43 protein-coding genes (1 of these 43 cut by a window edge) are annotated in these 51873 nt (G+C 73.1%); 15 read left to right on the plus strand and 28 right to left on the minus strand.

Translation table 11 applies throughout. The features are described from left to right. The 4 genes in view from DLJ53_RS32070 to DLJ53_RS32085 are tightly spaced (each overlapping or abutting the next) and all read left to right on the plus strand, a layout consistent with a single transcriptional unit that may run on beyond the window. Positions 1–592 carry the 3' portion of an acylneuraminate cytidylyltransferase family protein gene (locus DLJ53_RS32070; protein ID WP_111352404.1) on the plus strand. 107 nt of this gene lie to the left of the window's left edge, so 592 of the gene's 699 nt are visible here — the last part of the coding sequence; its start codon lies beyond the left edge, outside the window; its stop codon occupies positions 590–592. Next, entirely contained in the window at positions 592–1524 is a 933-nt protein-coding gene (locus DLJ53_RS32075; protein ID WP_111352405.1) for a phosphoglycerate dehydrogenase, read from the plus strand. The genes DLJ53_RS32070 and DLJ53_RS32075 overlap by 1 nt, the downstream gene beginning before the upstream one ends. Next, a complete protein-coding gene (locus DLJ53_RS32080; RefSeq protein WP_146620163.1) occupies positions 1524–2207 on the plus strand; it encodes an HAD family hydrolase in 684 nt (227 codons plus the stop codon). Before DLJ53_RS32075 ends, DLJ53_RS32080 begins: the two co-directional genes overlap by 1 nt. Then, complete coding sequence (locus DLJ53_RS32085) at positions 2204–3190, plus strand: NAD-dependent epimerase/dehydratase family protein (protein WP_111352407.1); 987 nt, start codon at positions 2204–2206, stop codon at positions 3188–3190. The genes DLJ53_RS32080 and DLJ53_RS32085 overlap by 4 nt, the downstream gene beginning before the upstream one ends. A 308-nt stretch (positions 3191–3498) precedes the next feature. Here the strand turns inward: DLJ53_RS32085 and DLJ53_RS32090 are convergent, their stop codons facing one another. Next, the gene (locus tag DLJ53_RS32090) at positions 3499–4437 is read right to left on the minus strand and encodes a glycosyltransferase (protein ID WP_111352408.1); all 939 of its coding nucleotides are present in this window, start codon (positions 4435–4437) and stop codon (positions 3499–3501) included. Next, positions 4434–6098, minus strand: coding sequence for a glycosyltransferase (locus DLJ53_RS32095; RefSeq protein WP_111352409.1), 1665 nt, complete (start codon positions 6096–6098; stop codon positions 4434–4436). Before DLJ53_RS32095 ends, DLJ53_RS32090 begins: the two co-directional genes overlap by 4 nt. A 707-nt stretch (positions 6099–6805) precedes the next feature. On the opposite strand from DLJ53_RS32095, the gene DLJ53_RS32100 reads away from it, so the two are divergent. Continuing rightward, positions 6806–7792 (plus strand): GDP-L-fucose synthase family protein, encoded by a 987-nt coding sequence (locus DLJ53_RS32100; protein WP_280525535.1) that lies wholly within the window; start codon positions 6806–6808, stop codon positions 7790–7792. Positions 7793–8094: 302 nt separating this feature from the next. Here the strand turns inward: DLJ53_RS32100 and DLJ53_RS32105 are convergent, their stop codons facing one another. The 6 genes from DLJ53_RS32105 to DLJ53_RS32130 form a co-directional block, all read right to left on the minus strand. After that, positions 8095–9054, minus strand: a complete 960-nt coding sequence (locus DLJ53_RS32105) for an NAD-dependent epimerase/dehydratase family protein (RefSeq protein WP_111352411.1) — start codon at positions 9052–9054, stop codon at positions 8095–8097. Between the two features lies 1 nt (position 9055). After that, positions 9056–10120 carry a hypothetical protein gene (locus DLJ53_RS32110; protein ID WP_111352412.1) on the minus strand — a complete coding sequence of 355 codons (1065 nt, stop codon included), beginning with the start codon at positions 10118–10120 and terminating at the stop codon, positions 9056–9058. Next, positions 10120–12858, minus strand: a complete 2739-nt coding sequence (locus DLJ53_RS32115; RefSeq protein ID WP_111352413.1) for a rhamnan synthesis F family protein — start codon at positions 12856–12858, stop codon at positions 10120–10122. Before DLJ53_RS32115 ends, DLJ53_RS32110 begins: the two co-directional genes overlap by 1 nt. An 8-nt stretch (positions 12859–12866) precedes the next feature. Continuing rightward, positions 12867–13925, minus strand: coding sequence for a dTDP-glucose 4,6-dehydratase (rfbB, locus tag DLJ53_RS32120; protein WP_111352414.1), 1059 nt, complete (start codon positions 13923–13925; stop codon positions 12867–12869). A gap of 296 nt (positions 13926–14221) precedes the next feature. Then, entirely contained in the window at positions 14222–16309 is a 2088-nt protein-coding gene (locus tag DLJ53_RS32125) for a hypothetical protein (protein WP_111352415.1), read from the minus strand. Between the two features lie 26 nt (positions 16310–16335). Further along, entirely contained in the window at positions 16336–18708 is a 2373-nt protein-coding gene (locus DLJ53_RS32130; RefSeq protein ID WP_111352416.1) for a 6-hydroxymethylpterin diphosphokinase MptE-like protein, read from the minus strand. A gap of 284 nt (positions 18709–18992) precedes the next feature. Here DLJ53_RS32130 and DLJ53_RS32135 point away from each other — a divergent pair, with 284 nt between their 5' ends. Continuing rightward, positions 18993–19754, plus strand: coding sequence for a hypothetical protein (locus DLJ53_RS32135; RefSeq protein WP_111352417.1), 762 nt, complete (start codon positions 18993–18995; stop codon positions 19752–19754). A 43-nt stretch (positions 19755–19797) separates the two neighbouring features. On the opposite strand, the gene DLJ53_RS32140 is transcribed toward DLJ53_RS32135, so the two are convergent. Together DLJ53_RS32140 and DLJ53_RS32145 are read right to left on the minus strand one after the other, a co-directional pair. Beyond that, positions 19798–20856, minus strand: a complete 1059-nt coding sequence (locus tag DLJ53_RS32140) for a replication initiator protein A (RefSeq protein WP_111352418.1) — start codon at positions 20854–20856, stop codon at positions 19798–19800. 662 nt (positions 20857–21518) lie between these two features. Further along, positions 21519–22817: a nucleotide sugar dehydrogenase gene (locus tag DLJ53_RS32145; RefSeq protein ID WP_111352419.1), complete on the minus strand. Its 1299-nt coding sequence runs from the start codon at positions 22815–22817 to the stop codon at positions 21519–21521. A gap of 232 nt (positions 22818–23049) precedes the next feature. Here DLJ53_RS32145 and DLJ53_RS32150 point away from each other — a divergent pair, with 232 nt between their 5' ends. After that, positions 23050–23502 (plus strand): hypothetical protein, encoded by a 453-nt coding sequence (locus DLJ53_RS32150; RefSeq protein ID WP_111352420.1) that lies wholly within the window; start codon positions 23050–23052, stop codon positions 23500–23502. Here DLJ53_RS32150 and DLJ53_RS32155 read toward each other — a convergent pair. The 5 genes from DLJ53_RS32155 to DLJ53_RS32175 all read right to left on the minus strand — a co-directional run bounded on the left by DLJ53_RS32155 (position 23499) and on the right by DLJ53_RS32175 (position 30902). Further along, the gene (locus DLJ53_RS32155; protein WP_111352421.1) at positions 23499–24254 is read right to left on the minus strand and encodes a hypothetical protein; all 756 of its coding nucleotides are present in this window, start codon (positions 24252–24254) and stop codon (positions 23499–23501) included. The genes DLJ53_RS32150 and DLJ53_RS32155 overlap by 4 nt on opposite strands. 447 nt (positions 24255–24701) lie before the next feature. Next, entirely contained in the window at positions 24702–25289 is a 588-nt protein-coding gene (locus DLJ53_RS32160) for a 3'-5' exonuclease family protein (RefSeq protein ID WP_111352422.1), read from the minus strand. 13 nt (positions 25290–25302) lie between these two features. Beyond that, complete coding sequence (locus DLJ53_RS32165) at positions 25303–25626, minus strand: putative antibiotic biosynthesis monooxygenase (protein ID WP_111352423.1); 324 nt, start codon at positions 25624–25626, stop codon at positions 25303–25305. 138 nt (positions 25627–25764) lie between these two features. Beyond that, positions 25765–28929 (minus strand): glycosyltransferase, encoded by a 3165-nt coding sequence (locus DLJ53_RS32170; RefSeq protein ID WP_111352424.1) that lies wholly within the window; start codon positions 28927–28929, stop codon positions 25765–25767. Positions 28930–29189: 260 nt separating this feature from the next. Beyond that, positions 29190–30902 (minus strand): hypothetical protein, encoded by a 1713-nt coding sequence (locus DLJ53_RS32175; RefSeq protein WP_111352425.1) that lies wholly within the window; start codon positions 30900–30902, stop codon positions 29190–29192. Between the two features lie 300 nt (positions 30903–31202). Between DLJ53_RS32175 and rfbA the strand changes: the two genes are divergently transcribed. After that, positions 31203–32069: a glucose-1-phosphate thymidylyltransferase RfbA gene (gene rfbA / locus DLJ53_RS32180; RefSeq protein WP_111352426.1), complete on the plus strand. Its 867-nt coding sequence runs from the start codon at positions 31203–31205 to the stop codon at positions 32067–32069. A 203-nt stretch (positions 32070–32272) separates the two neighbouring features. Here the strand turns inward: rfbA and DLJ53_RS32185 are convergent, their stop codons facing one another. Beyond that, complete coding sequence (locus tag DLJ53_RS32185; protein ID WP_111352427.1) at positions 32273–33649, minus strand: UDP-glucose dehydrogenase family protein; 1377 nt, start codon at positions 33647–33649, stop codon at positions 32273–32275. A gap of 123 nt (positions 33650–33772) precedes the next feature. On the opposite strand from DLJ53_RS32185, the gene DLJ53_RS36735 reads away from it, so the two are divergent. The 3 genes from DLJ53_RS36735 (at position 33773) to DLJ53_RS32200 (ending at position 36913) form a co-directional block, all read left to right on the plus strand. After that, positions 33773–34099 (plus strand): histidinol dehydrogenase, encoded by a 327-nt coding sequence (locus tag DLJ53_RS36735; RefSeq protein ID WP_425320980.1) that lies wholly within the window; start codon positions 33773–33775, stop codon positions 34097–34099. Between the two features lie 58 nt (positions 34100–34157). Continuing rightward, the gene (locus tag DLJ53_RS32195; RefSeq protein ID WP_111352429.1) at positions 34158–36299 is read left to right on the plus strand and encodes a malate synthase G; all 2142 of its coding nucleotides are present in this window, start codon (positions 34158–34160) and stop codon (positions 36297–36299) included. A 416-nt stretch (positions 36300–36715) separates the two neighbouring features. Next, positions 36716–36913 (plus strand): hypothetical protein, encoded by a 198-nt coding sequence (locus DLJ53_RS32200; protein ID WP_146620164.1) that lies wholly within the window; start codon positions 36716–36718, stop codon positions 36911–36913. 110 nt (positions 36914–37023) lie between these two features. Here the strand turns inward: DLJ53_RS32200 and DLJ53_RS32205 are convergent, their stop codons facing one another. The 5 genes from DLJ53_RS32205 to DLJ53_RS32225 are packed head-to-tail and all read right to left on the minus strand — an operon-like array spanning position 37024 to position 40478. Beyond that, the gene (locus DLJ53_RS32205) at positions 37024–38400 is read right to left on the minus strand and encodes a TonB family protein (RefSeq protein WP_146620165.1); all 1377 of its coding nucleotides are present in this window, start codon (positions 38398–38400) and stop codon (positions 37024–37026) included. Continuing rightward, positions 38397–38801: a biopolymer transporter ExbD gene (locus DLJ53_RS32210; RefSeq protein ID WP_211100715.1), complete on the minus strand. Its 405-nt coding sequence runs from the start codon at positions 38799–38801 to the stop codon at positions 38397–38399. The genes DLJ53_RS32205 and DLJ53_RS32210 overlap by 4 nt, the downstream gene beginning before the upstream one ends. A 25-nt stretch (positions 38802–38826) precedes the next feature. Next, complete coding sequence (locus DLJ53_RS32215; protein WP_111352432.1) at positions 38827–39261, minus strand: biopolymer transporter ExbD; 435 nt, start codon at positions 39259–39261, stop codon at positions 38827–38829. Further along, a complete protein-coding gene (locus DLJ53_RS32220; protein ID WP_111352456.1) occupies positions 39258–39989 on the minus strand; it encodes a MotA/TolQ/ExbB proton channel family protein in 732 nt (243 codons plus the stop codon). Before DLJ53_RS32220 ends, DLJ53_RS32215 begins: the two co-directional genes overlap by 4 nt. A 15-nt stretch (positions 39990–40004) precedes the next feature. Next, positions 40005–40478, minus strand: a complete 474-nt coding sequence (locus tag DLJ53_RS32225; RefSeq protein WP_146620166.1) for a hypothetical protein — start codon at positions 40476–40478, stop codon at positions 40005–40007. Positions 40479–40636: 158 nt separating this feature from the next. On the opposite strand from DLJ53_RS32225, the gene DLJ53_RS32230 reads away from it, so the two are divergent. From DLJ53_RS32230 to cls, 3 genes are all read left to right on the plus strand, one after another. Next, complete coding sequence (locus tag DLJ53_RS32230) at positions 40637–41095, plus strand: RrF2 family transcriptional regulator (protein WP_162409773.1); 459 nt, start codon at positions 40637–40639, stop codon at positions 41093–41095. A gap of 154 nt (positions 41096–41249) precedes the next feature. Then, positions 41250–41993, plus strand: coding sequence for an endonuclease/exonuclease/phosphatase family protein (locus DLJ53_RS32235; protein WP_111352435.1), 744 nt, complete (start codon positions 41250–41252; stop codon positions 41991–41993). Continuing rightward, a complete protein-coding gene (gene cls, locus DLJ53_RS32240) occupies positions 41990–43420 on the plus strand; it encodes a cardiolipin synthase (RefSeq protein ID WP_111352436.1) in 1431 nt (476 codons plus the stop codon). Before DLJ53_RS32235 ends, cls begins: the two co-directional genes overlap by 4 nt. 85 nt (positions 43421–43505) lie before the next feature. Here cls and DLJ53_RS32245 read toward each other — a convergent pair whose 3' ends face one another. From DLJ53_RS32245 to DLJ53_RS32275, 7 genes are all read right to left on the minus strand, one after another. Beyond that, entirely contained in the window at positions 43506–44174 is a 669-nt protein-coding gene (locus DLJ53_RS32245) for a class I SAM-dependent methyltransferase (RefSeq protein WP_111352437.1), read from the minus strand. Next, the gene (locus DLJ53_RS32250) at positions 44171–44833 is read right to left on the minus strand and encodes a WbqC family protein (protein WP_111352438.1); all 663 of its coding nucleotides are present in this window, start codon (positions 44831–44833) and stop codon (positions 44171–44173) included. The genes DLJ53_RS32245 and DLJ53_RS32250 overlap by 4 nt, the downstream gene beginning before the upstream one ends. Before the next feature lie 61 nt (positions 44834–44894). Beyond that, complete coding sequence (locus tag DLJ53_RS32255; protein ID WP_111352439.1) at positions 44895–45800, minus strand: hypothetical protein; 906 nt, start codon at positions 45798–45800, stop codon at positions 44895–44897. Continuing rightward, entirely contained in the window at positions 45797–46792 is a 996-nt protein-coding gene (locus DLJ53_RS32260) for a glycoside hydrolase family protein (RefSeq protein ID WP_111352440.1), read from the minus strand. Before DLJ53_RS32260 ends, DLJ53_RS32255 begins: the two co-directional genes overlap by 4 nt. A 23-nt stretch (positions 46793–46815) precedes the next feature. Beyond that, on the minus strand, positions 46816–47499 hold the full coding sequence (locus DLJ53_RS32265; RefSeq protein ID WP_111352441.1) for an acetyltransferase: 684 nt from the start codon (positions 47497–47499) through the stop codon (positions 46816–46818). Continuing rightward, positions 47496–48944, minus strand: a complete 1449-nt coding sequence (locus tag DLJ53_RS32270) for a glycosyltransferase family 61 protein (protein WP_111352442.1) — start codon at positions 48942–48944, stop codon at positions 47496–47498. The genes DLJ53_RS32265 and DLJ53_RS32270 overlap by 4 nt, the downstream gene beginning before the upstream one ends. Next, positions 48941–50161, minus strand: coding sequence for a DegT/DnrJ/EryC1/StrS family aminotransferase (locus tag DLJ53_RS32275; RefSeq protein WP_111352443.1), 1221 nt, complete (start codon positions 50159–50161; stop codon positions 48941–48943). Before DLJ53_RS32275 ends, DLJ53_RS32270 begins: the two co-directional genes overlap by 4 nt. 475 nt (positions 50162–50636) lie before the next feature. Here DLJ53_RS32275 and DLJ53_RS32280 point away from each other — a divergent pair, with 475 nt between their 5' ends. Then, a complete protein-coding gene (locus DLJ53_RS32280) occupies positions 50637–51512 on the plus strand; it encodes a PfkB family carbohydrate kinase (RefSeq protein WP_111352444.1) in 876 nt (291 codons plus the stop codon). Positions 51513–51873 lie beyond the last annotated feature (361 nt).

A 51873-nucleotide genomic window follows, 5' to 3' on the forward strand; every position in this document is an offset into this window, starting at 1 on the left:
CACGCTGCAGGCGGCGAGGGGTGTCGACCGGGTGGTGATCGAGACCGACGCGGACGAGATCGAGGCGGACGTGCGCGCGAGCTTCCCGGACATCGAGGTGCTGCGCCGGCCGGCGCACCTGCACGGCGACGACGTCCCGATGAACGCCGTCCTCGACAACGCCATGGCCGGGCTCGAGAGCCGGCTCGAGGCGGGGGCGGTCTTCCTGCAGTCCCACTCCACCAACCCGCTCCTCAAGGTGTCGACGGTGGAGAAGGCGCTCGGCGACTACCTGGCGGACGGCGACCACGACAGCCTGTTCGCGGTGACGCGCTGGCAGACGCGCTTCTTCTGGGCCGACGGGCGGCCGGTGAACCACAACCCGGACGAGCTGCTGCCGACCCAGGACCTGCCGCCGCTCTACGAGGAGAACTCCAACCTCTACATCTTCACCCGGGCGAGCTTCGACAAGCGCCACCACCGCATCGGCACCGCCCCGAAGATGTACGAGATGGAGTACATCGAGGCCGTCGACATCGACGAGATCCAGCACTTCGACCTCGCCGAGGCGCTGCTCGAGCGGGCGATCGCCCGCGGCGAGGTGAGCGCCTGATGGGCACCGTCCTGACCACCACATCCTCGTTCCGGGAACGCGACAACGCGGCGACGCAGCGCCTCGCCGCGGCCGGGCATACGATCCTCTTCAGCCCGCTCGGCCGGCGCCTCACCGAGGACGACGCCGTCGCCCTCTTCGCCGAGCACGACCCCGTCGGCGTCGTCGCCGGGGTCGAGCCGCTCACCGACCGCGCCATGGCCGCAGCCCCCTCGCTGAAGGCGATCGCGCGCTGCGGCACCGGGCTCGATTCGGTCGACCTCGAGGCGGCGAGGGCGCGCGGCATCGCCGTCTCCAACACGCCGGGCGCGCCGGCGCTCGCGGTCGCCGAGCTCGCCGTCGGGCACATCCTCGCCTCGCTCCGGCGCATCGCCGAGGCCGACCGGCTGATCCGCGCCGGCCGGTGGACCGCGCTCTCGGGCGGCCTCCTCGGCGCGCGCACGGTCGGCATCGTCGGCTTCGGGCGCATCGGCCAGCGCGTCGCCGAGCTGCTGGCGCCGTTCGGCGCCCGCCTCCTCGCCGCCGACCCCTTCGCCGAGGCCAAGGCCGCGGCGGGCCGGGGAGTCGAGCTCGTCGCCCTCGAGAGGCTGCTCGCCGAGTCCGACGTCCTCACCCTCCACGCCGCCCCCGGCAGCGTGCGGCTCGGCGCCGAGGCGCTCGCCGCCGTCAAGCCGGGCGCGATCCTCGTCAACACCGCCCGCGGCGACCTCGTCGACGAGGCGGCGCTCGTCGCCGCGCTGCAGGACGGGCGCCTCGCCGGCGCCGCGCTCGACGTCTTCGCCGAGGAGCCCTACACCGGCCCGCTCACCGCCCTCGCCGGCGTGACGATGACCGCGCACATGGGCTCCTACGCGGCCGAGAGCCGCTCGCTGCAGGAGCGCGAGGCGCTCGACAACCTCGTCGCCGACCTCGCCCGGCTGGGGCTGCTGTGATGGCGTTGTCAGCTGACAACCCGGCCGGACCCGCCCCCGTGCGGGCGGTCGTCTTCGACTTCGACGGGGTCATCGTCGACAGCGTCGGCGTGAAGACCGAGGCCTTCGTGGCGCTCTACGCCCCGCACGGCGAGGCCGTCGCCGAGGCGGTGCGCGCCTATCACCTCGCCCACGGCGGCATGCCCCGCGCCGACAAGCTGCGCCACTGGCAGAGCACCCTGGTGGACGGCCCCGCCGACGACGCCACCATCGCCGCCCTCGGCGCCCGCTTCGGCCTGATGGTCCGGGAGAAGGTCATCGCCTGCGGCGAGATCGCCGGCGCCGGGGCCGCGCTCGCCGCGCTCGCCGCGCGCCTGCCGCTCCACGTCGCCTCCGCGACGCCCGAGACGGAGCTCGTCGGGATCATCGCCGCGCGGGGCCTGACGGGCCGCTTCCGGAGCATCCACGGCATCCCCACCACCAAGGCCGAGGCGCTCCGGATGCGCGTCGCCGAGGGTCTCGCCCCGGACGAGATCCTGATGATCGGCGACGCCACCGCCGACCACGCCGCGGCCGCCGCCGTCGGCACCCGCTTCCTCGGCGTGGTTCCCGAAGGGGCGAAGAGCCCCTTCCCGGACGGCACCGACACGGTCCCCGACCTCACCGGCCTCGCCGAACGGGTCCTCGGCGCGAGGACCGCATGAGCGGGCCCGGCACCGGCAGAGACGGCACGGGCGGGGGCGGGACGGCGCCACCCGGGACGAGGAAGGCCGTCGTCACCGGCGGGTCCGGCTTCCTCGGCAGCCACGTCGCCGACGCCTTCACCGCGGCCGGCTACGCCGTCACCGTCTACGACCTGCGTCCCTCGCCCCACCTCGGCCCCGGCCAGACGATGGTGACGGGCGACCTCGGCGACGTCGACGCCCTGGCGGCCGCCTTCGCCGGCGCCGAGGTCGTCGCCCACTTCGCCGGCATCGCCGACATCGCGGCCGCGAACGTCGACCCGATCCGGACCGCCAACGTCAACCTCGTCGGCACCGTCAACACGCTGGAGGCGGCCGTCCGGGCGGGCGTGAAGCGCTACCTCTTCGCCTCCACCGTCTACGTCTATTCCGACATGGGCGGCTTCTACCGGGCCAGCAAGCAGGCCTGCGAGGCGTTCGTGGAGACCTACTCGCAGGAGCGCGGCCTTCCCTTCACGGTGCTGCGCTACGGCACCCTCTACGGGCGCCGCTCGGGCGGCACCAACCGCATCCACACCATGGTGAACTCCGCCATCCGCGAGAAGGCGATCTCCTATCCCGGCTCCGGCGAGGCGCTGCGCGACGTCATCCACGCCCGCGACGCGGCCACCCTCACCGTGCGCACCCTGGCGCCGGACTATGCCAACACGCACCTCCTCATCACCGGCCAGGAGCGGCTGCGCGTGAAGGACATCGCCCGGATGATCGCCGAGATCGTCCCCGGCCCCATTGCCCTGGAGTTCCAGGAGGGCGAGCCGGAGGGGCACTACATGCTGACCCCCTATTCCTTCTCGCCGCGCCTCTCCAGGAAGCTGGTGCCGACCGAGTACATCGACATCGGCCAGGGCATCTACGACTGCGTCCAGGAGGCCTGGGAGGCCGCCCACCCGCAGGAGCCCGTCTACCTCCCCGGCTCGGGCAGGGACCGCGACCCGACGTCCTAGCCGCGACCTCCGGGACCCTCGCGCCGGGTCCGGGACGCCGGAGCCTCCGGCGGGCTCGGGTCCCACCAGCGATCAAGTCCCGCCTGACCGCCGGAACCGCCGTCGCGCTTGCCCCCTGGCAGCGTCCGGGACCCGGCGCAAGGGCAAGCGGCTTCGCCGGCCTCCGGCCCCTTGCACCGGCTCCCGGACACTGCCTTTCAGGGGGCGCGACGGCGGCTCCGGCGATCAGGCTCCCGCCCCGGATTGCGTGGGCGCCGCGCGAGGGGTGCCCGCGCCATCCGATGGCGGCGGGTGAGCGGCTCCGGGCGTCAGGCCTGGCGGCGGCGGTGAAGCGCCTTCTGGATCGCGTTGCCGAGGTGGGCGGAGGGGTCGCTCCCGGCCCAGCGGGCGCCGTCGTCCGTCAGCACCGAGACCAGGCGCTGCCGGTCCTGCAGCCACGTCCGCCGGCCGATCTCGGCCCGCATCCGTGCCCCGCGCGACAGGCGCTCCACCGTCTCCCGGTCGAGCGCCGGGAGATCGGTCGGCCGCCGCGGATCGGTGAGGATGCCGCTCGACAGGTGTCCGATCGTCTCGCTCGCCGGCGCCGCGTCCGGGGCGACGACGATCTGGCCGCGCCCCATGGCGAGGCGCGTCGCGTGGTCGATCCCCGCCGACAGCCCCCGCGCCCGGGAGGCGAAGACGAAGAGCGCGCGCTCCTCGACGCCGTCGGCGCCGGCCTCCGCCGTATCGCCGACGGCGGCGAGGTGCTCGATGCCGAGGTGGCGGCACTGCTGCGCCACGCTGCCCCGGCTCGGCACGCCCGTGTCATGCGGCCCCTCCACGAAGACCGCGGACCAGGCGGCGGGGGCGAAGTCGTGCACCGGCGGCGCCGCCGCGGGCTCGGGCCAGTAGTCGAAATAGGCCGAGCGGCACTCGTGCGCCTGCAGCGTCTCGTGCTGCCGACGCGAGAAGGTGACGAACCGCGCCGCGCCGGTGAAGGCCTGCCAGTAGGCCCCGTCCCGCGGGGTCTGCGACGGCACGATCACCGCGCGCTCCAGCCCGAAGGCCAGCAGCCGCGCCGCGACCGCCTCGGTGCGCCAGAAGAGGCAGAGGCCGAACGGCTCGGCGAGGCCGAGCGAGAGGGCGTCGGCCTCCGGCGAGGCCGGGTCGGCGGCCACCCGCGTGACCTCGCCCAGCCCGGACAGGACCTCGGCGAGGACGTTGACGTCCGCGTCCTCGCCGCGCGGCTCGACACACAGGATCTTCATGGCGCGTCCTCCGGCTCGGGGGCGGGGCCGGAGGGGGGGGCGGGGCCAGAGGTGGGGGTGGGGGTGCCGGCGGGGGCGATCACCACCATCCGCTCCAGCGCCAGGCCCAGGGTGCGCGGGTCCTCGGGCGGCTGCGCCACGGCCGAGACGGCGAGGACCAGCTCGTTGACCTCTCCCGTGCGCCAGGCGTCCGCGACCGGGACCCTCACCTCGCCCCGGCCCTCCAGCGTCCGGCTCGCGAGGACGGTGCCGTTGAGCTCGACGGTCATCGTCTGCGGCTCGGCGAGGAAGGGGTTGCTGCGCACCACGAGGAGGAGCGCCTCGGCCGCCTCCTCGGCGCGGAAGGCGATCTCGGCGCGCTCGGCGAGCGACCACACGTGGGTGTCCTCGAGGCCGGCCCAGCCGTGCGCCAGGAGCTTCGCGCTCGCCTTGCTGCGCGTCGTGAAGGCGGTCTCGCCGGGGCCGAGCAGCGGCAGCCCGGTGCGCCTGACCATCTCGAAGCGGAAGCGCCGCAGCGCGATCGACACGTAGCGCCCGTCCCCCGCCCCGTCCGGGGCGCCGCCGTCATGCTCCGCCAGCACGTGGCCATGGCGCGGCAGGCAGTCGACGACGCTGCCCGGCTCCAGCGGCCGCGACAGCGCGATCGGCACCGAGAAGGCGCCGGCCGGCAGGCCCTGCCGGCCGATCGTCCTGCCCTCGTGGACGACCTCGATCTCCTGGCCGGGGAGCGGGTTGTGGCCCTCCAGGACGAGGGTGTGCGCGCGCGCCCCCGCCGGCGTCGCGAGGCGGAAGCCCTCGCCCGCGCACCAGGCGAGGCGCGGCCCGGCGGCCTCCGCCCCGGTCGCGGCGGCGTCCGCCTCGCGCGCGAAGACGCCCGACACGATCGCCCCGTTCATCGGGCTCGTCGGCGGGAACGGCGGCGGGCCGTCGGGGAAGACCTCGCCCGGGTAGAAGAAGGTGTCGATCGCGTCCGGGTTCTCCGAGTGGCGCCGGTAGAGGGCGCAGAACTCCATCCGGCAGCGCACGTGCCGGCGGATCGACAGGCCGCCGCCGGCGTAGATCGAGACGGTCTCGTCGATGTACTGCGTCGTCGCCCCGCGGTCGAAGGCCCGGAGCAGGAAGGCGTGGTCGGCGCAGATCTCGAAGGCGGTGTCGTAGCCGCGCGCCTTGAGGAGGGAGGCCCTGGTGAAGGTCGCCTGGTGCGCCGGCAGCCGGGAGAGCCAGGTCTTGGTGATCGCGCCCTTGCGCAGCGTCTCGCGCAGGGCGCCGTAGTCGGCGGCGCGCGTCAGCGTGGTGCGCCCGGCGTCGGCGTAGAGGTGGTCGCCGTAGAGGATGTCCGGATCGCCCTCGCGCCGGGCCCAGATCGCGGACAGCGTCTCCCTCGCGTAGAACCGGTCGCCCGCGTTCATGAAGAGGACGTATTCGTTCGAGGCCATCCGCGCCGCTTCGTTCATGGCGTAGAAGACGCCGGCGTCGAAGCTGGTGGCGATCTTGTCGACCTCGCCCCGGTAGCGGGCGACGACCTCGCTCGTGCGGTCCCAGCTGGTGCCGTCGACGAGGATGGTCTCGACGTCTGGAAAATCTTGCTGAAGAACGCTTTCGAGTGTCGCCGGCAGAACGTCCGCCGCGTTGAACGCGACGGTGATGATGGTGAAACTCATGGCCCCCCTCGCTCAGCGTCCGCCCCGCCGGACGGGCGCACGGGCCGGGATCGACCCATGGTCTTCACGATCGCGTTCCGCTCTCCGATAGGGCCTCGGCGGCCCGAGCGCCAGTCACGATCCGGACGGGGCGCGGCGGGCCGCGTGCCGGCATCCGTGCGGCGCTCCGAGGAGGACCCCGGGGCGGGCCCTTCCCCCGAGCCGCCTCACGGGGCGTCCCGCAGGGCGCCGCCCGGGGCGTCCCGCGGATCCGTCTCGTGGGCCGTCCCCCGAACCGTCGCCTGAGCCGTCGCCTGAGCCGTCGCCTGAGCCGTCCCGGAGGCGGGGCCGTCCGGACGGCCCATGAGGTCCCCACCCATGGGCCGTCATCGGACCGCTCTCCCCAACGGGACCGCGGCCCGGGACGGACGCTCCTGCCCCGGCCGGCCGGCGGGACGCCCGAATTCGCCCGCCGTCGCTGCCGGCCGGGCAACGGAGCAGTGCTCCCATATAAGAATTAGTCTAATTTGAGAATATGCAAAACAAAGCGCCGCACCGGGCATGGCCCGGTCCTCCCGTCGGCCGCCCCGTGCCCGGTCCGGCGCGCCGCCGGCGGGGCTCCCCCCGGCCCGCGCCCGGGCGCGCCGGGCGGGATGATTCCATCTGACCATGGCCGATCTTGTATGTTAGGGCTGGGTCGTGTGGTTTTCGTCGAGGGGGGTCGCCGCGTGTCACAACCGACCAGCACCGAGTATTCGCTCGAGGGCAAGCGCGTGTGGGTGGCCGGTCATCGCGGCATGGTCGGGGGGGCCATCGTGCGCCAGCTCCAGGCGCGCGGCCTCACGGTCCTCACCGCCCCGCGCGAGGCGTGCGACCTGCGCGACGCCGCCGCCGTCGCCCGCTGGATGGAGGCGAACCGGCCCGACACCGTGGTGATCGCCGCGGCGAAGGTCGGCGGCATCCTCGCCAACGACACCTATCCGGTCGACTTCCTGCAGGACAACCTGCTGATCCAGACCAACATCATCCGGTCTTCCTTCGCGAACGACGTGGAGAAGCTCCTGTTCCTGGGCTCCTCCTGCATCTATCCGAAGTTCGCTGACCAGCCGATAACCGAGGACAGCCTGCTCACCGGCCCGCTGGAGCCGACCAACGAGTGGTACGCGATCGCCAAGATCGCCGGCATCAAGCTCGCCCAGGCCTACGTGAAGCAGTACGGCTGCCGCTACATCTCGGCGATGCCGACCAACCTCTACGGCCCCGGCGACAACTTCGACCTCACCTCGAGCCACGTCATCCCCGCGCTGATGCGCAAGGCCCACCAGGCCAGGGTCGACGGCGCCGCGGGCTTCGAGGTGTGGGGCTCCGGCACGCCCCGGCGCGAGTTCCTCCACGTCGACGACCTCGCCCGCGCCTGCGTCTTCCTGCTGGAGCACTACGAAGGCTTCGAGCACATCAACATCGGCTCGGGGACGGACCTGCCGATCAGGGACCTCGCCCTCGAGATCGCCCGCGTGGTCGGCTGCGGCGAGGCGCTGACCTTCGACAGCACCAAGCCCGACGGCACCCCGCGCAAGCTGATGTCGAACGCCAGGATCGCCGCCCTCGGCTGGACCCCGGAGATCCCGCTGAAGGACGGCCTCGCCTCCACCTACCAGTGGTTCCTGGAACACGCCGACGCGCTGCCCGAACGCACCACGGAGATGGCGCGCTAGCCGCCGCCTCCGGGACCGTCGCATCGGGGACCGCCGGAGCCTCCGGCGGGCTCGGGTCCCACCAGCGATCAAGTCCCGCCTGACCGCCGGAACCACCGTCGCGCTTGCCCCCTGGCAGCGTCCGGGACCCGGCGCAAGGGCAAGCGGCTTCGCCGGCCTCCGGCCCCTTGCACCGGCTCCCGGACACTGCCTTTCAGGGGGCGCGACGGCGGCTCCGGCGATCAGGCTCCCGCCCCGGATCATGCGGGCGCCGCGCGAGGGGTGCCGGGGAAGGGGCGAGGTGCCCTTGCGGCATCCGCGGGCTAGGCCGGGCGGGCGAGGCCGTGGTGGGTGAGGACGCGGGCGAGGCCCTCCTCGATGCCGATCCGCGCCGTCCAGCCGAGCCGCCGCCCCGCCCGGCGCGGGTCCAGCACCACCGAGGCCGGCTCGGCGGCGAACATCGCCACCTCCTCCATCGGCACGGAGCGGCCGGCGATCCGCTCGGCCATCGCGATCAGCTCGCGCACCGAGGTGCCGACGCCCGAGCCGATGTTGACGATCCCCGCTCCCGCCTCGACGCCCGCGCCCGCCGCCGGACCGCCCTGCGCCGCCGCCATCGCCGCGAAGATCGCCGCGACGATGTCCTCGACGTGGACGTAGTCGCGCCGGCTGGTGCCGTCGCCGTAGAGCTTGAAGGGCGTCCCGGAGGAGAGCGCCGAGGCGATCGCCGGGATCACCCCGAACCCCGGCTTGGCCGGCTGGCCCTCCCCGTAGGCGTTGGCGACGCGCAGGATCGACAGCGCCATCCCCGTCTGCCCGGCGACCGAGGTGAGATGCATCTCCACGAACGCCTTCTCCAGCGCGTAGTCGCTGAAGGGGGCGACGGGCATCGTCTCCTCGCACACCGGCGGCGGGTCCACGCCGTAGATCGTCCCGCCGGAGGAGAGGTAGACGTAGTGGCCCCGCCACTCGCGGTTGGCGAGCTCGTCGACGAGGCGCGCGTGGCCGCGGATGCGCCCCAGGATGTCGCGCCGCGTGGCGAGGCGGCCCCGCCCGCGCGACACGAGGTCGACGATCACGTCCGCCTCGAGCGCGGCGCCGGGGTCGAGCGTCTCGAGGTCGTCCACCAGGATCGGCGCGGGAAGACCCGCCGCGCCGCCGGCGCGCGGGGAATCGATGCGCGCCACCCAGGCGAGGCGGCGCGCCGGGTCCGCCGCCAGCGCCGTCAGCATGGCCCAGCCGACGAAGCCGGTGCCGCCGAGGACGAGGACCCGCCCCGCCATCTCAGGAGCGCTCCGCGAGGGACTTCTCGAGCGCGTCGACGGCGCTCTCGAGGCGGCGGATGCGGATCGACTGGGCGAGCGTCAGCTCGACGAGGGCGTCGAGCAGGCGGTCCCGGCCGTCCGACCCGGGGGCGGCGCCTCCGGCGGGACCGTCATGGTCCGGGGGGTCCGCGCCAGGGGACGGGTCGGAGGGCGGGTCGGAGGGCGGGGCGCTCAGCATCGCGATGCCGAACTCGGCCTCGATGAAGGCGAAGGTGTCGCGCCTGGCGGCGATGATCTCCTCCATCCCCGCGTGGTCCTCGAGGAGGGCGGCCATCCGCGCCACGGACGGCAGCGGGCTCTGCGTCCCCTTCAGGACCGCGGCGTTGAACTCGTTCGGCAGCACCGGCGGGCGGAAGCGGTCGTTGAAGAGGCCCCGCAGCAGCATCTCCACCGGCTCGGGGCGGGACTGGTGGCGGGTCGGCTCGGGGGCGAGCGCGATGCCGGTCGCCGCCGTGAAGTCCGCGACGATCTCGGTGCCGGCGCCGAAGGGGCGCACGGTCAGCGCCGGGGCGAAGGCCTCCTGCCACGCCCTGATGGCGTCGTAGGTGCGGATGAGCTTCGGCGCCAGCTCCGCGAAGGCGGGGACCGGCCCGACCTGCGTCTTGTGCAGGACCCCCCACTGCGCGAACGCGGACGGCAGCCACTCGCGCGGCGGCCGCAGGTAGACGAGGATGCGCAGGTCCACCTCCTCGGCGAGGCGGGTGAAGAAGGGCGTCAGCGCCTTGCCCCGCTCGAAGATCGATTCGTTGGAGTGGACGAAGGTCGCCGTCCCCTCCGCGTCCGCCTCGGCCACGAGGTCGGCGGCGAGGCGGGCGGCGAGCGCCCGCTGCGTGGCGGCGTCCGCCTGGCCGAGGCCGCGCAGGCCGACGAAGCCCTCGTGGCCCGGGCCGAGCCGCTCGAACCACATGCCGAGATAGCGCGCCTTCTGCGCGGCGAGGACCTCGCCCGAGGCGGCGAGCGCGCGCTGCAGGGAGGTGGTGCCGGTCTTGCCCATGCCGACATGGAAGATCGTCGTGACCCGCATCAGACCCTCGGCTCGTCGGGCTTGTCCAGGAAGACCGAGTCGCGCCCCGAGAGCGCGGCGGCCGCCGGCCACAGCCGCTCGATCAGGTGGAACACGGTGCCGTCGCCCGGCAGCGGCTCCCCCGGCCAGGGATAGTCCGGCCCGAACAGGCGCTTCATCGCCCTCACCGTTCCCGTCTTGGCCCAGAACATGTTGCCCATGGGAAAGAGGAGCGGGTGGTCCGGGAGCGTCCGGTCCATTCCGGCCGGGCCTCCGTCCGCCGGGGCTCCGTCCCACCGCTCCCCGTCCCCCCGGTCCATGCGCGCCTGCAGGGCCGCCAGCAGGCGGCGCGACCCGGTCCAGCCGAGGATATAGGGATCGAACGCGGTGACGAGGCCGATCTCGGGCCGGCGCACCAGGGCGAGCGCCGAGGAGAGACGCTCCGGCCCCCCCAGCAGGATCCGCATCAGGAAGGCGCGCCAGACCTCGCCGGGCGAGGTCGGGCCGAGCCCGACCGACCGCTTGAGGTGGACGTGGCACCAGATGTCGTTGTCGTCTCCCGTCCCGTCCCCGCCGCCGTCGAAGAGGGCGAGGAAGGGCAGGACGTCCCGCCCGCGGTTGGGGACGAGACGCGCCTCGACGGCGACGCCCGCGGCGCGGCCGGCGGCCTCGAGGCCGTCCGCCTTCTCCTCGGTGTCGGTGGTCGCCACCACCCGCTCGGCGTGGCGGTAGGCGGCGTGGCGGGACAGGTCCCCGGCGAAGGCGTCGGTGTAGTAGGCGTGGACGTGGATCCGGTAGGGCGGCAGGCCGGCGGGCAGCATCTCGCGGTAGGGGGCGATGCGCAGCGTGCGGTGCACCCAGTTGCCGGACGCCGCGACCGCGCCCTCGGCCTCCGCGCGGCTCTGCCAGACGGCGCGGCGGCCGTGCCGCCAGACGGTCCGGCGCTCGCGCGCCCTGAGCCCGGGCGGGTCGGAGGGGCCGTAGAGGATGCCGACGTCGTAGGCCCCGTCCCCGGCCGGCGGGGCGGAAGCGGCGAGCCGCGCCTCGAGGTCGCCGACGATCCGGTCGAACACCGCGGCCGCCTCCGGCGCCGCCCCGGCCGCGCGCCCGGACGGGGTGCCGGACATGTCGCCGGACGCGGCGCCGGCGGTCCCCTCCGGGGCCGCGTCCGGCCGCACCGCGAACGCGCCGTCCTTCAGCGTCTTCACCGGGATCGCGGCGATCGTCCCGGCGGCGGCGGCGAGGTCGCCGAACGGGACGCGCCACATGATCGGCTCGGCGAGGTAGCGCGCGTCGTCGAAGCCGGAGGCGCCGGCGAACAGCACCACGCCGCAGCCGAAGCGGGCGGCGTCGAACACCACGTTGGGGAGCGGGTCGAGGCGCGAGGACAGGAACAGGACGTCCGCCGCGCGGCAGACGTCGCGGTAGTAGGGCCCGGCCGGGAGGAAGAAGAGGTTGCCGGCAGGGTCGTTCACCCCGCCGTCCGCGAGGTGCTTCTCCACCCACACGCCGACGTGGAAGTCCTCGTGGTCGAGGCCGTCGCCGATCCACACGAAGATCGTGTCCGGGTCGGTGCGCCGGGCGCCGGCGGCGAGCATGGCGAAGATGTCGGTGCCCTTGCGCCAGTGCACCTGACCGGCGCCGTAGACGACGCGGCGATCGCCGATCGCCGTGCCGATGAGGCCCTCCAGGCGGCTGCGCGCGGCGCGGTACTCGTCCTCGGGGACGGCGGCCGGGACGAGGACGTCCTGCGGGACGATGGCGCTGTCGCGGTCGACGTCGAAGCCGGCGTCGGCGAGGACGCCGGCCCAGGACCGGCGCACCGTCTCGGACGAGAAGAGCACGCGCTCGGCGTAGAGCGCCGTCACCACGCACTTGTAGGCGGGGAGCGTGTAGTTGGTGAACTCGTGCACGTAGCTGACGAAGGGGACCTCCCGGGCCACCAGCGCCTTGACGAGGGGGAAGCACTCGACCGAGTTGAGGACCGCGAAGTCGGCGTGGTCGAGCGGGCCGGGGTCGAGGTAGGCCCACTCCTCGAACGGCCGCTCGGTGACGGCGACGGCGACGGCGACCTCGGCGAAGCGCTCCACCAGCTCGCCGCTCGCGCGCCTGAGGCCCAGCACGACGACGTTGAAGGTGTCCGCCGCGCGGCGGGCGAGGTCGAGCGCCACCATCGGCGCGCCGGTCGCCGAGAACTCGTGCGTGGCGACGATGACGGTGCGCCTCGCCGGGTCGAAGGCGCGCGCCCCCTCGGTGACGTTGCGGCGCAGGCGCGCCAGGACCGGCCGGCCCTCGCGGTGGCCGAACTTCACGTAGTGGAGGAAGAGGGCGATGTCCGGCGCCGTGGCGAGATCGGGCGAGACGGTGCGGTAGTGCTGCACCGAGAAGTCGGCGACCTGCCTGTCGACCGGGTCGCCGAGGGCCATCAGCTCGAAGGTGAGCTCGGCCGCGCCCGGCACCCCGCCCGCGATGGCCGCCTTGAGGCGCGGGTCGCGCACCAGGTAGGCGACCACCTCGTCGAGGTGGGGAAAGTCCCCGGCGGTCTCCCGGTAGAGGGTGGGGTTGCGCCCCTCCGCTTCGCCGACGTCGGCGAAGTGGCGCGCCCGCGCGGCGGGGTCGGGCTCGCCGGCGACGTCGGCGTAGCGGTGGCCGTAGAAGTCCGGGTCGAAGCGGAAATCCGGCCGCCGGGCGCCGGGCGCGCCGGCGAACTCACGCCAGATCGCGGCGAGGTCCGGCGGCGCGCGCGTGTCGTCGGACACTCGGTCGGTCAACCGGCGACGCGGGCGCCGAGGCGTTCGCCGGCGTAGCGGCGTTCGCGGATGGGGCGCCACCAGGCCTCGTTGTCGAGATACCAGCGCGCGGTCTTCTCGAGGCCGGTCTCGAAGGTCTCCTCGGCCTTCCAGCCGAGCTCGGTCTCGAGGCGCGTGGCGTCGATGGCGTAGCGCAGGTCGTGCCCCGGCCGGTCGGTGACGAAGGCGATCTGCTCGCGCCGCGGGCGGTTGGCCGGGGCGAGGCGGTCGATGGTGTCGCAGATGGCGTGGACGACGTCGAGGTTCGAGCGCTCGTTGCGGCCGCCGACATTGTAGGAGCGGCCGACGGCGCCGCGGGTGAGGATGATCTCGAGGGCGCGGGCGTGGTCGTCGACGTAGAGCCAGTCGCGCACGTTCTCGCCCTTGCCGTAGACCGGCAGCTTCTCGCCGTGGAGGGCGTTGAGGATCATCAGCGGGATCAGCTTCTCGGGGAAGTGGTAGGGCCCGTAGTTGTTGGAGCAGTTGGAGAGGACGATCGGCAGCCCGTAGGTGCGGTGCCAGGCCATCACGAGGTGGTCGGACGCGGCCTTCGAGGCGGAGTAGGGCGAGGACGGCTCGTAGGGCGTCTCCTCGGTGAAGAGGCCGCCGTCGAGGGGCAGGTCGCCGTACACCTCGTCGGTCGAGATGTGGTGGAAGCGGAAGGCGTCCTTCTTCGCGCCCGGCAGCGTCTCCCAGTACCCGCGCGCCGCCTCCAGCAGCTCGAACGTGCCGTTGACGTTGGTGCGGATGAACTCGCCCGGACCGTCGATGGAGCGGTCGACGTGGCTCTCGGCGGCGAGGTGCATGACGGCGTCGATCCCTTCCGCCGCCATGAGCCCGGCCACCATGGCGCGGTCGCAGATGTCGCCCTGCACGAAGCGGTAGCGGGGGCTCTCCGCGATCGGCTCCAGCGAGGAGAGGTTGGCCGCGTAGGTCAGCTTGTCGAGGTTGACGACGGCGTGGTCGGTGTTCGCCACGAGGTGGCGGCAGACGGCCGAGCCGATGAAACCGGCGCCGCCGGTGACCAGGATCTTCATCGAGGGGTGTTCCTTTTGTCCGCCATCAATAGAGCGTCGGAAGGGGGGTCAAGTCTGATCATCTCCGGATCGGGCGGGACCTGAGGGAGGGGGCCGCGTCCCGACCCGCCCGCGCGCCGGCGGGACGGCGCGCGGGACCGAGGGAGCGCATCCAAGTCGCGTGCCGCGCGGGGGGACGTCCGCGGCCCGGGGCACCGGCCCGCCGGGCGAGGCCTCGAGGGCGGGGGGCCGGCGGAAGGGGTGCCGGCGTTGACAGCTGTCAACGCCCGGGAGCGGTCCCGGCATGGCCCGGGCCGTCACGTCGCCGCGGTGGTTTCGACGTTGCGGGAGGCCTCGAGGGCGGCAAGGCCCGGGGCCCAGATCTCGCCGCCGCCGTCCTCCCTGGCGAAGGCCGCGCGCATGAGGCCGGGGACCGCCTCGACGAGGCGCTCGAAGGCGTCGCGGTCCTCCACGCCGAGGCCGCCGGCGAAGTGCTCGAGCGCGTGGGCGGCGCGTTCCGGCGTCGCCAGCGGGGCGCGCAGGAAGGGGCCCCAGGTGTCGGCGTCGGGGATCGGCCAGGGGGTGAAGCCGGAGGGCACGAAGTCGCTCTGGCGCAGCTCCAGGTAGATCTCGCCGTTGAAGGACTGGAGCTTGAGGTAGATGTAGCTCCAGGAGCGCCGCTTGGCCCGCACGTCGGTGAGGGCGCAGACGACGTGGCTGTAGTTCTCCGAGCTCAGCGTGTCGCTGATCCGGGCCTCGCCGCAGGCGAAGCCCGACGCGGCGAGCGCCTCGCGCGCTTCGAGCGCCGCCTCGTCCTCCTCCCCGGCGCCGGCGCCGAAGCCGACGGCCGGGGCGGCGAAGGCCGCGCTCTCGGAGAGGAGCGGCGGCAGCGGCTCGTCCGGCGGGTGCCGGTCGAACACGGTCAGCCGGGAGGAGGGGGAGAGGTTGAGGACGTCGCGCCTGTCGGCGGCGTAGGCCTCCCTCGCGAGGCGGTAGACGGCCTCCATGGCGGCGGTGTCGGCGGCCTGCCAGCGGCGCTTCTTGAAGTAGAGGGCGTCGAAGTGGTTGGGGTCGTCCCCGGTCTGGTCGAGCACGTCGCCGAGCTGGCTCTCCTCGGGCTGCACGTAGGCGTGGTCGAAGCCGACCAGCAGCGCGCGGCGGTAGCCGAGCGCGTAGGCGAGCTGCAGGTTGAAGAACGAGACGGTGGAGGACCAGGAGATCTTGTTCGCCGGGTCGTCGGCGAAGAAGGCCGCCTCGCCGGTGGCGTTGACGAAGGAGAAGCCCGCCTCCTCGTGGAGGACGCCCGCCAGCCAGACCGGGGCGACCTTGTAGGGGATCGCCGAGGCGTTGAAGCCGGCCGCGCCCTGCTCGGCGACGAGGGCGTTCGTCACGGTGAGGATCCTGGCGTGGCGGGCCAGCAGCGGCGAGTTGAAGGCGAAGTTCGAGCAGATGACGTCGTGCTCGGCGAAGAGGGCGGGGTCGGCCTCGGCGAGCGACCCGCCGTTGCCGACGATGAGGCAGGTCTCGCGGGTGCGCAGCGACCTCAGCGTCTCGAAGGTGCGGCGCGAGCGGGTGATCTGGGCGCCCATCCACGCCCGCTCGGCGCCGTAGCGGCCGAGCTCGGTGACGAACGCCTCCTCGCTCCAGGGCGCCGGCCCGTCGACCTTGCGCACGGGGCGCAGGAGGGCGCAGCCGGCGGCGCGGAAGGCGGCGGCCGCGGCCGGGTCGGCGGCGATCGCCGCGAGGACGTCGCCGTTCAGCCGGGCGTGGCGGGCGCGCAGGGCCGCAAGGCCCGTCTCGCCGGTGAGCGCGCCGAGGCGGATCAGCACCGCGAGCGGCACGTGGCCGACGCTCTCGCGCAGCGCCAGGGCCGCGCCTTCGAGCGCGGCGGCGCCGGCAAGGCCCGTGCCGTCGACGGCGAGAAGCCGGACCGGGCGGCCGGCGGCGATCCAGTCGGCGGCGAGATGGCAGGCGATGGGCGGCGTCACCGGCGCCTCGCCGGCGGCGAGGCCGGCGAGCTCGCGGAGGCGCACGGCGACGAACGGCAGCGGCGCGGCACCGGCGAGCATCGCCTCCTCGAGGCTGCCGGCCGGGGCCTCCCCCTCGCGCGGGCCGGCGTCGACGAGAAGGCGCAGGCCCGCGCTCTCGCGGGCGAGGCCGTCGAGGGCCGCCGCCGGGGCCGGCGCGTCGAGCGCGGAGAGGACGAGCCAGTGCTCCGCGGCCTCGCCGGGGGCGACGAGGCTCTCCGCCCACGGCATCAGCGCCTCGAGGCTGCGGGCGACGGAGTGCATCGCGAGCGGCGGCCGCGCGTCGTCGACGAGGATGCGGCTTGCGACGACGACGGCCGTCCCGCCCCCTGCGGCGGGGCCGGGATCGACGCGGACGATCTGTGCGGCTTCGAACATCGGCGGCTTTCGTCCCCTCTGTCGGGTCAGCCCGCGAAGGCGGGGAGGAAGGCGGGGGCGGAGGCGGGCATGGCCTGCCAGCGCCCGGCGGCGGCGGTCACGGCGTCCGCGAGGCGGCGTGCCGTCCCGGGGTCCGGCTCGGACGCGGCCATGGCGACGAGCGCCCGGCGCAGGATCTCGCGGCGCGGCAGGAGGGCAAACTCGCGCTCGGCGACCTCGACCTGGGCCGCGGCGACGGCGGCGCGGGCGGACGGGTCGAGGAGCCGCTCGAGCGCGGCGGCGACGGGCTCGACGCCGTCCTCGGTGACGCGGACGCCGCAGCCGGTCCCGGCGAGGCGCATCATGGTGGCGCACTCGGCCGGGCCGACGGCGAGCAGCGCCGCGCCGGAAGCGAGACACTCGGGGAGCTTGTTGGCCAGCGAGTGGCGCACGTAGGCGAGCGAGGCGGCGTCGAAGTTGTAGGCGATGACGACGACGTCCGCCCCGGCGAGCCAGGCGTGGTACTCGGCGCGGGTCATCTCCTCGGAGAAGACGGTGGTGGCGGGCCAGGCCGCGAAGGCCTCGCCCTGGGTGCGCATCCAGTAGGGGCTGGTCTTGATCTCGAGGGTGGCGCCGCGGGGGGCGAGGCGCTCGACCGCCTCGGCGAGGTTGGTCAGCGTGGCGAGCCCCATGTCGCCGGCGAGGCCCCCGGCGTAGCGCACCTTGAGGCCGCCGCCCGCGCCGGCGGCGACTTTCCCTGCCTCGGCGGCGGCCTGGCGCACCCCGGCGAAGACCTCCGGCTCGATGCCGTTGGCGAGGGCGACGGCGGGGACGCCGTAGCGCGCCTCGAGGAGCGCGCCCATGGGCTCGGAGATGGCGAGGCAGAAGGGCGCGGCCTCGAGGAGGACGCGCACGCCGTGGTCGAAGGCGTCGAAGCCCGGCTTCGACTGGCCGAAGAGGCGCAGCATCCAGTCGTCCATGAACGAGGTCAGCACCGGCGCGGGGTGCAGCGAGAGGATCTCGGCCAGCAGGCGGTGCAGGTCCGGCCGCTCGGCGACCGGGCGGTAGAGGACGACGTCGGGCGCGAAGGCGGCCGCGGCGGCGAGGACCCGGTCGGCGCGGCGCTCGCGCGGCGACTGGAGCGGCGTGGCGAGGGCGCCGCCGCGCACGGTCAGGGTCTCGCCGAGCGCGGAGATCTCCATGAGCTCGGCGCGCGGCCAGTGGCCCAGCAGCGCGTCCTTGATCTCGCCGGTGGCCGAGCCGCCGCCGATCGGCGTGAAGTCCACCACGAGGAGGCGCGGAAAGCCCGTCTCGACCGCGCCGCCCCAGCCGAGGCCGAGGGCGCGGCCGTCGCGCCCCTCGCGGGCGAGGCGCGCGCGGCAGAGGGCGGTGAGCTCCGCCGGGGCGATCATGCCCTCGCCCTCAGGGCGGCGGCCGGCGGCCTTGTGGTTCGCCTCCTCGACGGCCTCGGGCGTGCGGGCGGCGGGAAAGACGGTGGCGAACGGCTCGCGCGCGAACACCTCGAGCTTGCCGCCGACGCCGGAGTTGACGATGGGCCGGCCCATGGCGCGGGTGACCTTTTCGGCCTCCGCGTAGGCCTCCAGCATCTTGTCGACCTGGGGGTCGTGCCAGCGGAAGCCCTTGCCGAAATAGTCCGGGTGGAAGTGGTTCGGGTCGTTCGACTTCATGTCGAGGACGCCGACCCCGTAGTCGCTCGTCTCGGCGACGTCCCCGGGCAGGACGTAGTCGGCGTCGACGCCGAGGAGGTGGATCTTCCGGAAACCCAGGTAGTGGGCGAGCTGCAGCACGGTGAAGGTGACGGTGCAGCCGGTGTAGGTGACGTCGGCGGCGTCGGTGGAGAAGTCGAAGCCGTCCGGGTAGCTGACGCGCGGGCGGTGGTTGAAGAAGATCGTGTCCGGCGCCTCGTTCAGGCAGTAGCCGAGATAGGCCGGAAAGAGCTTCGTCGGGCCCCTGAGGGCGTGGATCCAGGGCGCGCGGTCCTCGGCGACGAGGTGGTCCTCGACGACGAAGAAGGTCGGCAGCCAGTCGAGGTCGGCGGCCTTGAGGAAGAAGGAGTTCACCGCGAAGGTGACCTCGCCCTTCAGCATCGCGAGGTCGGTGCGGTTGAGGCTCGGCCCGTTGCCGATGACGAAGCAGCGCTCGCGCCCGCGGAACATCTCCTTGAGCGCCCTGAGGCGCGGGCGGTAGGTGCGGCCGAGGCGCCACTCGAAGATCTCGAAGGTCCTGAGCGCGCCGGCGATGCGCTGGCGCAAGGGGAGCTTCTCCGTGCCGACGAAGATCGGCGCGTTCATCGGCAGGATCGACAGCGCCTCCTCGTGGACCGCCTCGAGCTCGGCCCGGGAGGCGCGGGAGAGGTCCAGCCCGATCAGTTTCGCGTAGGTGTTGATCTGGTGGCTCATGTTCCACTCAAGGTCCGATCCGTCCCGAAGGGGGATCGCAGGATCGATGCCCCAAGACAAGCAGGGCGAGATAAAGGCTGCTTTATCGGGCGGGATCGAACGGGGGCCGGGCGGCCATCGCGGCGCGGTCGCGCCGGCGCTCCCGGAGCGGCGTTCCCGGGGCGGCCGGCCGCTTCAACAGGAAGGATCAGTTGAAGTATGCCAGCCCAATGTCGTGCGCGTGTCGTGCGCGCGGCGCGACGATCCTCACGACGCTCCGTCGGACGGAACAGGGACAGAAGAGAATGCACAAACCGATCGTTTTCCTGACGACCCCGACGAGCGGCACGGGCTCTCTCTGGCGCATCATCACGGCGCTCACACGCGCCACCCACAAGCCCCTCAAGGTCGTGGACACCTACGCGAACCGGAACAGGATGGCGGAGATCGCGGACTGGCGTCCGTCCGACCCGGCGACGGTGTACCTCTTCAACGCCCCCGCCGTGTGGCCGAAGGACCTGGACCTTCGGACGGTCCGGCTGATCTGCAACTTCCGTGATCCGCGCGACCTCTGCTGCAACCACTATTACTGGGCCCTGCAGCACCATGTCCGCAACAAGAGCGACGAGGCCGTCGCCGCGCACCGCCGGGCGGTCGAGAAGAAGGGCATCGACGCCTTCGTGCTCGGCGTCGACAAGTCCGACCACTACCGCCCCTTCGCCGATGTCCTGCACAAGATCGACAGCGACGGCGGGGAGGACGTCTGCGTGTTGTCGTACAATCAGCTGTGCCTCTCGATCGACGCGATGGCGGAGCGGCTGGCCGGCTTTCTGGGCGTGGTCGACGCCGCCCACGTCGCGCGGGCCATCGAGCCCGAGCGGGTGGAGAACCTCTCCGCCAACCCGCGCTGGATCGGACAGGAGTGGTTCGGGAGCGACATCGCGCCCGGGCGTCACCGGCGCGAGCTGAAGCCCGAGACGATCGCGCAGCTCACCCGGACCTACGCCGGGATCCTCGGCCTGCTGCGTGCGCTGGACCAACCGCAGTTCCGCGACCTCTACGACTGACGCGCCGCCCCTTCGGCGATGCACGCCCAAAGGGCGCGTCCGGTCAGTGCCAGTCGTCGAAGAGCTGGGTCTGGCGCATCGACGGCTTCTGGCGGCAGAAGCCGATGAAGGCGCCGTCGGGCCGGTCGGGGACGCGGCCGGTGGAGCGGACCCACTCGTTCCACTCCGCCTCGAGCTCGGCGAGGGGGATGCCCTTCTCGGCGGCGATCTCCTGCGCCTTGTCGAGGGTGGCCGGCTTCAGCGCGATGCGGCCCTCGAAGGGGAGCGGCTTGACCGTCTCGAAGATGGCGAGGTCGTCCTCCAGGCGCACCTTGTAGTCGGGGATGTGCCCGTCGCGGATGATCTCCTTGAGGAAGAAGCGGAACTTCTTCGGCGGCGCGTTCGAGCCGACCTTCTGCTGCAGCTTGCCGATGCCGATGCGGAAGGCGCCGGCCGCGGTCTTGCCGCGCCGCGGCTCGCCGGCGTGCTTGCGGGCGAGCTCGTAGATGCGCCGCTCGAGCGGGCGGCGCAGGCGGAAATATTGCGGGTTGATGGTCAGGACTTCCATGCCCTTGACGGCGCGGAAGGTCCAGTCGGAGACCTTGATGCGCACGCGCGTCATCCGGCCGAAGGGCGAGGTCTTGCCGTCCCGTCCCTTGCGGTCGATCTCGAACTCCTCGATGAGGCCGAAACCGCGGGTCTGGACGTGGTCCCCGGTCTTGATGTCGGTCAGGATGACGGTGCCCTTGAGGCGCACCAGGGCGTCCTCGAAGCGCTGGTAGCTCTCGCGGTTGGTGCGCCAGTTGGTGGCGACCATCCCCTCGTGCGCGGTGAGCTCGACCCAGGGCGTGATCTCCCCGCCCGCATTCAGCTCGTGGACGAGCTTGGAGATGCAGTAGAGCAGGATGTCCTTGTCCATGATGGTGGCAAGGCCGCGGCCCGAGGGGACGACGCGCAGGCGGCTGTCGCCGTGCTCGTAGGAGAGCTCGCGCATGTCCGGCTTCACCGAGAGCGAGAAGACCGGGTGCTCCATGGACGCCATGTCGTCCTTCGGCGCGGCGTCGGCCACGTCCAGGATGAAGAAGTCGCGATTGGGGTGCCGGTCCGGCAGGAGCTGTCCCATGGGAAAGGGGTACCACGATTCGTCGATTCGGGAACCCGCATTCGTCGATCCAGGAACCGGAGTTCGTCGATTTAGGAACCGGAGCGTTCGTCGTTCAAGGAACCGGCGGGCGCCTCATCCATCATCACGGCAACGCCCGAGGCAATCGGCGGGGGGCCCATTCGCGGTGGATGGATGCGGTGATCCCCAGCTCCGATTCGGATTCGCCCCTTTGGGAACCGGGATTCGCCCCTTTGGGAACCCCGGATTCGCCCCTCTGGGAACCGGGATTCGCCCCTCTGGGAACCGGGGCGCCAAAATTAACCATCTTTTCCGCTTCAGTTTCAGTGACTTAAGCGAAGCACCTAAGTCCCGTAACACTCACTAACTTAGATTCTAACTCTCATAACACTAGCCACGGGCTGGATTCTCGCGCCGCGAATCGACGACAAGTCATCGCGACAGGTTTCGGGCACGACCGATTCGATACCGATTCGTTCTCCCGACTCGGATTCATCGATGAATCTTCGAATCGGGATGCTTAAACTTGTCGCGATCGCCGAAAGGCTTGGGAAAGGTCCGGAATTTGATTCCGCGGCGAATCGGGGTACAGAAAACGCGGCTCGAGGACTGAGCGCGACGGTGATCCGGTCCCCCAGTGGGACGGCCGGCGCACCCTGTCCTCAGAGCCGACCATCGCTCGCGGTGCGGTCGAACACGCTCTTCACGTCGAACAGCACCGCGTCCGGCGTGCCGAAGGCGCGAATCCGTCCGGGTCCCAGATCGACGAAGTCGGTGTGGGCGACCGCGAGCACGATCGCGTCGTAGACGCCGGACGGGGGCGTCTCCGTCAGGATGCCGAGTCCGTAGACCGCCTCGGCCTCGGCGGGGTCCACCCACGGGTCCCACACGTCGACCCGCGCGGAGACGGCCGTCAGCTCGGTGACGACGTCGATCACGCGGGTGTTGCGCAGATCGGGGCAGTTCTCCTTGAAGGTCAGCCCCATCACAAGGATGCGGCTGCCGACGACGGGCAGGCCGCGGCCCATCATCAGCCGCATGACGCGGTTGGCCACGTGCTCGCCCATGCCGTCGTTGATGCGCCGGCCGGCGAGGATCACGTCCGGGTGGTAGCCCACCTCCTGGGCGCGGAAGGTGAGGTAGTAGGGGTCGACGCCGATGCAGTGGCCGCCGACGAGGCCGGGGCGGAAGTTGAGGAAGTTCCACTTGGTGCCGGCCGCGTCGAAGACGTCCCTGGAATCGAGGCCCAGGCGGTGGAAGAGGATCGCCAGCTCGTTCATCAGCGCGATGTTGAGGTCGCGCTGGGTGTTCTCGATGACCTTCGCCGCCTCGGCGACCTCGATGGACGGGGCCCTGTGGGTCCCGGCGGTGACGATTTCGGCGTAGAGGGCGTCGATCGCCTCGGCCGCCCCGGGCGTGGAGCCGGAGGTGACCTTGACGATGTTCTCCAGCCGATGGGCCTTGTCGCCGGGGTTCACCCGCTCGGGGCTGTAGCCGACGACGAAGTCGGTGTTGAAGGCGAGGCCCGATTCCTTCTCGAGGATCGGCACGCACACCTGCCGGGTGCAGCCGGGGAAGACGGTGGACTCGTAGACCACGGCGGCCCCCTTCCCCATCGCCCGGCCGACGGTCGCCGAGGCGGCCTCCAGCAGGGAGAGATCCGGCCGCTTGGCCGCGTCGACCGGCGTCGGCACGGCGACGATGAAGACGCGCGCGGCCGCGAGGTCGGCCGGGTCGGAGGTCACCGTGAGGTGGGCCGCGGCGGCGAGGTCGGCGGCGCTCACCTCCTGCGTGGCGTCCTCGCCGGCGGCGAGCGCGGCGACGCGGGCGGCGCTGACGTCGAAGCCGATGACGGGCCGGGTGCGGCCGAAGGCGACGGCGAGCGGCAGGCCGACATAGCCGAGGCCGATGACGGCGATCGGCCCGTCGAGGCGCGCGGCCGGCACGAAATCAGGCGCCATGGCGCAGAAAGACGCGGGCTCGGACGGCGGGACTGGGCAGGGGGGCCATCGGGCGAGTGTGCATGCCGTTCCTTCTTCGTCGGCCCGGCGGTCGGCGGGCCCGTGCGCGGCTCATAGCGCATCCTCCGGCGCGCCTGAACCGGGGAGCGGCCGGGGAACGGCACCCGCCGCCGTGCGGGAGGGCCGCCAGTGTGCCAGGATGGGCCGGGTGACGACGAGAACGAGGCCTTCCATGCCCGCGATCCCCACCGCTGCCGCCCTCCTCGGCGTGCTCGCCGCTGCGGGCGCGATGGCCGGCGGCACCGCCGCCGGTATCGGGCCGTCCGGCGCGGCGCGGACCCCGTCCCTCGTCGCGAACGCGGCCGGGACGCGCGACGCGATCGTCGGCAAGTGGACGGTCTATCCGGCCGTGGGCCCCTCCCCGCGCTCCTGCACCATCACCTTCGAGCAGGGCCCTGGCGGCACCAGGGGCCGGGCGACGCCGTTCGCCTGCCACCAGGTGGAGGGGCTCGGCGGCCTGCACGGCTTCGCCGACATCAGCGCCTGGGAGCGCAGGGGCCGCACGGTGGTCCTGTCGGGGATCGCCGCGCCCGGGATCGGCTCGATCGAGCTGGCGCCCGACGCGGGCTCCAGGGAGGTCCGCGGCAGCGTGAAGGGCGTCCGTTTCGTGCTGAAGCGCCGCTAGGGCGCCGACGGAAGGTCCCGGCCGCCCGGCACCGGCGAGGCGGCGAGGCGGGCCTCGACAGCCCGGATCGCCGGGAACTCGCGGTACATCCGCTCGATCACGGCGGGGGAGAAGAGCTCGATCGCCCGTCCCTCCCCTGCCCCGCGCGTGCCGTGCGAATCGCGGATGTGCGTCGCGTTGACGATGAAGTGCAGCATGGCGCCCCGGAGGGTGTCGCGCTGTCCGGCAAAGAGCGGGAAGGTGTCGGCGATCTCCCCGGCCACCCGTTCGGCGGTGGCGGCGTCGAGGAAGAGGTCGAGCGGGTAGTTGCGGAAGTTCGGGTTGTCGTAGTCCCAGGCCAGCATGCTGCGCAGGGTGCGGCCGAACACGGTGTCGATCTCGAGCATCGCCTTGTCGGAGAGCGTCGGCAGCGCGCGCAGGTGCTCGCCGTAGGTCCGCCCGTCCTTCATGCGCAGCATGTTGGGCGGCTCGGACGGGCTCGTCGTCGTCTCGTGGTAGCGGATGTGGGACAGGAGGAGGTCGAAGGGATCGCGGTAGAGGTGGATCCCGGCGCCGGCCGCGGCGACGGGGCTGCGCGAGTGGGCGTCGTGGACGATGTCCGCGTCGGCGGGCGCCTCCCCGGGGTCGCCCTTGAAGAAGGCGGCGGGGGCGAGCGCCGCGTAGCGCCTGAAGACGTTGCGCATCAGCACGGTGCCGCAGCGGTGATGGGTGCAGACGAAGACGGTCGTCGCCGGTTCTGACGGGCTTTCCATCCCTCTCTCGTCCACCTTGCGCGCTCACGGTTCCCGGTCTTCGGGCCAGCATAGACCGTCCCCCGGCGGACGGCGCAAACCCTAAAACCCCATCGTCCCCGCCCGTGCCGTGCCCGCCTGCCGTGCAAGGCGCACCGTGCTCCCTGTGCTCCCTCGCGCGGCGCCCGCATGATCCGGGGCGGGAGCCTGATCGCCGGAGCCGCCGTCGCGCCCCCTGAAAGGCAGTGTCCGGGAGCCGGTGCAAGGGGCCGGAGGCCGGCGAAGCCGCTTGCCCTTGCGCCGGGTCCCGGACGCTGCCAGGGGGCAAGCGCGACGGCGGTTCCGGCGGTCAGGCGGGACTTGATCGCTGGTGGGACCCGAGCCCGCCGGAGGCTCCCGGCGTTTCCGAACCGGACCGACGCTTCCGCCGACGGCCCCGGCGCCGCCCTCCCCAATCGGCGTGCCCGATCAGCCGGCCCGGTCGCCCTGCATCGCGAGGACCGTGGCGAGGACACTGGCGTAGCCCCGGGCGTCGTCGAGGGCGTCGTGGGTGTGGGGGACGTCGCCGAACCACGCCTCGGGAATCCGTCCGCGGTGGCAGTCGTCGAAGGCGCGGCCGGTGACGCCCATGATGAGGGACGGCAGGTCGATGCCGGTGCGCATGAAGAGCGACGTGCGGTGCTGGGCGAGGCCGAAGAGGCGCACGCCGGTGTAGAGCTCGAGGTAGTGGTCCACCCAGGAACCGTCGAAGATCAGCGGGTGGGCGACGAAGATGCGTGGTCCCGGCAGGCTCTCCACGAAGGCGACGAAGCGGGCCATCGCCTCGGCCGGGGCGACGGGGTCGCAGGTGATCGCGGCGTAGGCGTCGGCGGCCTCCTCGCGGAACCAGGCGAGGGTCTTCTCGTTGGTGGCGGCGCCGTCCCGGGGAGCGAGGTTGACCGTGAAGGTGCCGGCCTCCCGAAGGTCCGTGGAGACGGCGGCGGCGGCGAGGCACAGCATCGAGTTGACGGCCGGGTCCGGTCCGTCCGCCTCGATGTCGACGACGACGTAGGTCACGCGCGGGCTCCCGTCACGGCCGGGAGAGGGGGGCGAGGACCTGGTGCATCACGCGCCCGTCGAACATCTCGAGGAGCCCCCTGGTCTTTTCCAGCGAGGTCTGGCGCTCGGGCGAGGCGAGGGCGGCCTCGAGGGCGGCGCGGTCGTCGAACCGGAACGAGGTGACGAGGGGGTAGGCCTTGCCGAGCTCGGGCGAATCGCCGGTCAGGACGTCGAGCTCGCGCAGGCCCGGGAAGGCCTGCCAGACGGGCAGCATCGTCTCCCAGACGTAGGCGTAGAAGGCCGCTTCCCGGCCGGGCCTGATGGTCCCGTCGAAGAGGCCGATGCGGGTGATCATGGACGTTCCTTCTTCTCTGGCGGCGCCGGGGCGGACGCCCGCGGCGCGTGGTGGGGCGGCCGCCTCCCTCCCCCGGCGCGCCCCGGGCGCCCGGGGGGCCGCCCCGTCCGGCCGGACAAGGGGCGCGGCCGGGCGGGGTCAGAGCGTGTGGTAGATGCCGACCTTGTGGAAGGCCTCGCGCATCAGGTCGCGGCCGACCGCGAAGGAGTACTGCTCCTCCACCAGCGCGCGGCCGTTTTCGGAGAGCTTGCGCCACAGCGCGGCGTCGGTGTCGAGCCGCGCGATCGCCTCGACCCACTCGCGCGGCTCCCTGGCGATGAGGCAGTCGTAGCCGCTGCGAAGGCCGATGCCCTCCGCGGCCACCGGCGACAGGACGCACGGGATCCCCGCCGCCAGCGCGCCCACCACCTTGCCCTTCAGCCCCGCCCCCGCCAGCAGCGGCGCGACGAAGATGCGGTGGGCGTCGTGGAGCTCGTCGACGTTCTCGATGAAGCCGGGCGTGCGGATCCCCTCCCCTTCGAGGGCGCGGATCTCGTCCGGCATGGCGCTGCCGTAGACGGAGAAGTCGCCGCCGACGCCCCTGGAGACGAGCTCCGGCACCACCTTCTCGGCGAACCACAGGACGGCGGCGCGGTTGGGCGGGTGCTTGAAGCCGCCCAGGAATGCGGTGCCGGAGCGGGCCTCGAAGGGGGGCACGTCCGCGCGCAGCCGCACCACCCAGGGGCACTTGGCCACCCGCACCTCGCCGAGCGCGTGGCTCGCGATCACGGCGTGCTCCACCTCGTTGTAGGACAGGGTGAGGTCGCAGCGCTTCATCGCGTCGAGCTCGTCCTCGCGCGTCGCCTCGGCCCTGGCGAAGATGTTCGGGTCGCCCGTCGCCATCGCCTCGCGCACCTCGCGCAGGAAATGCAGGTCCGCGTTCATCAGCATGATCCTGGCCTGCGGGGCGTTCTTGCGCACCGCGTCGATGAAGTCGCGGGCGACTCCGTAGCGGGTGATGTAGACGACGTCGAACTCGCCGCCGCGCTCCTCCAGGAAGGCCTGCACGGAGACCGAGAAGGGGGCGGTGATCACCTCGATGCCCTGGGCCTCGAGGTCGCTCTTGTAGTGGCCGAGGTCGGCGAGGTTGCGCGGCAGGAAGGTCGCCTTGAAGCCGAGCGCCTGGACGAGCTTCATCTCCTCGACGGCGGCGTACGAGCCCGCGTCGCGGTCGGGCCGCGGCATCGCGTAGTCGATGAAGAGGACGCGCCCGACGATGCCGCGGTCCTTCTCGAGGTCGACGTCCTGGCCCTCGGGGCCGAAGGCGCGGAAGGCGGAGGCCCACGTCGACTTGAACTTCGGCCGGTTGACCTCCTGGAAGGCCTTCATGCCGGAGGTCACCTCGGTGCCGGAGGTCTTGCCCTCGTGGTGGTAGACGACCGCGCCCGGCACGAACATCGTCTTGCGGCCCGCGGCGCGGACCTTGAAGGCGAAGTCGGTGTCCTCGAAGTACATCGGCTCGAGGTAGGCCGAGAGGCCGCCGAGCTCGTCCCAGATCGCCCGCGTCGTCATCATCGCCGCGCCCGACAGGTAGTCGGCCTGGCGCACGTAGGAGTAGCGCGGGTCGAGCGGGTTGGCGCCGCGGCCGTAGTTCCAGGGGTTGCCCGAGCGCCAGACGATGCCGCCCGCCTCCTGCAGCGTGCCGTCCGGGTAGAGGAGCTTGGCGCCGGTGAGGCCGACGTCCTCGAAGCGCTCGAACGGGTCGATGAGGGCGTCGAGCCAGCCGACGGTCGGCTCGGTGTCGTTGTTGAGGAGGACGACGTAGCGCCCCTTCGAGGCGGCGACGCCCTGGTTGCAGGCGCGGATGAAGCGCTGCGCCGTGTCGTTGCGGATCACCCGGATGCCGGAGACGAGGTCGGCGAGGCCCGTGGTACGGTCGCTCGACCCGTCGTCGACGACGATCACCTCGAACGAGGCCTTGTTGCGTGCCACCAAGAGGGCGCACAGGCCGTGGTAGGTGATCTCGAACTTGTTGTGGGCGGGGATCACCACCGAGACGTCCGGCGTCTCGACCTCGGGGAAGGCGAGCGGGCGGACGTCGCCCTCGTCCAGCATCTCGAAGCCGAGTCCGAGGACCTTGTGGGCGTGGGCGACCTGCAGCGTCTCGGCGGCGGACGGCCCCTCGGCGAGGAGCGCCCCGAGGGCGGCGTAGCGGTAGCGCGCGGCATTGGCGAGCGCCATCGGCACCGGCCGCCCGCCCTCGCGCTGCACCGCCGTGTAGGGCGTCATCATCCCCTCCAGCACGGCAAAGCAGCGCCACAGCGTGCGCATGCCGTAGCGGTCGCGCACCGAGATCACCCGCTCGGTCCCGTTGAGGAGGGCGCGCGGCAGGGTGACGATCGACGACCGGGCGCCGACCGGGATGGAGGAGACGAAGGTGTCGTCGACGTAGAGGGTGAAGGTGCCGTCCTCCTCGGCGGAGAGGGCGACGCCGCTGTGGCCGGCCTGCGTGCCGGCGATGCGCACCGGCGCGGGCAGCGGCAGCTCCACCTCCGCCCCGCCCGCCGCGACGGTCACCGGCGCCTCGCCGCAGCCGGCGAGGTCGACCCTGCCGACGACGCCGCCGGCCGCGGGGTTGCCGAGGCCGAGGCTCGGCGGCACCGCCGGGGCGCCGGTGTTGAGGCCGACGCGCACCTCGCTGAGGAAGAGCACCGCGGGCGTCTTGGCCGCCGCCTCCGAGAGCGTGCCGACCTCGAAGCGGATGGCGATCGCCTGGGTCCTGGGGTGCGCCGGCAGGACGCCGGAGACGACCGCGTGGTTGGCCGCGCTCGGGCCGCCGAAGTGCTCGGTGCGCACCGCCGTCGAGAACGCGTGCAGCACCTGCCCGCGCTCGCCGACCGCCTCGAAGATCAGCGTGCCGGTGACGCGGTGCGCGCCCGCCAGCGCCTCGACCCGGTAGCTCTTCGGCCCGGCCGGGATGCCGGCCTTGCCCTCCGGCGCGAGCTTGACGACCGCCCTGGGCGGGGTCGGCGTCTCGAACCAGACCGACAGCGTCTTGCCGCCGGCGACGGTCCACTTCACGTCGTTGTTGAGGGTCGCCTTGAGCGCCGGGCCGTCCACCACGGCGGCGGCGAGCGTGCCGAGGACCTCGGGACCGGCGATGCTGCCGGCGACGCGCCGGCGGCTCTCCACCGCCTGGACGGGGAAGCTCTCGCTGCCGCAGCGCACGGTGACCCCCGACAGCACATCCTCGTCGCGGCACACGATTTCGGCGACACCATCGAAGGCCACGATGGCGTGGATGCCCGGTGGAAGGGGGGTCATGGGAGGCCTGTTGTTCGACGCGATCAGGGCGGTGCTAGCGAGAAAGGGCGGGAAGCGCAATATTCAGAAGAATTTTACTTGCCATCGTATGGGTTTCGTCCCGTGCATTTCATGGGATGTTCATCCGGTCCAAGCATTGCGGTCCTGCGGTGTCCCGCGCCGGTCCCAAAAGGCGCGCGGCGCGGGAGAGATCGATCGGACAGAGACTATACGGGGATGGTGCCGGGTGTCGCGTCCCGTCACGGACAATTGACGCCGACCTACTGCGCGGCGCTGTGCACCGGCGGCGCCGGGACCGGGAGGGGCCAGCGCTCCACCGCCCGCCGGTAGATCTCGAGGTCGACCCGGTTCTCCGCCATCAGCGCGGCGTAGACCGCCTCGCCCAGCTCGTGGCGGGCGCGGGCGATCCTGTCCTCCGTCGCCATGTCGGAGCTGTCGGTGATGTTGGCACGGGCGGACGGGGCCTCGAAGCCCTCGAAGTGGGCGGCGAGGTAGGTCTCGAGGCGCCGGGCGGAGCCATCGAAGTCCTCCACCAGGCCCACGTAGGGGGCGCGGTCGAGGGCGTGGAGCGCGGCGCTCATGAGGTCGGCGTGGAGGCGCGAGTGGTAGGCCGCCAGGCGCCGCGACTGGAACTCGCGGAAGGCGTAGTCGGTCGGCCGCTCGAGCCGCGCGGCGACGTAGCCGGCGAAGTCGTGCGTCTTGGCGATCCGCGCGCCGAAGGTGTCCGCGTCCTGCTTGCGCTCGAAGCTGTAGGCGGAGCGGATGCGCAGGAGCGGGTGGCGCAGGAAGATGACCGGCAGGACGCGCAGGTCGGGCGCGTCGTGGCCGAGCCACCAGTCGCCGGTGTGGGTGGAGAGGACGTCGAGCTCGCCGTGGCCGCGCACGAAGGCGTGGGTGAGGTCGGCGTTCGACACCGTGCCGTGGACCGGGAACTCCGTCGTCACCCAGCGCCGGCCGAAGTGCCGCTTCAGGATGACGTCCACCGAGGAGCCGGCGTTCTTGAACAGGTGGCAGTGGACGACGACGGTCCGCGGCGCCCCCCCGGGGGCGACCGCCGGGGCCGGCAGCGGGTCGCCGGCGACGTCCCGGAAGGCGTCGAGGAAGATGGTGTCCCCGGCATAGGCGCGGTCGGCGGCGCGCCGGGCGCGCTTGGCGGCGACGTCCGGGTCGCCGGCCTCGACGGCGCTGCCGTGGGCCCGGGCGAGGCGCGCGTCGAGGTCGCGCAGCGGCCCCGGCAGGGCGAGCCTGGGGAGCGCCTCGGGGCGCGCCTCCGGCAGTCCCATGGGGTGCGGCGCCGCACCGGATGCCGCGCCCCAGGGGGCCGCACCGGGCGCCGCGCGGCCCGCGTCGAGGGCACGGGCGGCCTCGGGCGAGGCGGGGGGGTAGCCGAGCGCCTCGAGCGTTGCCGACGGCGCGGCGGCGAAGGCCTCGTGGGAGACGACCCGCGCCCCGGCCGGCGCGTGGGCGAGCATCTCGAGCCAGGTGTCGGTGACGAGCGCGGCGGCGGCGCCGAAGCCGAGCCCGTCCTCGCGCTCCAGGCGGGCGAGGAGGTCGAGGGCGCCGCGGTGGACGAGGAGGACCTCGGCGGCGAGCCCCTTCGCCCCGGCCGCCCTGAGCCACAGCGGCAGCATGGCGGGAAGGTGCGGGTCGTGGACGACGAGGTCGCCCTCCCCGGCGCCGTCCGCGCCCTCGAACGCCGCGTCCCAGGCCGCGAGGGCGAGGGGGAGCGCGTCCTCCTGCGCCCAGTCGCCGACCGACCGCACGGCGAAGGTCGAGATGTCGAGCGTGGCGGGGAGGCGGTCCCAGCGCGATCCGGCCATCGCCATCAGCGCCCGGTTGAGCGCGGCGACCGGCTCCGGCGCGGCGTCCGCGTCGAGGGCCGGCGCGGCGGTGAACCCACAGGACTGCAGCGCCCCGGCGATCTCGGCCGCCCCCGAACGATGCATCCCGACGATGAAAATGACCCTACGCATTCTTCCCTTCGGCGCGTCGCGTGCGCGCGATGACGATCGTGCCTCCCGGCCCGGCCGCAGGTCGCGGCCGCGGCGGCGGCGGCGGGCAGCGGAGTGTGGCCAAACGGCGATCCCTTGCCAACCCGGCCCGCGTGTCCGTCCCGCCCCGCCGTGGACGGACCGGTCCGGCAACGAAATGAACCGGTCGGCTTAGCGCTTGCACGTGACGGCTCACCCTGCCAATGCGCTAGCCGACGAATGCGCACAACGAGGAGATCGACGTGATGCAGAAGCCTCTGGAGAGCGAGAGATGACCGGCGCATGAAGGGTATTGTTCTCGCCGGCGGCTCGGGCACGCGTCTTCACCCGGTGACGCATGTCATCTCCAAGCAGCTCCTCCCCGTCTACGACAAGCCGATGATCTACTACCCCGTCAGCACCCTGATGCTGGCCGGGATCCGCGACATCCTGATCATCACCACGCCCCAGGACGCGCCGCTCTTCGAGCGCATGCTCGGCGACGGCAGCCAGTGGGGGATCAACATCACCTTCGCCCAGCAGCCCAGGCCCGAGGGCCTGGCCCAGGCCTTCATCATCGGCCGCGAGTTCGTCGGCAGCGACAGCGTCGCCCTGGTGCTGGGCGACAACATCTACTACGGCCACGGCCTCGAGGAGATGCTGAAGGCGGCCGCCGAGCGCGAGAGCGGCGCCACCGTGTTCGCCTACTACGTCAAGGATCCGGAGCGCTACGGCGTGCTCGAGTTCGACGCCGGCGGCACCCCGATCCGCATCCTCGAGAAGCCGTCCGTCGCGCCGTCGAACTATGCCGTCACGGGGCTCTACTTCTACGACAACGACGTCCTCGACATCGCCGCCAACGTGAAGCCCTCGGCCCGCGGCGAGCTCGAGATCACCGACGTCAACCAGGCCTATCTCGACCGCCGCGCCCTCAACGCCGAAACCATGGGCCGCGGCTACGCCTGGTTCGACACCGGCACCCACGACAGCCTCGTCGACGCCGCCCTCTTCATCCGCGCCCTGGAGCAGCGCCAGGGGCTCAGGATCGCCTGTCCGGAAGAGATCGCCTGGCGCCAGGGCTGGCTCTCCGCCGAGGCCCTCGCCGCCCTCGGCGAGGCGCAGAAGAAGAGCGGCTACGGCGCCTACCTGCTGGGCCTCCTCGACGACTGAGCGCCGGGACGACCGGGCACAGGGACGACTGGGCACAGGGGACCCGGGGCCGCCGCCCGGCGCGGCTCCGGACCCCTCGCGAGACGGGCCGGCGTGACACGAGCCCGCATGACATGGGTCCAGCATGACAGGGGCCGGCGGGGACGCCGGCCGGCGCGAACCCGGGCGATGCGGCCCGGGCGATGCGGGCCGGGCGGCTCGGCTCAGCGGCCGCGCGCGCCGCGCTCCTCGGCGAGGTCCGTCACCTTCGCCCCCAGCGGGACCGGGCGGTCCATCGCCGGACGGCCGATCGACACGTAGGTGAGGCCGGCCCGCTCCGCCTCGGCGCGGGTGTAGATGTTGCGCAGGTCCACCAGCAGGCGCTCCTTCAGCTCGCCCGCCATCGCCGTCAGGTCGAGCGCGCGGAACTGGTCCCACTCCGTCAGGATCACCGCGAGGTCCGCCCCCTTCAGGGCGCCCTGCACGTTCTCGGCGTAGGTCACGCCCTCGATGTGCTTCCTCGCCTCGTCCATCCCCTCCGGGTCGAACGCCTGCACCGCCGCCCCGGCGTTGATCAGCGCCGGCACCACCACGAGGCTCGGCGCCTCGCGCATGTCGTCCGTGTTCGGCTTGAAGGTGAGGCCGAGGACGGCCACCGTCTTGCCGGCGACCGAGCCGCCCGCCGCGCGCACGATGAGCTCGGCCATGCGCTCCTTGCGCCGGTCGTTGGCCGCGATCACCGAGTCGACGATCGTCACCGGCGAGGCCACCTGGTGCGCGGTGCGCGACAGGGCGAGCGTGTCCTTCGGGAAGCACGAGCCGCCGTAGCCCGGCCCCGCGTGCAGGAACTTCGAGCCGATCCGCTTGTCGAGGCCGATGCCCTTGGCCACCTGCTGCACGTTCGCGCCGACCACGTCGCACAGGTCGGCGATCTCGTTGATGAAGGCGATCTTCGTCGCCAGGAACGCGTTGGCGGCGTACTTGGTGAGCTCGGCCGTGCGCCGGTTCACCGCCACGATCGGCGTCTCGTTGAGGAAGAGCGGGCGGTAGAGCTCGCGCAGCGCCGCGAAGGCGCGCTCGGTCTCGGCCCCCACCACCACGCGGTCGGGGATCTTGAAGTCGCGGATCGCCGCGCCCTCGCGCAGGAACTCGGGGTTGGAGGCGACGTCGAAGTCCGCCTCGGGCGCCACGCGGCGGATGATCTCCTCGACCTCGTCGCCCGTGCCCACCGGCACCGTCGACTTGGTGACGATCACCGTATAGCCCTCGATCAGCCGGCCCACCTCCTCGGCCGCCGCGTAGACGTAGGTGAGGTCCGCGTGGCCGTCGCCGCGCCGGGTCGGCGTGCCGACCGCGAGGAAGACGACGTCCGCGCCCTTGATCGCGTCGGCGGGGTCCGTCGCGAAGGCGAGCCGCCCCGCCCGCACGTTCGTTTCCACCAGGACATCGAGGCCGGGCTCGTAGATCGGCATCACCCCCTTCTCGAGGGCGGCGATCTTGCCGGCATCCTTGTCGATGCAGATCACTTCGTGGCCGAAGTCCGCGAAACAGGCGCCGGACACCAGCCCGACATATCCCGTCCCGATCATGACGACACGCATGGCATACCTCAGGCTAGCCGCGGGACGACGCCCCGCGCGGTTCCTATCATAGTCCGCAATGGCCGACCGGCGTCCAGGACGCAAGGTTCAGGCGCGGCGAACGTGCCGTCCATGGTGCCGTCCATGACGCGGCACACGCCCCCGTGCCCTCCCGCCGCGAGGCGCGCGGTGCCCTCCCGCCGCGTCGGCATCGACATGGCCGCCGGCCCCACCGACCTGATGATCCTCGCCGACGCCGACGCCTCTGCCGACCCCGGGACCGTCGCCGCCGGCCTCGTCGGCCAGATGGAGCGCGGCGCTGCCCGAGCCCGGCGCCGCCTCGGCCGCCGCAACGGGCGCGCCGGCCCCCTGAACGGCAGCGGCCCCGGCCGCCCTCGAGCGGCGGGCCGGCCGGCCCGCGATCATTCGCACCGCCGCGCCATGTTTCGCGTCCTCGGCGATCTATTCTAAGAACCAGCATGCGAAGCGGCGCACGCACGTGCCGTACAAAAGAAAGTGGGAGACGAGGATGACGGAGACCGTCGAACGTCATGGCCTGACCGTGGCCGAGCCGCTGGCCCGGCTCATCGAGGAGGAAGTCCTGACCGGGGTCACGGCGGACGCCTTCTGGTCGGGCTATGCGGCGCTCCTCGCGGACCTCGTCCCGAAGAACCGCGCGCTGCTCGCCGAGCGCGACCGCCTGCAGGCCGAGATCGACGCCTGGAGCGAGGCCCGCAAGGGCCAGCCCTACGACGTCGCCGCCGAGACCGCCTTCCTGACCGAGATCGGCTACCTCAAGGGCGCGCCCGCCCCCTTCAAGGTCGAGACGGCGAACGTCGATCCCGAGATCGCCTCGATCGCCGGGCCGCAGCTCGTGGTGCCGGTCTCCAACGCCCGCTTCGCCCTCAACGCCGCCAACGCGCGCTGGGGCAGCCTCTACGATGCCCTCTACGGCACCGACGCCATCCCGGGCGCCGCCGCCGGCTCGCGCTACGATGCCGAGCGCGGCGCCAAGGTCGTCGCCTGGGCGGCCGACTTCCTCGACAAGACCCTGCCGCTCGCCGCCGGCTCGCACGCCGAGGTGACCCGCTACCGTCCCGACCGGCGCGAGCTCCTCGCCGAGGTCGGCGGCGTGCCGATCCCGTTCGCCGACGGCGTCGAGTTCGTCGGCGTCGTCGAGGAGGGCAACAAGGTCCGCTACGTCCTCAGGCACAACGGCCTGCACATCGTCCTCGACATCGACGATTCGACCGAAGTGGGCGGCGCGCACCCGGCCGGCCTCGCCGACGTCGTCCTCGAATCGGCGATGACCGCCATCCAGGACTGCGAGGATTCGGTCGCCGCCGTCGACGCCGAGGACAAGGTCCTCGTCTACCGGACCTGGCTCGGCCTCATGAAGGGCGACCTCGAGGAGACCTTCGAGAAGGGCGGCCGCACCCTGACGCGCCGCCTCAACCCCGACCTCAAGGTCGAGACGCCCCGGGGCGACACCGTCGTCCTGCCGGGCCGCGCCCTCATGCTGGTGCGCAACGTCGGCCACCTGATGACGACCGACGCCGTGCTGATGAACGGCGAGGAGACGCCCGAGGGCATGCTCGACGCCGCCGTCACCGTCGCCGCCGCGATGCACGACCTCAGGAAGAAGGACGGCCTGCGGAACTCGCGCACCGGCTCGGTCTACGTCGTCAAGCCGAAGATGCACGGGCCGGACGAGGTCGCCTTCGCGAACGAGCTCTACGCCCGCGTGGAGCAGATGCTCGGCCTGCCGAAGAACACCGTGAAGCTCGGCGTCATGGACGAGGAGCGCCGCACCTCGGCCAACCTCCTCGCCTGCATGGAGACCGTGAAGGACCGCCTCGTCTTCATCAACACCGGCTTCCTCGACCGCACCGGCGACGAGATCCACACCTCCATGAAGGCCGGGCCCGTCATCCCCAAGGACGAGATGAAGTCCGCCCCCTGGCTCCTCGCTTACGAGGACAACAACGTCGACGCCGGCCTCAAGGCGGGCCTGCCCGGCCACGGCCAGATCGGCAAGGGCATGTGGGCCAAGCCCGACCGGATGGCCGAGATGCTGGAGGCCAAGATCGGCCACCCGACGGCGGGCGCCAACACCGCCTGGGTCCCCTCGCCGACCGCCGCGACGCTCCACGCCACGCACTACCACGCCGTCGACGTCGCCGGACGGCAGGCCGAGATCGCGGGGCGCGCGCCGGCCTCCCGGGAGGCGCTGCTGACGCCGCCGCTGCTCGCCGGGCGCAACCTCGACCCCGAGACCGTGGCGCGCGCGCTCGACGATTCGTGCCAGTCGATGCTCGGCTACGTGGTGCGCTGGGTCGACCAGGGGATCGGCTGCTCCAAGGTGCCCGACATCAACGACGTCGGCCTCATGGAGGACCGCGCCACCCTGCGCATCTCCTCCCAGCTCCTCGCCAACTGGCTGATGCACGGGCTGATCACCACCGAGGAGGTCGACGCCTCGCTGAAGCGCATGGCCGAGAAGGTGGATGCGCAGAACGCCGGCGATCCGAACTACACGCCGATGGCGCCGTCCTTCGACGGACCGGCCTTCCGGGCCGCCCGCGCGCTGATCGTCGAGGGCGCCGTCCAGCCGTCCGGCTACACCGAGCCGATCCTGCACCGCTTCCGCCGCGAGGCGAAGGCCGCGTAGGCCACCCGCCGGCACGGCGCCCCGCCCGGGCGATTGCGTTCGGGCGGGGCGCGCTCCGGGTGCCTGTTCGCGTTGGGGAACGCCGGAGCCTCCGGCGGGCTCGGGTCCCACCAGCGATCAGTCCCGCCCGACCGCCGGAACCGCCGTCGCGCTTGCCCCCTGGCAGCGTCCGGGAGCCGGCGCAAGGGCAAGCGGCTTCGCCGGCCTCCGGCCCCTTGCACCGGCTCCCGGACACTGCCTTTCAGGGGGCGCGACGGCGGCTCCGGCGATCAGGCTCCCGCCCCGGATCATGTGGGCGCCGCGCGAGGGGCGCCCTGTGCACGGTTGAAGCGCTCCGGCATCCCCATCTAGTCTTCCCGGAACGAGCCCGTTTCCCCCCTCCGGCGGGGCGGGCTCCCGGGATGCGGGCGGCGATCATGGACCTCTTCTGGCTGCGGATGGTGATGTGGGTGCGGCGCCGGCCGTCCCGCCAGTTCATGATCGCAGCCGTCGCCGTGATCGTCCTGGCGGCCGTCCTCGTCACGATCGAGAAGCTCGGCTGGTGGCCCGACTGGGCCCATGCCGACCGCGTCGGCCGCCGCGGCCCCGGAATCCACGCCACGCCGATGAACTAGGCGCCTGAACCAGGTGCCGCCGGGACGGCCCGGAGGTTCGGGCGCGCGGGGTCCGCCGCGTCCGGCGGGCGCCGGTCGAGGGCCGGCCGGCGGGCGAGTGGCGCCGGGCTTCAGCGCACCGACAGCGGGACGGTGAAGGGGATGCTCGCCCGGGCGATGTCGCTCGGGAAGGACGGGAAGCTGCGCTGCACCGCCGACAGCGCCGCACGGTCCACCGCCGCGTTGCCCGACGCACGCGTCAGGCGCACGCCGCTGACCCGCCCGTTGCGGCTGATCGTCAACGACACCGTCGCCGAGCCGGAGCCCGAGCCGCGTGTCGCGCGGCGGAAGGCGCTCGCGATGCGCGAGCGGACCGCCTGGGCATAGGCCGCCTCCGCCTTGGCGCTGTGCCGGCCGCCCGAGCGCGCGGCCCGGGGCGCCTGCTGGCGGCTCCGGGTGGTGCGCGAGGCCTGCTGCTGCTCGGCCTGACGGGCCTCGGCGCGCGCCTGCCGCGCCCGCTCCGCCTCGGCCTGCCGCGCCCGCTCGGCGGCGAGCTGCGCCTGCCGCTCCTCCGAGCGCTTGCGGGCGATCTCCCGCTCCTCGTCGGACAGCGGGTTCGCCATCGGCAGCGGCATCGTCTCCAGGGTCGCCGCCTCCTCGGCCGTGAAGGTCGGCGCGCGCGCTCCCGGCGTCGGACGGCGCGTCGGGAACGGGACCGACGGATCGGCCGGCCGCGTCTCCTCCGGCAGCGCCGCCACCTCCGGCACCGCCGGCGTCTCGGGCTCTGCCCGGGGCTCCGGCTCCGCCTCTGCGGGGACCGGCTCGCCGGCGTCGGGGACGGCGACGGCGATCTCGGTGCCGGGCTCCGCGGGCGCAGCCTCGGGCGTCGGGGCGGGCTCGGCGGGCGCGGCCTCCTCCACCATCTCGGCGGGGGGCTCGGCAGGGGCTTCCGTGACCGGGGGCGGGGGGACCGCCGCGGCCATCTCCACCGGCGGCTCGGCCGGCGGCTCGATCTCGGCGACCTCCGGCTCGGCGGGGGCGGCGGCGGGCGGCACCGCCGCCTCGGGCGCGGCCTCCGCGACCTCGTCGGGCGCCACGGCTTCCTCCGCCACGGCTTCCTCCGCCACGGTCTCCTCGGCGGGGGCCTCGGCGGGGGCCTCGGGCGCCTCCTCGGGCAGCGGCTCGGCCTCCTCGGCCTCGGCGACCTCGGCGGCTTCCGGCTCGGGCGGGGCCTCGACCGCGTCGGTCTCGGGCGCCTCCACCTCCATCGCGTCTTCCGATTCGGCCTCCAGCATCCCCGCCTCTTCGGCGGCTTCGGCGGCCTCGGAGCTCTCCTCGCTCTCGAGGTTCTCGATCGTCGTCGGCGCCAGCACGATCGGCGTCGGCGTCGATTCGGCCCGCGTCGGCGGCGTCTCCTCCTCCTCCACCGCCATCAGCGCGGCGAGCGAGACGTGCGCCGTCAGCGACAGCACGAACGCCACCAGCCAGACGCGTCCCGAAAGTCTCATGCCCCACCTCCCGCCGGACGGCGCGTCAGGATGCGGATCGGCCGCTCCGTCGCCTGCCGCAGCTCGGCGAGGCGGGCGAGCAGCACGCCGGCCTCCAGCGTGCGGTCCGGCACCACCACGACCGCCCCCTCGCCCTCGATCCGGGCGAGCGCGGCGGCCGCGTCCATCGCCGTGCCGGCGACGCGCAGCGCGCCGGAGGCGTCGACGTAGATCGCCTGCGGGTCGAGGGCGGCCGGGTCGAACGCCTCCGCCGTCGCGAGGTCCACGGTGGAATCGCGCGGCGCCGACAGGGTGCCCGCCACCAGGAAGAAGACGAGGAGCAGGAAGACGACGTTGATGAGCGGGATCGTGCTCTCGGCCGCCTCCTTGCGGCGCCGCCGCTCGCCGAGACGCCGCATCATGGCCGCGCCTCCCCCGCCGCGCCCCTCATGGCTGCACTCCCGGGCTCGGGGTGGAGGGGGCGCCCGCGGCCGGGCCGCCGCCGGCCAGGATGACCGGCATCGGCCCGGTCTCCAGCCTGCCGAGGAGGTCGACGAGCGCCTGCACCGTGCTGCCGGTCTCCGCCGTCAGGACGAGGCGCGTCGTGCCGTCGTCGGCGAGGCCCTCGAGCGCGTCCATCAGCGCCGCGTCCTCGACCCGCTGGCCGTTGAGGACGAGGCCGCCGTCGCCGGCGAGCTTCAGGAGGGCCGCCGACCCGGTCGAGGCCGCGCCGCTGCGCGCGGCCCCCGCCGAGGCGACCTCGACGTCCGCGAAGCGCAGGAAGGTGGACGACAGCATGAAGAACAGCAGCAGGAGGAAGATGACGTCGATCAGCGGCGTCAGGGGCAGTCGCCGCCGCCGGCGCGCCGGCATCCGCATCATCGCGGGACGGTCGTCAGTCCGCCCGGCGCCGCGTGCGGCCGTTGATAGCGCGGCGCGGTCCCGGCGGCCTCGAGCGCCTCGTCCTCGGTCGGCACCCCGTTGAAGAGCTCGGCGACGAGGGCGCCGAGGGCGACCTCCTCGTTCTCGATGCGCCCGTCGAACCAGGACGCCAGCACCGAGGCCGGCATCGCGACGGCGAGGCCGACGGCGGTCGTCAGCAGCGCCACCCAGATGCCGCCCGCCAGGATCGACGGATCGACCGCCGCGCCCGCCCCTTCGAGCGCCTGGAAGGCCTCGATCATGCCGAGCACCGTGCCGAAGAGGCCGAGCAGCGGCGAGATCTGCGCGATCGTGTCGAGGAGGCCGGTGTAGCGCCGCAGCTGGTGGAGGCGCAGCACCGCGTAGCTCTCGGTGCCGTCGCGCGCGGCGGCCGGGTCCTGCCGCTCGGCCGCGTCGATGCCGAAGCGGATGACGGCCGCGCTCAGCGAGCCCGAGGCCCGGGCGAGCGCCGCGTCGACGTCGCCGCGCTCGTAGAGGCGGATCGCCTCGCGGGCGCGGCCGTGGCGGCCGATGCCGGCGCCGGCGAACTGCACCGCCTTGGCGATCGCCACGGCGACGGCGACGACCGACAGCACGACGAGCAGCGCCACGACGGGGCCGCCGAGCGCCAGGACGTCGACGACGCTGCCCAGCTCGGTGTCCCTCAGCTGGTCGAGGATCCGGCCCATGATCGCCTCCATCGATTAAAGCCCGAACGGGGTGGACGCGTCCGAGCGCGCGCTGAGACTGCGCAGGCACATCAGCGGGGTGAGCCCGTCTCCCTCGCACCGCACCACGTCGTTGACGAGGACGCGGCCGATCTGATCGCACGTCTTCTGCGCGAGGTCGAACTGCTTCACGCGGGTCTTGCCTTCAAGCAGCATGCCGAAGCTGAAGCGCAGGAGCTGGTCGAGCCCGCCGTCGCCGTCGAACACCGCGACCTCGACGCCGAAATCCTCGATCTCCGCGCCCATGCCGTTGCGCACCACGAAGCTGATGCGGCAGCCCTCGCCGCTCGGCGCCAGGCTGTTGAGGGAGAGGTCGATCGCGTGCCCGGCCGCCGCCGCGGGCGCGGCCCGGGTGGCCGCCACCTGGGCGTCCTGCGCCGCGGCCGGCGGCACCAGCCCGCCGAGAGCCAGACAAACAACCGCCAGTCGAACGGAATACGGGAGGGACATGATGGTCGTCCGTTGAAGTGGGAAGGCCCTGACGGACCTCGCGAGGCATCAGGGGCGCGCGGAAAAGTTGACTATTCGAGACAAGTGCCAAGCGCAAGGCGGTGGGCTGTGTATTGATCTGTATTGATTTGGACAAATTCTAAGGATAGATGCTGTCCATGCGGTTCACGGATCAGACACGCTACGCACTTCGTGTCCTCACTTATTGTGCGGAGAGGCACCCAAACCTTGTGCAGGTGAGCGCGATCGCGGCGGACACGCACCTCACCGAATACACCATCTACAAGCTCCTGAAGATCGCGACGAAGGAGGGAATCGTGGCCTCCACGCGCGGCCGCGGGGGCGGCATCCGCCTCGCCCGGGACCCGCACGAGATCACCGTCGGCTCGGTCATCCGCATGTTCGAGCCGCGCTTCCGCGAGTGCGCCCCGGCGAGCCTGATGCGGGCGCAGGACGCGCGCGCCAGCGACGCCGAGGTGCGTCTCGATAGCGCACTGGGAGCGGGCATCCGCGCCGTGCTCGACACCTACGACGCCATCACCCTCATCGACCTCGCCGGGGGCGAGGCCCATGCCGGCGGTGACCGCGACGCAAAGGAAACCGGCCCGTCCGCATAGGGGCCGCATAGGAGCCGCGCGGCCGCGTCCCGTGCCCCGCCCCGCCCCGGGGTCGCAACCCGGGGCCGCCGAGCCGCGTTCCCCACCCCTTCGCCGTGCTGGCACGGGCGCCCGGATGCGCCACATGTTTCCCGGTTCCGAAGGGAGAGGATGAATGCGCGTTCGGGTGGCCACCTACAATATCCGCAAGTGCGTCGGCCTCGACTGGCGGCGCAGCCCCGAGCGGGTGCTCGCCGTCATCGACGCGCTCGAGGCCGACATCGTCGTCCTGCAGGAGGCCGACAAGCGGTTCGGCAGGCGCCTCGCCGCCCTCTCCCACCTCCACCTGACCGACACCGACTGGAGCCCGGTCCCCCTCGCCCTCCACGACGGCGGCATCGGCTGGCACGGCAACGCCATCCTGGTGCGCGGCGGCGTCACCGTGGAGGAGGCGCACCGGGTCGAGCTGCCCACCCTGGAGCCGCGCGGCGCGGTCGTCGCGGACCTCGCCGTCGGCGGCGCGCCGCTGCGGGTGGTCGGGGCGCACCTGGGCCTGACCGGCGGCATGCGCGTGCGCCAGGCGCACCGGATCGTCGCCGCCCTCGAGGGCATGGCGCCGCGCCCGACGGTCATCATGGGCGACATGAACAACTGGCAGAAGAACACCGGCTGCATCGCCGTCTTCGCCGAGCGCTACCGCCTTGCGCCGCCGCAGCCGACGTTCCACGCCACCCGTCCGGTCGCCGCCCTCGACCGCCTCGCCTTCAGCGACGGCATCGACATCCTGGGGCAGGGCGTGGCGCGCGAGGGCGAGGCCCGGCGCGCCTCCGACCACCTGCCGCTGTGGGCCGACCTCGAGGTGAGGCCGGGCCACGCCCGCGCCGCCACCACCCCGGCCGCGACCGCGGAGATCGCATGAACCTCGTCTTCTGGAGCGGCATCGTCGCCGCCGCTCATGCCGTCGCGGTCGTCGCCGGCACGATCGCCGCCGTCCGCGCGGCGCAGCACGCCCACACCGCCCAGGGGGCGGTCGCCTGGGCGATCGCGCTCATCCTGCTCCCCTGGGTGGCGCTGCCGGCCTACCTCTTCATCGGCCCGCCCAAGCCGGGCGCCTTCGAGGACGACCAGGCGACGCTGCGCGCGAGCGCCTACGCCGGGCTCTTCTCCGGCGCCCTGCCGGACGCGGCGATCGCCCCGGTCTCGCCGACCTGGCAGGTGCTGGAGCGGTTCGCGCCGACGCCGATCCTCTATTCGGGCGCGCCCCGGCTCCTGGTCGACGGCGAGGCGGTGTTCCAGGCCGTCTTCGACCTGATCGCGAAGGCCGAGCGGCACATCGTCGTGCAGTTCTACATCTTCCGCGACGACGGGCTCGGCCGGCGCCTCCACGAGGCGCTCGTCGCCCGGGCCGGCGAGGGCCTCACCGTGCGCGTCCTCTACGACGGCATCGGCGCGCGCAGCGTCCCGGACGCCTACTGGGACGGCCTGCGCGAGGCGGGGGTCGACGTGAAGGACTTCCACCTCGTGCGGCGCCTGCCGAAGATGCTGCGCCTCAACTACCGCAATCACAGGAAGCTGGTGGCCGCGGACGGGCGCATCGCCATCGTCGGCGGCCCCAATGTCGGCGACGAGTATCTCGGCCTCGACCCCGCCTTCGGCGACTGGCGCGACACCGCGGTCGAGATCACCGGCCCGGCCGCGCAGGTCGCCCAGGCCGCCTTCGACGTCGACTGGCTGTGGGCGGGCGGCACGCAGGCCCCGACCAAGGACGAGGCCGTCCCCCTCCACGAGGGGACGACGCGCACGCCGGTCCTGCTGCTGCCGACGGGGCCGGCCGACCCGCTCCCGGCGTGCTCCCTCGCGCTGATGCACCTCATCACCGCGGCGAAGGAGCGGCTGTGGCTGACAACGCCCTACTTCGTGCCCGACCTCGACGTGCTGTCGGCGCTGAAGCTCGCCGCGCTGAAGGGGGTGGACGTGCGCGTCATGATCCCCGACCGGCCGGACCACACCATCGTCTGGCTGGCCGGCTTCGCCTACGCGGACGAGATCCTGCGGGCGGGGGTGAAGCTCTACCGCTACAAGGACGGCTTCATGCACCAGAAGGTCGTGCTGGTGGACGACACGGTCTCGGCGATCGGCACGGTGAACTTCGACAACCGGTCGCTGCACCTCAACTTCGAGAACACGGTGCTGATCTTCGAGCGGCGCTTCGCGGCCGAGACGGCGGCGATGCTGGAGGCGGACTTCGCCCGCAGCCATCTCGTCAACGACGAGGGCTACGCGGCGTTCTCGCCCGTGGTGCGCGCCCTCGCCCCGGCGACGCGCCTTCTCGCCCCCCTCCTCTGAGGCCGCGCGCCCCGGCCGGGCCGGCGGCGCGGCGCCCGCCCGCCGCCCCTTCGCGGGCCTCTCGCGGGGCCCGCCGGCGCGCCGCTCAGCGTTCGGCGGCGCCCTCGCGGAAGACGTAGGCGGTGTACTCGTAGAGGTCGTAGTCGTTGCGCAGGACGACGCGGCGGCCGGCGAGGCCGAAGAGGAAGGCGCACAGCCGGTCCTGCGGCACGTGGAAGAGGTCCTCGCGCGTCCAGTCGACGACGGCGGACATGACGTTGAAGGCCATGCCGCGGCGGGCGAAGGGCCACAGCCGCGCGAGGGTGGCGGTCATGAAGTCCCACATCGCGCCCTCGTCCACCTCCGCGCGCACCGTGAAGAGACCGTTGACGACGATGTAGTCGAACGGCTCGGGCAGGGCCGGGTCCGGGGCGGCGAGGAGGTCGCGCGTCAGGAAGGGGACGTCCGGGTGCTTGGCCCGGGCCTCGTCGAGGGCGGCCTCGGAGATGTCGACGCCGAGATAGCGTGCCGGCGCGCGGCCGGTCGCGGCGAGGTGGGTGAGGAGCGCGCCGGTGCCGCAGGCGACGTCGCAGAGGCTGGCCGCGGCGAGGCGGGGGCCGGCGATGTCCGCCATCACGTCGAAGCGCGTCCTCCGGTCGTCCTCGTTCGGCCAGCCGGCGCCCCGGGCGGTGTCGCCGTGGGTGGCGAGGGCGGCGTCGTAGTAGCGGGCGAGGGCGTCGGGGCTCGCCGCTGGCGGGCGTCGGGGCGGGGTCATGCGGGCTCCACGGTGACGGCGGCGGCGTCGGCGGCGAGGCGGTCCGGCGGCTCGCGCCACAGGCTCTGCAGCATCATGACGTTCGGGCCGTCGTAGGGGGCGAGGAATTCGAGGGTGAGGCCGTGGCCGGCGAAGAACCCGGCCGAATAGAGCCCGCGCCCGCCCGGCGCGTTGAGGTAGTGCGTCGCGCCGACCTGCCGCGCGATGGCGGCGATGCGGTCGGCCTGGCGCACGTCCTCGGGGACGGCGAAGCCGGAGGAGCGGACCATGGGGGTGGCGATGCCGAGGGTCCCGGCGACGGCGCGCATGTTGCGCTCGACGTAGTCGATCGGCCGGTCGAGGGGCGAGCGGAGGGCCTCCGCCACCGCCGGCGGCCCCTCCCCGGCGAGGCACGGGACGCCGGCGAGGCGCTCGGCGAAGGTGGCGCCGGCGCCGTCCGCGAAGGCGAGCCCGTCGATGCGGGTCTCGCGCGGCTGGTGGGCGAGCGGGAGGGTCAGCCAGCGGCGGCCGCCGGCGTGGTCCGGCACCTCGGTGCGGTGCACGCGGCCGCGGCGGGGGAACTGCACGCAGTCGAACAGGATGAAGAGGTCGACCGCCGCGATCAGGCGGAAGTAGCCCATGTAGGGATAGAAGTAGGGCTGCATGACCGCCACTCTCATCGCCCGCCCCCCGTCATCCCATGGTCCCCGGTTCCCCGCCCGGTTCCGGCCGGGCCGGCCGTCATCGCACGGACCTGTCCGCCGCGGCGAGGCGCTCGAACAGCACCGCGGCGGTGGCGACGGCGCCGGTCCCGGCGCGCGCGGCGAACTCGTCCTCGGTGAAGGCCTCGCGGGCGAACTCCTCGGCGAGGCGCCCCTCCTCGAGGCGGGTCAGCCAGTGCTTCCAGTGCGCCGCGGTCGCGGCGTGGACGCCGCCGATGGCGGTCAGGTGGGCGCGCACGTTCTCCATCTTGCGCTCGAACCGGGAGAGGCTGGTGAACGGCAGGTGGGCGATCAGGATGCCGGCCGCGCCCTCGGCCCGCAGGCGCGTCCCGTCCGGCCCGATGAGGTGGTGGGCGCCGACGTCGAAGCGGCGGGTGGAGCGGGGGCGGAAGAACGGCCGGGGCGAGATGCGGTGCTCGGACCAGCGCACGCCCGGCACCGGCAGGCCGTTCTTCATGGCGATGCGGCGCTCGGCGATCAGCGGCAGGCCGGCCGGGTCGGCGAGGCGGGCGAGCATCGTCTCCGCGGTCTCGTCCGTGCGGCGGGCGTAGTTGTAGCGCTGCAGGCTGAGGGGACCCTCGCCGGCGAGCTCGGGCGCGTCGTGGAGGTCGGCGACGGCGGCGACGACGAACTCGTCGGCGTCCGTGAGGAGGAGCCAGTCCGGCCGCGTGGCGGCGAGCACGGAGCGCATCGGCTCGGCCTCGAAGGAGAGGAAGTCGCCGGCCGGGTCGAGGGCGTCGATGAGGACCGTGTGGACGCGCCCGCCGGCGGCGTCCGCCAGCGACGCGGCGGCGGCGCGCATCTCGGCGGACGGCTCGACGGCGATGACGACGACCTCGTCGAACCCCGCCTCGAGGCGGTTCCGCACGGACGGGCCGATGACCTCGACGTCGTCCTTCACCGAGACGATGGAGACGAGCTTCATCGCGCGGTCGCCGGGCCGCCGACGAGCTCGGCGACGCCGAAGCCCAGCCGGCCGAAGCCGTTGCCGTTGTAGAGGACGAGGGTGCGCCCGCCGTCCTCGACGATCTGCGGGTAGGCCTGCATCTCCCCGTCCCAGTCGCCCGCCGCCGGGGGCGGGGAGAGCGCGAGGGCGCCCGGCCGGCGGGTGAAGCGGAGCCCGTCCGCGGAGGTGGCGGCGACGAGGCGGTAGCGCGCGGCGGCGTCCTCGCGGAAGCCCTCGCGCCCGCGCGCGGCGAAGAGCATGAGCCAGCCGCCGCCGGTGCGCCGGACGGCGGCGCGCACCAGGCCGCCTTCGTCGCCGCTCTCCAGCGGCACGCCGGCGTCCGGCACCACGGTCCAGGCGAGGCCGTCCGGCGAGGCCGCGTAGAGGAGGTCGTAGACCGGCTCCGGCTTGCCCTCGACGAGGGCCCACTCGGTGAAGCGGGAGAACCACATGCCCCAGGCGCAGCCCGGCACGGCGTCGGAGCGGAAGACCGTCGGCAGCGCCGCGCCGAGGGGGACGTGCGGCGAGGGCTCGATGAGCGGGCCGTCGCCGACGCGGGTGAAGCTGGCGCCGCCGTCGCGGCTCTCGGCGAGGCCGATCCCCGGCCGGTAGGGCACGTCCGCCCGCCGGCCGAGGCCCATGTAGTAGAGGAGGACGCGCTCCCCGTCCCGCACCGCGGTGCCGGGGCCGATGCCATGCTCGTCGAACGAGCCGGGGGCGCCGACGTCCAGCACCGGCCCGGCGCCGACGGCGCCGGCGCGCATGTCCTTCGGGTCGACGTCGGCAGCGAAGATGCGGCTGACGTTGTGGCGGTCGCGGCCGGCGAGGAAGACGCGCCACGTCCCGTCCCCGAGGGGGAGGACCGTGGGCGCCTGGGCGTGGCTCGCCCAGAGCGGATTGCCGGCGGGCGGCGCCAGGACGGGCCGGCCGGCGCTGCGGACGAGGGACCAGGAGGGCGGGGGAGCGGGCATCGGGATCGTCGGGCGCGGGCGGGTCAGAGGAGGTGGGCGATGCGCTTGCTGGGGAAGGGCTTGATGGGGGCCGCCTCGCCGGCGACGACGGAATCGTCCGGCAGGTTGGCCTTCACCACGGCCGCGTTGAGGACGACGCAGCGGTCGCCGATGGTGATGCCGTGGACGATCCCCGCCTGGCCGCCGAGGTAGCATTCCGCGCCGATCGAGGTGGAGCCGGCGATCCCGACCTGGGAGGCGATGAAGGTGTGGTCGCCGACGGAGACGTGGTGGCCGATGTGGTTGCCGCTCCAGATGATGACGTTGTTCCCGATCGAGGCGAACGGCTGGATGATGTTCGACTCCAGGATGATGCAGTGCTCGCCGATGCGGTCGGTGTTGATGTGGCAGTCGGGGTGGATGAAGGAGGCGAAGCTGTAGCCCCTGGCCTTGCCTTCCAGGTAGCGGTCGCGCCGCACGGTGTTGAGGCCCTTGTAGGTGAGCGGGCCGAGGAGGGAGACGGTGCCGGGGGCGTAGTGCGCCTCGATCTCCTCCCAGGGGACGGCGGGCTTGCCGTTGAAGGTGCCGGATTCGGGCAGGAACTTCGCGTCCACGGTGTAGGCGACGATGTTGAGGTCGCTGTAGCGCTCCAGGTAGACGGTGATGACGTCCGAGACCTGTCCCGTCCCGAAGAGGACGACGTCGGTGGTGCCGGTCGTGTCGGTCATGCGGGCATTTCCAGTTCGGATGTGAGGAGCTGGTCGAGGGCCGTCCCGTCGATCCGGTAGGTGGACTTGTCCTCGTAGACCTTGTCGACGGCGGCGAAGTCGCCGACGAGGGCGACGACGTGAAGGCCGATGTCGGCGAGCGGCTGGGCCCAGAGGGCCTGGAGGGGCATCGCCGGGTGGCTGAGGAGGCAGACCCGGGTGCCGGGGCGGCACATGGCGACGCCGTTGGTGGCCGAGCCGGTCTGGGCGACGATCCGGTCGGCCCGGCGGTAGAGCTGGAACTGCTCGACGAAGGAGAGCGCCTCGGGCCGGGTCTCGACGTAGCCGTGGCGGGCGAGGGTCGCGGCCGTCGCCTCGTGGTTGGTGATGGCCCGGTGGCGCTCGGCGTCGCGGGCGATGAAGAGGCGGCGCCCCTCCCCGCTCCCCTCCGCGGCCCTGCCGAGGCCGACCTTCGCCTCCAGCTCGTCGAAGGCGGCGCGCAGGATGTCGGCGATGGGCTTCGTCGGCATGACGAGGGCGTTGGCGTCGATGCCGACGTCGGTGGTGAGGATCTTCGGGCTGTAGAACCAGTTGGTGGCGACCCAGAGGCGGCCGGCCTCGACGCGCATGTTGCGCGGCACCTCGATGAGGGGGTGGTTCGCCGGCAGGAAGGCGGCGATCGACTGCTTGTGCTGGCGCGGCATGTTGGCGTCGATCAGGACCGGGATGCCGGCGATGCCGACGGTGGAGCGGATCGACAGGAACTTGAGGAACTCCTCGGCCATCCAGTGGCCGAAGGAGACGGTGTCGATGCCGAGCAGCGAGATCGCCTCGGGGATCGTCAGCGCGTTCATGCGGCGGCGGTCGTCCAGGGCGAAGACGGTCTCGCCGTCGCGGTGGAAGACGGCCGGGTCGAAGGCGCTGTCGACGGGCATCCGGTCGAGCTCGCCGTCCTGGACATCGAAGATGAAGGTGCCGTTCCGGAGGCGGATCGTCGAGGTCCGGGCGAAGGCGGCGGCGTTGCGGAAGGCGGCGACCTCGACCCGCCGGGTGGGACCCTCGATGACCCTGGCGGCGGAGGCGCCGAGGATCGGCGAGGGGTTCAGGACGACGTGCTCGCCCCCCTCGTGGAGGACGTGGACGGTCTCGGCGTGCCGCCTCGAGAGGGCGCTGAAGCTCTCGACGCGCTGCCGGCGCAGGGTGACGTTGGGGCCGAGCTCGAGGAGCGCCCGGTAGCGGGCGAAGGCCTCCTCGAGCGGGTAGGCGGCCTTGAGGGCGCGCTTGACCTGCAGGAGGTGCAGGAGCGGCACCGGCCGGCCCTCCCGGGCGGTGAGGCGGAGCTTATCGAGGAAGGCGCGTTCCGGGGCGGAGAGGTTCGTCTCGGCCTCGGCGGCGGAGATCTCGGGGATCGGGTCGGCGGCCGGGACGGCCCGGTTCGCGGCGGCGCTGTCGGTTGGCTGGTTCATCCGTATCTCGGTTGGAGGCGGGCGGTGGCGCCGGCCTCGCTCGTGTGGATGTCCTCGCCGTGGAGGGTGGCGAGGACGAAGGCGATGTCCTCGTCCGTCAGGTCGATGGCGGCGGGCAGGCCGAGGTGGCGCAGGGTGAGGCCTTCGGTGACGGGCAGCGGGTCGCGCGTGGCGTCGGCGAAGGCGGGCTGGCGGTGGAGGCCCATGCCGTACCAGCGCCGGGCGCCGATGCCGCGGGCGCCGAGGCGCTGCTCGGCGATGTAGCTGACGGCGGCGTTCTCGCTCTCGAGGAGGACATAAGCGGCGCTGATGGCGGGGGCGGTCACCACCCGCCCGACGCTGCCGAGATCGGCCTGGTAGGCGCGGGCGATGCGGGCGTAGGCGTCCTCGCGCCGGGTCCACTCGTCGAGGCAGGCGAGGCCCATGGCGGCGTGGTACTCGCTGAGCTTGCCGTTGAAGCCCTCGAAGAGGCACAGGCGCTGGTCGGTGACGCCGAAGCAGGAGATCTGCGCCACCTGGAAGAGGCGGCCCTCGTCGCGCCAGAGGACGGCGCCGCCCTCGATGGTGGAGAAGGACTTGGTGGCGTGGAAGGAGAGCGCGGCGGGGACGGTGGCCGAGATGAGGCCGGGGTCGCGCGCGAAGGCCTCGAAGGCGGGGGCGGCGTCGACGACGACGGGGACGCCGGTCGCGGCGTGCATCTTCTCCCAGGCGCGCATGTCGGGCGCGCGGCCGTAGGCGGCGACCGGCATGACGAGGCCGGCGCGGTCCAGCATCGGGTGGGCGGCGAGGGCCGCGGGGTCGAGCATCCAGGTGGCGGGGTCGACGTCGACGAAGTGGGGGCGGTAGCCGCAGCGGATCACCGAGAGGGCGGTGGCGACGAAGGTGTAGGAGGGGACGAGGGCGATCGGGCGCTCGGGGGTGGCCCGGCCGGCGGCGGCGAGGATGGCGGCCTCGATGGCGGCGCTGCCGGTGTTGGCGGTGACGACGACGGCGTGTCCGTCGCCGCCGCGGTCGGTGCCGTCCCGGGTCGTGAGGCCGGCATTCTCCCGGCCGCCGAGGAGCACGTTGAGCCGGCTCTCGAGGCGCTGCACGAGCTCGCCGCGGTTGGAGTACCAGCGGTTGGCGTCGACGCGGGCGAGATAGGGCATGAGGGTCTCGCCGGTGGGCAGGCGGGGGACCTGCACCTGGGCGAGGGAGGACCGCAGGTTCTGGCTCATGACGATACTCTCACCCGGTGCCGACCGATCGAACGTTTCCCCGCCGCGGCGGCGGGCCCTTGAGGCTCATCGTTAGGGGTGAACCTTGGCGGAAAGCTTAAGTCCTGGCGCGCCCCCGCACCAGCCGCTTCATGAGGATGGGGGCGCCGCCCGGCGCGGCAGGGCGCCCGCGGCGCCCCTCCTCCCTCCTCCCTCCTCCGGTCCCGCCCCGTCCCGCCTCACCCTGTCCCGCCCCGTCCTCCATCCCCCTCCATCCCCGCTCGCGCGGCCCCTCCATCCCCCTCCGCGCGGCGACGGCGGGGGGGGCCCCGGCCCATGGTCCCCGATGGAGCCCGGGGGCCCGCGGCGTTCCCGCGTCCACCCCGTCCGTGCCGTCCCGAAGGTATGCTAATCGCCGGTCGGTGGGCCCCGTCCCGGGGACCCGGAGGGAGGCGAGGATGGATGACGGCGGCGCGAGCCTGCGGCGGGGGACGGCATGACCGTCTGGTGTCTGGGCTCGATCAACCTCGACCGGTTCTACCGGGTGCCGCACATCCCGGCGCCGGGCGAGACGCTGGCGGCGCGGGAGCTGACGACGGGGATCGGCGGCAAGGGGGCCAACATGTCGGTGGCGGCGGCGCGGGCGGGGGCGCGGGTGGCGCTCATCGGCGCGGTGGGAGCCGACGGGGCGTGGGCGCGCGACCGCCTCGCCGCATGGGGCGTCGACACGCGCTTCGTGGCGACGGCGGCCGGGCCGACGGGCCACGCGATCATCGCCGTCGCCGACGACGGCGAGAACACGATCATCATCCACCCCGGCGCCAACCACCGACTGGAGGCGGGGCCGCTGCAGGCGGCCTTCGCCGAGGCGCGGCCGGGCGAGTGGTGCCTCATCCAGAACGAGACGGTGCTGCAGGCCGAGGGCGCGCGGCGGGCGCGGGCGGCGGGCCTCAGGGTGGCGTACGCCGCCGCGCCGTTCACGGCGGAGGCGGCGGTCGAGATGGCGCCGCTCGCCGACCTCCTGATCCTCAACCGGGTGGAGATGGACCAGCTCCAGGCGGCGACCGGGCGCGGGCCGGACGCCCAGGGCGTGGCGACGGTGGTGGTGACGGAGGGGGCGGACGGCGCGACGGGATACGACGCGGCGCACCCCGGGGGCCTGCACGTCGCGGCGGTCCCGGTCGAGGCGGTGGACACGACCGGGGCGGGCGACACCTTCACCGGCTACCTGCTGGCCGGGCTGGAGCGCGGGATGGGGCTCGGCGCCGCGATGGGGTGGGCGGCGAAGGCGGGGGCGCTGATGGTGACCCGTCACGGGACCGCGGACGTGATCCCGAACTTTTCTGAGATCGACGCGAATTTTGGTGCTTGACCCCTCATCCTGGCCCCCGTATAGACCCGCCCACCGCAGCGGCGGCGCGGCCTTCGGGCCCACCACCACGGCGGTCCGGCCACGGAAACGGCCCTGAAAAAAGGGTGTTGACACGGCCGGGGCGGATCACTAGATACCGCCTCCACCGACGGGGCGGCGCACTTCGAAAGCGCCGCGACTTCCCGCCGGTGTCTCACTGGAAAGCTTAGGCCGGATGGCCCGAGAGATCGGGACAGGGGCTTCTTTCCGCTGAATTCAGGAAGACATGGTCTTCCACGGTGCCGCTGGGTACCGGGCTCTTTGACAAGTGAATGCGAAGAAAGAGAAACGTGGGCGGCGTTGTCCCTGCGGATCTCACACC

Origin of the sequence: Acuticoccus sediminis (assembly GCF_003258595.1) — a bacterium.
Taxonomy (GTDB): domain Bacteria; phylum Pseudomonadota; class Alphaproteobacteria; order Rhizobiales; family Amorphaceae; genus Acuticoccus; species Acuticoccus sediminis.

Coding starts and splice junctions, on each gene's coding strand:
- DLJ53_RS32075 (WP_111352405.1), top strand. CDS start 592: ATGGGCACCGTCCTGACCACCACATCCTCGTTCCGGGAACGCGACAAC.
- DLJ53_RS32080 (WP_146620163.1), top strand. CDS start 1,524: ATGGCGTTGTCAGCTGACAACCCGGCCGGACCCGCCCCCGTGCGGGCG.
- DLJ53_RS32085 (WP_111352407.1), top strand. CDS start 2,204: ATGAGCGGGCCCGGCACCGGCAGAGACGGCACGGGCGGGGGCGGGACG.
- DLJ53_RS32090 (WP_111352408.1), bottom strand. CDS start 4,437: ATGAAGATCCTGTGTGTCGAGCCGCGCGGCGAGGACGCGGACGTCAAC.
- DLJ53_RS32095 (WP_111352409.1), bottom strand. CDS start 6,098: ATGAGTTTCACCATCATCACCGTCGCGTTCAACGCGGCGGACGTTCTG.
- DLJ53_RS32105 (WP_111352411.1), bottom strand. CDS start 9,054: ATGGCGGGGCGGGTCCTCGTCCTCGGCGGCACCGGCTTCGTCGGCTGG.
- DLJ53_RS32110 (WP_111352412.1), bottom strand. CDS start 10,120: ATGCGGGTCACGACGATCTTCCATGTCGGCATGGGCAAGACCGGCACC.
- rfbB (WP_111352414.1), bottom strand. CDS start 13,925: ATGAAGATCCTGGTCACCGGCGGCGCCGGTTTCATCGGCTCGGCCGTC.
- DLJ53_RS32125 (WP_111352415.1), bottom strand. CDS start 16,309: ATGTTCGAAGCCGCACAGATCGTCCGCGTCGATCCCGGCCCCGCCGCA.
- DLJ53_RS32130 (WP_111352416.1), bottom strand. CDS start 18,708: ATGAGCCACCAGATCAACACCTACGCGAAACTGATCGGGCTGGACCTC.
- DLJ53_RS32135 (WP_111352417.1), top strand. CDS start 18,993: ATGCACAAACCGATCGTTTTCCTGACGACCCCGACGAGCGGCACGGGC.
- DLJ53_RS32140 (WP_111352418.1), bottom strand. CDS start 20,856: ATGGGACAGCTCCTGCCGGACCGGCACCCCAATCGCGACTTCTTCATC.
- DLJ53_RS32145 (WP_111352419.1), bottom strand. CDS start 22,817: ATGGCGCCTGATTTCGTGCCGGCCGCGCGCCTCGACGGGCCGATCGCC.
- DLJ53_RS32150 (WP_111352420.1), top strand. CDS start 23,050: ATGCCCGCGATCCCCACCGCTGCCGCCCTCCTCGGCGTGCTCGCCGCT.
- DLJ53_RS32155 (WP_111352421.1), bottom strand. CDS start 24,254: ATGGAAAGCCCGTCAGAACCGGCGACGACCGTCTTCGTCTGCACCCAT.
- DLJ53_RS32165 (WP_111352423.1), bottom strand. CDS start 25,626: ATGATCACCCGCATCGGCCTCTTCGACGGGACCATCAGGCCCGGCCGG.
- DLJ53_RS32170 (WP_111352424.1), bottom strand. CDS start 28,929: ATGACCCCCCTTCCACCGGGCATCCACGCCATCGTGGCCTTCGATGGT.
- DLJ53_RS32175 (WP_111352425.1), bottom strand. CDS start 30,902: ATGCGTAGGGTCATTTTCATCGTCGGGATGCATCGTTCGGGGGCGGCC.
- rfbA (WP_111352426.1), top strand. CDS start 31,203: ATGAAGGGTATTGTTCTCGCCGGCGGCTCGGGCACGCGTCTTCACCCG.
- DLJ53_RS32185 (WP_111352427.1), bottom strand. CDS start 33,649: ATGCGTGTCGTCATGATCGGGACGGGATATGTCGGGCTGGTGTCCGGC.
- DLJ53_RS36735 (WP_425320980.1), top strand. CDS start 33,773: ATGACGCGGCACACGCCCCCGTGCCCTCCCGCCGCGAGGCGCGCGGTG.
- DLJ53_RS32195 (WP_111352429.1), top strand. CDS start 34,158: ATGACGGAGACCGTCGAACGTCATGGCCTGACCGTGGCCGAGCCGCTG.
- DLJ53_RS32200 (WP_146620164.1), top strand. CDS start 36,716: ATGGACCTCTTCTGGCTGCGGATGGTGATGTGGGTGCGGCGCCGGCCG.
- DLJ53_RS32205 (WP_146620165.1), bottom strand. CDS start 38,400: ATGAGACTTTCGGGACGCGTCTGGCTGGTGGCGTTCGTGCTGTCGCTG.
- DLJ53_RS32210 (WP_211100715.1), bottom strand. CDS start 38,801: ATGATGCGGCGTCTCGGCGAGCGGCGGCGCCGCAAGGAGGCGGCCGAG.
- DLJ53_RS32215 (WP_111352432.1), bottom strand. CDS start 39,261: ATGATGCGGATGCCGGCGCGCCGGCGGCGGCGACTGCCCCTGACGCCG.
- DLJ53_RS32220 (WP_111352456.1), bottom strand. CDS start 39,989: ATGGGCCGGATCCTCGACCAGCTGAGGGACACCGAGCTGGGCAGCGTC.
- DLJ53_RS32225 (WP_146620166.1), bottom strand. CDS start 40,478: ATGTCCCTCCCGTATTCCGTTCGACTGGCGGTTGTTTGTCTGGCTCTC.
- DLJ53_RS32230 (WP_162409773.1), top strand. CDS start 40,637: ATGCGGTTCACGGATCAGACACGCTACGCACTTCGTGTCCTCACTTAT.
- DLJ53_RS32235 (WP_111352435.1), top strand. CDS start 41,250: ATGCGCGTTCGGGTGGCCACCTACAATATCCGCAAGTGCGTCGGCCTC.
- cls (WP_111352436.1), top strand. CDS start 41,990: ATGAACCTCGTCTTCTGGAGCGGCATCGTCGCCGCCGCTCATGCCGTC.
- DLJ53_RS32245 (WP_111352437.1), bottom strand. CDS start 44,174: ATGACCCCGCCCCGACGCCCGCCAGCGGCGAGCCCCGACGCCCTCGCC.
- DLJ53_RS32250 (WP_111352438.1), bottom strand. CDS start 44,833: ATGAGAGTGGCGGTCATGCAGCCCTACTTCTATCCCTACATGGGCTAC.
- DLJ53_RS32255 (WP_111352439.1), bottom strand. CDS start 45,800: ATGAAGCTCGTCTCCATCGTCTCGGTGAAGGACGACGTCGAGGTCATC.
- DLJ53_RS32260 (WP_111352440.1), bottom strand. CDS start 46,792: ATGCCCGCTCCCCCGCCCTCCTGGTCCCTCGTCCGCAGCGCCGGCCGG.
- DLJ53_RS32265 (WP_111352441.1), bottom strand. CDS start 47,499: ATGACCGACACGACCGGCACCACCGACGTCGTCCTCTTCGGGACGGGA.
- DLJ53_RS32270 (WP_111352442.1), bottom strand. CDS start 48,944: ATGAACCAGCCAACCGACAGCGCCGCCGCGAACCGGGCCGTCCCGGCC.
- DLJ53_RS32275 (WP_111352443.1), bottom strand. CDS start 50,161: ATGAGCCAGAACCTGCGGTCCTCCCTCGCCCAGGTGCAGGTCCCCCGC.
- DLJ53_RS32280 (WP_111352444.1), top strand. CDS start 50,637: ATGACCGTCTGGTGTCTGGGCTCGATCAACCTCGACCGGTTCTACCGG.